56 protein-coding genes, 1 tRNA gene and 2 pseudogenes (3 of these 59 only partly in view) are annotated in these 57219 nt (G+C 52.6%); 40 read left to right on the forward strand and 19 right to left on the reverse strand.

Annotated elements, in window-relative coordinates:
- Nucleotides 1-5 carry the 3' portion of a dihydroxyacetone kinase subunit DhaL gene (gene dhaL / locus OHJ17_RS07235; RefSeq protein WP_032433366.1) on the forward strand. The gene continues 658 nt to the left of window position 1, outside the view, so only the last 5 of its 663 coding nucleotides appear in the window; the start codon falls outside the window, past its left edge; its stop codon occupies nt 3-5.
- Nucleotides 1-993, forward strand: the 3' portion of a protein-coding gene (locus OHJ17_RS07240) for a dihydroxyacetone kinase subunit DhaK (protein ID WP_032433364.1). The gene continues 12 nt to the left of window position 1, outside the view; 993 of the gene's 1005 nt are visible here — the last part of the coding sequence; its start codon lies beyond the left edge, outside the window; it ends in the stop codon at nt 991-993. The genes dhaL and OHJ17_RS07240 overlap by 17 nt, the downstream gene beginning before the upstream one ends.
- Nucleotides 994-1010: 17 nt before the next feature.
- The gene (hxlA, locus tag OHJ17_RS07245) at nt 1011-1643 is read left to right on the forward strand and encodes a 3-hexulose-6-phosphate synthase (protein ID WP_032433362.1); all 633 of its coding nucleotides are present in this window, start codon (nt 1011-1013) and stop codon (nt 1641-1643) included.
- Nucleotides 1644-1652: 9 nt separating this feature from the next.
- Nucleotides 1653-2216 (forward strand): 6-phospho-3-hexuloisomerase, encoded by a 564-nt coding sequence (gene hxlB, locus OHJ17_RS07250; RefSeq protein ID WP_032433361.1) that lies wholly within the window; start codon nt 1653-1655, stop codon nt 2214-2216.
- Nucleotides 2217-2528: 312 nt separating this feature from the next.
- A complete protein-coding gene (locus tag OHJ17_RS07255; protein ID WP_003026799.1) occupies nt 2529-2795 on the forward strand; it encodes a type II toxin-antitoxin system TacA family antitoxin in 267 nt (88 codons plus the stop codon).
- The gene (locus OHJ17_RS07260) at nt 2783-3265 is read left to right on the forward strand and encodes a GNAT family N-acetyltransferase (protein WP_032433360.1); all 483 of its coding nucleotides are present in this window, start codon (nt 2783-2785) and stop codon (nt 3263-3265) included. Before OHJ17_RS07255 ends, OHJ17_RS07260 begins: the two co-directional genes overlap by 13 nt.
- 199 nt (nt 3266-3464) lie before the next feature.
- Nucleotides 3465-4868, forward strand: a complete 1404-nt coding sequence (locus tag OHJ17_RS07265; protein WP_267303048.1) for an ISNCY-like element ISKpn21 family transposase — start codon at nt 3465-3467, stop codon at nt 4866-4868.
- 28 nt (nt 4869-4896) lie between these two features.
- Here OHJ17_RS07265 and OHJ17_RS07270 read toward each other — a convergent pair.
- From OHJ17_RS07270 to OHJ17_RS07315, 10 genes and pseudogenes are all read right to left on the reverse strand, one after another.
- Nucleotides 4897-5128 (reverse strand): annotated as a pseudogene (locus OHJ17_RS07270) (DUF6904 family protein); the annotation flags it as partial.
- Between the two features lie 262 nt (nt 5129-5390).
- A complete protein-coding gene (locus OHJ17_RS07275) occupies nt 5391-5990 on the reverse strand; it encodes a helix-turn-helix domain-containing protein (RefSeq protein WP_032432064.1) in 600 nt (199 codons plus the stop codon).
- A 212-nt stretch (nt 5991-6202) separates the two neighbouring features.
- A complete protein-coding gene (locus OHJ17_RS07280; protein WP_077254249.1) occupies nt 6203-7147 on the reverse strand; it encodes a fimbrial protein in 945 nt (314 codons plus the stop codon).
- An 11-nt stretch (nt 7148-7158) separates the two neighbouring features.
- Nucleotides 7159-7737, reverse strand: a complete 579-nt coding sequence (locus tag OHJ17_RS07285; protein WP_032432061.1) for a fimbrial protein — start codon at nt 7735-7737, stop codon at nt 7159-7161.
- A gap of 3 nt (nt 7738-7740) precedes the next feature.
- Nucleotides 7741-8481: a fimbrial biogenesis chaperone gene (locus OHJ17_RS07290; RefSeq protein ID WP_050597964.1), complete on the reverse strand. Its 741-nt coding sequence runs from the start codon at nt 8479-8481 to the stop codon at nt 7741-7743.
- Nucleotides 8482-8499: 18 nt separating this feature from the next.
- Nucleotides 8500-10995 carry a fimbria/pilus outer membrane usher protein gene (locus OHJ17_RS07295; RefSeq protein ID WP_077255459.1) on the reverse strand — a complete coding sequence of 832 codons (2496 nt, stop codon included), beginning with the start codon at nt 10993-10995 and terminating at the stop codon, nt 8500-8502.
- 73 nt (nt 10996-11068) lie between these two features.
- A complete protein-coding gene (locus tag OHJ17_RS07300) occupies nt 11069-11614 on the reverse strand; it encodes a fimbrial protein (protein ID WP_032432059.1) in 546 nt (181 codons plus the stop codon).
- Between the two features lie 698 nt (nt 11615-12312).
- Nucleotides 12313-12792, reverse strand: coding sequence for a hypothetical protein (locus tag OHJ17_RS07305; RefSeq protein ID WP_032432058.1), 480 nt, complete (start codon nt 12790-12792; stop codon nt 12313-12315).
- On the reverse strand, nt 12792-13541 hold the full coding sequence (locus tag OHJ17_RS07310; RefSeq protein WP_157668326.1) for a winged helix-turn-helix domain-containing protein: 750 nt from the start codon (nt 13539-13541) through the stop codon (nt 12792-12794). Before OHJ17_RS07310 ends, OHJ17_RS07305 begins: the two co-directional genes overlap by 1 nt.
- Nucleotides 13542-13603: 62 nt before the next feature.
- A complete protein-coding gene (locus OHJ17_RS07315; RefSeq protein WP_032433355.1) occupies nt 13604-14800 on the reverse strand; it encodes an HD-GYP domain-containing protein in 1197 nt (398 codons plus the stop codon).
- Between the two features lie 446 nt (nt 14801-15246).
- Between OHJ17_RS07315 and OHJ17_RS07320 the strand changes: the two are divergent.
- Nucleotides 15247-15649, forward strand: a pseudogene (locus OHJ17_RS07320) (transposase); the annotation flags it as partial.
- A 105-nt stretch (nt 15650-15754) separates the two neighbouring features.
- On the opposite strand, the gene OHJ17_RS07325 reads toward OHJ17_RS07320, so the two are convergent.
- The 3 genes from OHJ17_RS07325 to OHJ17_RS07335 all read right to left on the reverse strand — a co-directional run bounded on the left by OHJ17_RS07325 (nt 15755) and on the right by OHJ17_RS07335 (nt 17322).
- Nucleotides 15755-16057, reverse strand: coding sequence for an Arm DNA-binding domain-containing protein (locus tag OHJ17_RS07325; RefSeq protein ID WP_032433353.1), 303 nt, complete (start codon nt 16055-16057; stop codon nt 15755-15757).
- Nucleotides 16058-16228: 171 nt separating this feature from the next.
- Nucleotides 16229-16303 (reverse strand) — tRNA-Arg (locus tag OHJ17_RS07330).
- Between the two features lie 89 nt (nt 16304-16392).
- Entirely contained in the window at nt 16393-17322 is a 930-nt protein-coding gene (locus OHJ17_RS07335) for a formate/nitrite transporter family protein (protein ID WP_004149224.1), read from the reverse strand.
- A 289-nt stretch (nt 17323-17611) separates the two neighbouring features.
- Here OHJ17_RS07335 and mlaA point away from each other — a divergent pair, with 289 nt between their 5' ends.
- Nucleotides 17612-18373: a phospholipid-binding lipoprotein MlaA gene (mlaA, locus tag OHJ17_RS07340; RefSeq protein WP_002913362.1), complete on the forward strand. Its 762-nt coding sequence runs from the start codon at nt 17612-17614 to the stop codon at nt 18371-18373.
- A gap of 61 nt (nt 18374-18434) precedes the next feature.
- Here mlaA and fadL read toward each other — a convergent pair whose 3' ends face one another.
- Nucleotides 18435-19757 (reverse strand): long-chain fatty acid transporter FadL, encoded by a 1323-nt coding sequence (gene fadL, locus OHJ17_RS07345; protein WP_002913360.1) that lies wholly within the window; start codon nt 19755-19757, stop codon nt 18435-18437.
- Nucleotides 19758-20130: 373 nt separating this feature from the next.
- Here fadL and OHJ17_RS07350 point away from each other — a divergent pair, with 373 nt between their 5' ends.
- The 4 genes from OHJ17_RS07350 to sixA all read left to right on the forward strand — a co-directional run bounded on the left by OHJ17_RS07350 (nt 20131) and on the right by sixA (nt 24724).
- Nucleotides 20131-20415 (forward strand): YfcZ/YiiS family protein, encoded by a 285-nt coding sequence (locus OHJ17_RS07350; protein WP_002913359.1) that lies wholly within the window; start codon nt 20131-20133, stop codon nt 20413-20415.
- Between the two features lie 159 nt (nt 20416-20574).
- Nucleotides 20575-21885, forward strand: a complete 1311-nt coding sequence (fadI, locus tag OHJ17_RS07355) for an acetyl-CoA C-acyltransferase FadI (protein ID WP_021313703.1) — start codon at nt 20575-20577, stop codon at nt 21883-21885.
- A complete protein-coding gene (gene fadJ, locus OHJ17_RS07360; RefSeq protein WP_267303050.1) occupies nt 21885-24029 on the forward strand; it encodes a fatty acid oxidation complex subunit alpha FadJ in 2145 nt (714 codons plus the stop codon). The genes fadI and fadJ overlap by 1 nt, the downstream gene beginning before the upstream one ends.
- A 209-nt stretch (nt 24030-24238) precedes the next feature.
- Nucleotides 24239-24724 (forward strand): phosphohistidine phosphatase SixA, encoded by a 486-nt coding sequence (sixA, locus tag OHJ17_RS07365; protein WP_002913355.1) that lies wholly within the window; start codon nt 24239-24241, stop codon nt 24722-24724.
- Nucleotides 24725-24744: 20 nt separating this feature from the next.
- Here sixA and smrB read toward each other — a convergent pair whose 3' ends face one another.
- On the reverse strand, nt 24745-25296 hold the full coding sequence (gene smrB, locus OHJ17_RS07370; protein ID WP_002913348.1) for an endonuclease SmrB: 552 nt from the start codon (nt 25294-25296) through the stop codon (nt 24745-24747).
- A 167-nt stretch (nt 25297-25463) separates the two neighbouring features.
- Between smrB and prmB the strand changes: the two genes are divergently transcribed.
- Genes prmB through OHJ17_RS07400 form a run of 6 tightly spaced genes read left to right on the forward strand, consistent with a single transcriptional unit; the run spans nt 25464 to nt 30020 of the window.
- Nucleotides 25464-26396 carry a 50S ribosomal protein L3 N(5)-glutamine methyltransferase gene (gene prmB / locus OHJ17_RS07375; protein WP_002913346.1) on the forward strand — a complete coding sequence of 311 codons (933 nt, stop codon included), beginning with the start codon at nt 25464-25466 and terminating at the stop codon, nt 26394-26396.
- 41 nt (nt 26397-26437) lie between these two features.
- On the forward strand, nt 26438-27523 hold the full coding sequence (gene aroC, locus OHJ17_RS07380; RefSeq protein ID WP_002913342.1) for a chorismate synthase: 1086 nt from the start codon (nt 26438-26440) through the stop codon (nt 27521-27523).
- 2 nt (nt 27524-27525) lie between these two features.
- Nucleotides 27526-28350 (forward strand): penicillin-insensitive murein endopeptidase, encoded by an 825-nt coding sequence (mepA, locus tag OHJ17_RS07385; RefSeq protein ID WP_004174960.1) that lies wholly within the window; start codon nt 27526-27528, stop codon nt 28348-28350.
- A complete protein-coding gene (locus tag OHJ17_RS07390; RefSeq protein ID WP_002913340.1) occupies nt 28350-29159 on the forward strand; it encodes a sulfite exporter TauE/SafE family protein in 810 nt (269 codons plus the stop codon). Before mepA ends, OHJ17_RS07390 begins: the two co-directional genes overlap by 1 nt.
- Nucleotides 29159-29707, forward strand: a complete 549-nt coding sequence (locus OHJ17_RS07395; RefSeq protein WP_021440519.1) for an elongation factor P hydroxylase — start codon at nt 29159-29161, stop codon at nt 29705-29707. The genes OHJ17_RS07390 and OHJ17_RS07395 overlap by 1 nt, the downstream gene beginning before the upstream one ends.
- A 31-nt stretch (nt 29708-29738) precedes the next feature.
- A complete protein-coding gene (locus tag OHJ17_RS07400) occupies nt 29739-30020 on the forward strand; it encodes a YfcL family protein (protein WP_002913338.1) in 282 nt (93 codons plus the stop codon).
- 61 nt (nt 30021-30081) lie between these two features.
- On the opposite strand, the gene mnmC is transcribed toward OHJ17_RS07400, so the two are convergent.
- Nucleotides 30082-32070 (reverse strand): bifunctional tRNA (5-methylaminomethyl-2-thiouridine)(34)-methyltransferase MnmC2/FAD-dependent 5-carboxymethylaminomethyl-2-thiouridine(34) oxidoreductase MnmC1, encoded by a 1989-nt coding sequence (gene mnmC / locus OHJ17_RS07405; RefSeq protein WP_023286748.1) that lies wholly within the window; start codon nt 32068-32070, stop codon nt 30082-30084.
- Nucleotides 32071-32228: 158 nt separating this feature from the next.
- On the opposite strand from mnmC, the gene fabB reads away from it, so the two are divergent.
- A complete protein-coding gene (gene fabB / locus OHJ17_RS07410; protein ID WP_002913291.1) occupies nt 32229-33449 on the forward strand; it encodes a beta-ketoacyl-ACP synthase I in 1221 nt (406 codons plus the stop codon).
- A gap of 209 nt (nt 33450-33658) precedes the next feature.
- Nucleotides 33659-34834, forward strand: coding sequence for an MFS transporter (locus OHJ17_RS07415; RefSeq protein WP_004149211.1), 1176 nt, complete (start codon nt 33659-33661; stop codon nt 34832-34834).
- A gap of 86 nt (nt 34835-34920) precedes the next feature.
- Here OHJ17_RS07415 and flk read toward each other — a convergent pair whose 3' ends face one another.
- The gene (gene flk, locus OHJ17_RS07420) at nt 34921-35898 is read right to left on the reverse strand and encodes a flagella biosynthesis regulator Flk (RefSeq protein WP_022615607.1); all 978 of its coding nucleotides are present in this window, start codon (nt 35896-35898) and stop codon (nt 34921-34923) included.
- A 110-nt stretch (nt 35899-36008) separates the two neighbouring features.
- On the opposite strand from flk, the gene pdxB reads away from it, so the two are divergent.
- The 9 genes from pdxB to purF all read left to right on the forward strand — a co-directional run bounded on the left by pdxB (nt 36009) and on the right by purF (nt 45105).
- Nucleotides 36009-37145: a 4-phosphoerythronate dehydrogenase PdxB gene (pdxB, locus tag OHJ17_RS07425; RefSeq protein WP_032433350.1), complete on the forward strand. Its 1137-nt coding sequence runs from the start codon at nt 36009-36011 to the stop codon at nt 37143-37145.
- Between the two features lie 63 nt (nt 37146-37208).
- Complete coding sequence (locus tag OHJ17_RS07430) at nt 37209-38222, forward strand: aspartate-semialdehyde dehydrogenase (RefSeq protein WP_002913227.1); 1014 nt, start codon at nt 37209-37211, stop codon at nt 38220-38222.
- Nucleotides 38222-39034: a tRNA pseudouridine(38-40) synthase TruA gene (gene truA, locus OHJ17_RS07435; protein WP_002913226.1), complete on the forward strand. Its 813-nt coding sequence runs from the start codon at nt 38222-38224 to the stop codon at nt 39032-39034. The genes OHJ17_RS07430 and truA overlap by 1 nt, the downstream gene beginning before the upstream one ends.
- Before the next feature lie 26 nt (nt 39035-39060).
- On the forward strand, nt 39061-39720 hold the full coding sequence (locus tag OHJ17_RS07440; protein ID WP_002913221.1) for a DedA family protein: 660 nt from the start codon (nt 39061-39063) through the stop codon (nt 39718-39720).
- 185 nt (nt 39721-39905) lie between these two features.
- Nucleotides 39906-40826 (forward strand): acetyl-CoA carboxylase, carboxyltransferase subunit beta, encoded by a 921-nt coding sequence (gene accD, locus OHJ17_RS07445; protein WP_002913220.1) that lies wholly within the window; start codon nt 39906-39908, stop codon nt 40824-40826.
- 75 nt (nt 40827-40901) lie between these two features.
- Entirely contained in the window at nt 40902-42170 is a 1269-nt protein-coding gene (gene folC / locus OHJ17_RS07450; RefSeq protein ID WP_004890581.1) for a bifunctional tetrahydrofolate synthase/dihydrofolate synthase, read from the forward strand.
- Nucleotides 42160-42849, forward strand: a complete 690-nt coding sequence (gene dedD / locus OHJ17_RS07455) for a cell division protein DedD (RefSeq protein WP_004140953.1) — start codon at nt 42160-42162, stop codon at nt 42847-42849. Before folC ends, dedD begins: the two co-directional genes overlap by 11 nt.
- Before the next feature lie 216 nt (nt 42850-43065).
- Entirely contained in the window at nt 43066-43554 is a 489-nt protein-coding gene (gene cvpA / locus OHJ17_RS07460) for a colicin V production protein (RefSeq protein ID WP_002913214.1), read from the forward strand.
- A 33-nt stretch (nt 43555-43587) separates the two neighbouring features.
- On the forward strand, nt 43588-45105 hold the full coding sequence (gene purF / locus OHJ17_RS07465) for an amidophosphoribosyltransferase (RefSeq protein WP_002913213.1): 1518 nt from the start codon (nt 43588-43590) through the stop codon (nt 45103-45105).
- 41 nt (nt 45106-45146) lie between these two features.
- Here purF and OHJ17_RS07470 read toward each other — a convergent pair whose 3' ends face one another.
- Entirely contained in the window at nt 45147-46574 is a 1428-nt protein-coding gene (locus OHJ17_RS07470) for a sigma-54 interaction domain-containing protein (RefSeq protein WP_023287872.1), read from the reverse strand.
- A gap of 210 nt (nt 46575-46784) precedes the next feature.
- Between OHJ17_RS07470 and OHJ17_RS07475 the strand changes: the two genes are divergently transcribed.
- From OHJ17_RS07475 to OHJ17_RS07495, 5 genes are all read left to right on the forward strand, one after another.
- Entirely contained in the window at nt 46785-48182 is a 1398-nt protein-coding gene (locus OHJ17_RS07475; protein ID WP_004174976.1) for an ornithine/lysine decarboxylase DokD, read from the forward strand.
- 94 nt (nt 48183-48276) lie between these two features.
- Nucleotides 48277-49698, forward strand: coding sequence for an APC family permease (locus OHJ17_RS07480; RefSeq protein WP_004174978.1), 1422 nt, complete (start codon nt 48277-48279; stop codon nt 49696-49698).
- Nucleotide 49699: 1 nt separating this feature from the next.
- The gene (locus OHJ17_RS07485; RefSeq protein WP_023287871.1) at nt 49700-50803 is read left to right on the forward strand and encodes an alanine/ornithine racemase family PLP-dependent enzyme; all 1104 of its coding nucleotides are present in this window, start codon (nt 49700-49702) and stop codon (nt 50801-50803) included.
- A 64-nt stretch (nt 50804-50867) separates the two neighbouring features.
- Nucleotides 50868-52253, forward strand: coding sequence for an amino acid permease (locus OHJ17_RS07490; protein ID WP_023287870.1), 1386 nt, complete (start codon nt 50868-50870; stop codon nt 52251-52253).
- Nucleotides 52254-52358: 105 nt separating this feature from the next.
- Nucleotides 52359-52928 carry a UbiX family flavin prenyltransferase gene (locus OHJ17_RS07495; RefSeq protein ID WP_002913212.1) on the forward strand — a complete coding sequence of 190 codons (570 nt, stop codon included), beginning with the start codon at nt 52359-52361 and terminating at the stop codon, nt 52926-52928.
- A gap of 80 nt (nt 52929-53008) precedes the next feature.
- On the opposite strand, the gene OHJ17_RS07500 is transcribed toward OHJ17_RS07495, so the two are convergent.
- Nucleotides 53009-53170 (reverse strand): hypothetical protein, encoded by a 162-nt coding sequence (locus OHJ17_RS07500; RefSeq protein WP_004140952.1) that lies wholly within the window; start codon nt 53168-53170, stop codon nt 53009-53011.
- A 40-nt stretch (nt 53171-53210) separates the two neighbouring features.
- Here OHJ17_RS07500 and argT point away from each other — a divergent pair, with 40 nt between their 5' ends.
- From argT to hisP, 5 genes are all read left to right on the forward strand, one after another.
- Entirely contained in the window at nt 53211-53993 is a 783-nt protein-coding gene (gene argT, locus OHJ17_RS07505; protein ID WP_002913210.1) for a lysine/arginine/ornithine ABC transporter substrate-binding protein ArgT, read from the forward strand.
- A gap of 267 nt (nt 53994-54260) precedes the next feature.
- Nucleotides 54261-55043, forward strand: coding sequence for a histidine ABC transporter substrate-binding protein HisJ (gene hisJ, locus OHJ17_RS07510; protein WP_002913209.1), 783 nt, complete (start codon nt 54261-54263; stop codon nt 55041-55043).
- Nucleotides 55044-55107: 64 nt separating this feature from the next.
- Entirely contained in the window at nt 55108-55794 is a 687-nt protein-coding gene (locus OHJ17_RS07515) for a histidine ABC transporter permease HisQ (protein ID WP_002913208.1), read from the forward strand.
- The gene (gene hisM, locus OHJ17_RS07520) at nt 55791-56507 is read left to right on the forward strand and encodes a histidine ABC transporter permease HisM (RefSeq protein ID WP_002913207.1); all 717 of its coding nucleotides are present in this window, start codon (nt 55791-55793) and stop codon (nt 56505-56507) included. Before OHJ17_RS07515 ends, hisM begins: the two co-directional genes overlap by 4 nt.
- Nucleotides 56508-56514: 7 nt before the next feature.
- A protein-coding gene (hisP, locus tag OHJ17_RS07525) for a histidine ABC transporter ATP-binding protein HisP (protein WP_002913206.1) crosses the window boundary here: on the forward strand, nt 56515-57219 show its 5' portion. 69 nt of this gene lie beyond the right edge of the window; the window shows 705 of its 774 coding nt (coding positions 1-705); it begins with the start codon at nt 56515-56517; the stop codon falls past the right edge of the window.

Here is a 57219-nt window from a genome sequence, read left to right on the forward strand (position 1 = left end):
ATTAACAATCCCGATAAAGTTGTTGACGACATGCTGAACGGTTTTTTGCGGGTGCACGAAAGTCACGTGGCGTTAAGCATGGCTAACCCACGAGTGATTTTTAGTAAACGTAGCCTGGAAGAACCCGAGCGTGTTGGCCTCGTCAGCGGTGGTGGCAGCGGGCATGAACCGGCCTTTCTTGGCTATCTGGGTAAAGGTCTGCTTGATGCTGTCGCGGTAGGTGAAGTGTTTTCCTCACCGGGACCTACAGCTTTTCTGGAAGCGATTCGCGTAGCTGATCGCGGTAACGGTGTCGCCTGCCTTTTTGGAAACTATGCAGGTGATTCCATGAACGTACAGATGGCACTGCGGCTGGCAGAAGATGAAGGGCGACATGTTGCCATTGTTAAAGCACGTGACGACATTGCCTCTGCACCGAAAAATGCCGCGGACAAACGACATGGTATTGCTGGCGGTGTTCTGATGTGGAAGACCGCTGGGGCGGTTGCTGCAGGTGGAGGGACACTCGAAGAGGTGATCGCCGTCGCTGAACAAACAGCACAGCACACCCGTAGTGTATGCGTCGGCCTGGCACCCTGCACAATTCCGGCAGTGGGAAAGCCGAACTTTATCATCGATGCCGGCACCTATGAGTTCGGCATTGGTCACCATGGTGAGGCAGGGCAATTTGTCGCGCCCCTGGATAACGCTCATAAAATTGCTGAATCCATGGTTGCTGCACTACTGGATGATTTCGACCTTAAAACGGGATCTGAATTTGCCGTAATGCTCTCCGGACTTGGTGCCACACCGCTAATGGAACAGTACCTGATGGCAGCACCAGTAATCGAGGCGTTACAACGACAGGGACATACTGTCTGGCACACTTATGTTGGCGATTACGTTACTTCCCTCGATATGAATGGTCTTTGCCTCACACTTCTACAGCTCGATGAAAATCTGAAATCCCATCTTTCATCTCCGGCCTCTGCGTTGGGCCTGGCATCTTTATAACAGATAAGGAACAGAACATGAAACTACAACTGGCACTGGATGAACTACCGTTAGACGAAGCCCTGGCCCTTACGGAAAAGTTGCGTCAATACGTGGATATCATCGAAATAGGCACACCGTTCGTGATTGCGGAAGGCATGAATGCAGTACGCATTTTCCGCCAGCATTTTCCGGAAAAGGAGATCCTTTCAGATGAGAAAATTATGGATGGTGGCTATTTCGAAAGTAAACTCGCTTTTGATGCTGGAGCAAATTATGTTACCGCGCTTGGCGTCACGGACATACTGACCGTGAAGGCCTGTCTACGCGCTTCGGAAGAGGCGGGGCGTGATCTTGTTATTGATATGATTTGCGTTGATGACCTACCCACACGTATCCGCGAGCTGGAAGCTGCAGGCGTAAAACATCTCGCCGTGCATACCGGGGCCGATCAACAGGCGGCAGGACGTCAGCCGATTGAAGATTTGAAGGTAATGAAACAGCATGTAAGCCACTCGCGTATTTCCGTGGCTGGGGGGATTAACAGCAATACCATCGGGCAGTACGTTGCTCTTAATCCAGATGTGATTATCGTCGGCTCTGCCATCACGCGGGCAAAGGACCCGATTGAAGAAGCTCGTTTAATCAAAACCGCCATGCAGGGCCTCTAAGGATATTATATGTCACATTGTCAAAATCTACAGGCCATTCTGGCTGAACTGATGGCGGATGCTCAACAAATTGACGGAGAGGAAGTCAATGCGCTTGGCGAAGCGATTATGCAAGCCAAACGTGTCTTCGTAGCGGGGGCCGGGCGTTCCGGTTTTGCAGCAAGGGCATTCGCAAATCGACTTATGCACCTGGGTTTTAGTACCTGGTTTGTGGGCGAACCGACCACCCCATCCATTCAGCCGGGGGATTTGCTGATCATAGGATCCGGCTCAGGTGAAACAGCCAGCCTGGTCACAATGGCACAGAAAGCGCATAAGCAGGGAGCGAAGATTGCCACGCTCACAATCTATCCGGAGCATACTATTGGCAACATAGCCGAAACGATCATTCGCATTCCTGGTATCACCGCGAAAAGCGAACATGCCACATCCAAGGCCGAAACTATCCAGCCGACTGGTTCCTCTTTTGAACAGCTTAGCTGGCTTATTTACGACAGCGTAGTGATCGCGTTGAAGGAAAAAACGGCGCAGACTGATGCACAGATGTTCAGTCGACACGCCAACCTTGAATAAATCAACTCTATTTTACGGTCTTGTTGAATCTCCTGATCTTTTATTGGGTCAGGGGATTTAATAAAAAATTTTTATTTTATCATTCCGCTCATTTTCACATAACAGCTAAAGCAAGAAGCCCTATAATCGGCTCTGGTTTCTTGCTGCGTGAACATGCCGTATATCGCACTTAGTGGTTACACTATGATTATATGCAATAGAATCAATGGTTTAACATAAAACGCATTTTCGGCACTTTGAGGTGCATAGCATTTGCTACACGTTCGTGTTGTGTTATTCTTGTATATCAATTGCTATACAAAAGAGGTATGTATGAAATCAGATGTTCAACTCAACCTAAGAGCTAAAGAGTCTCAGAGAGCACTCATCGATGCCGCTGCAGAGATCCTTCATAAATCGCGAACCGACTTTATCTTGGAGATGGCCTGCAAGGCTGCGGAGAATGTGATCCTTGATCGCCGTGTTTTCAATTTTAACGACGAACAGTATGCAGAGTTCATCGATATGCTCGATGCACCAGTCGAGGATGAGCCCGCCATTAATAAACTACTGGCAAGGAAACCTCAGTGGGACGTGTAACCGCGCCCGAGCCGTTATCCAGCTCTCATCAGCTGGCTGAGTTCGTCAGTGGAGAGACAGTCCTTGATGAATGGCTAAAGCACAGAGGTTTAAAAAATCAAGCTCTTGGCGCTGCCCGAACGTTCGTTGTTTGCAAGACGGGGACGAAGCAAGTAGCTGGTTTTTACTCTCTGGCCACCGGTAGCGTTAACCATACGGAAACTACAGGCAGACTTCGGCGTAACATGCCAGATCCTATACCGGTGATTATACTCGCTCGCCTGGCGGTAGATGTCTCATTGCACGGAAAAGGGGTTGGCGCCGATTTACTTCACGATGCCGTTCTACGCTGTTATCGCGTAGCCGAGAATATTGGCGTCCGTGCGATAATGGTTCACGCGCTTACTGAAGAAGCTAAAGGCTTCTATACTCACCATGGATTTACGGCATCGCAAACTCATGAGCGGACTCTGTTCCTTAAACTTCCATGACTGGTTACTGGAATGGGGAAGTGACTGATAGCGACGTAAAATATTGATTATTATATCATTTATTTCAGTATTTAACATAATCTTTGTTGTGCGTACTAATTGTGTAATGGCTCAATAGTAATGTCCGCCTGTGGCTCAATTCAGATGTCCGCGCTATGGTAAGCTTCACTGGTCCGTTTAAACTACCGGGAGGCATATCATGAGCGCAGAAAGCTCAGGAGTGTTTACTTTGAAAGAGATCAACCGGATCAAGATTATACAGGACGTCATTGAACGTCGCATCACAACGCGCCGTGCGGCCGAGCACCTCGGTATCAGCGACAGGCAATGCCGCAGACTTCTTGCCCGTTACCGTGAAGGCGGACCGCTTGGTATGGCCAGCAGACGATGTGGCATGCGTGGTAACCGCCAGTTGCCACCCGGGCTCGCAGATCAGGCTCTGGAACTGATCAAGACGCGTTATGCTGATTTCGGTCCGACTCTGGCGCGTGAAAAGCTCGAAGAACTCCACGGACTGTTTCTTGGCAAAGAAACTGTCCGGCGCATCATGGTGCGGGCTGGCTTATGGGTTCCCCGTAAACAACGTGCCGCAAGGATCCCTCAACCACGGTACCGGCGTCCGTGTACTGGTGAGCTGATACAAATAGATGGCTGTGATCACGACTGGTTTGAAGGCCGTGGCCCGGCCTGCACCGCGCTGGTCTATGTTGATGATGCAACCAGCAAACTGATGGAACTGTTGTTTGTTAAATCGGAGTCCACGTTTTCTTACTTCGAAGCCACGCGGCGCTATATCGATAAGCATGGTAAACCGCTGGCACTGTACAGCGATAAAGCCGGTGTTTTTCGTGTTAACAATAAACACGCCACAGGCGGAGACGGGCATACTCAGTTTGGGCGAGCCATGCATGAACTGAACATCCAGACTATCTGTGCAGAAACCAGTCCCGCCAAAGGGCGTGTAGAACGAGCTCACCTCACTTTACAGGATCGTCTGGTCAAAGAGCTGCGGTTACAGGGCATTTGTTCAATGGAGGCTGCAAATGACTTCGCTGAGGCCTATATGGCTGACTATAACCGCCGTTTTGGCAAAGTACCGCGACATGATTTTGACGTACACCGTGCTGTAGAACATGATGAGGACCTGGGGCTTATTTTCACTGTTCGTGAAAAACGTAAAGTCTCAAAATCGTTGACGATACAATATGATAAAATGTTGTACCTGATTGAAGACAGCGAACTGAGTCGCCGTGCAATAGGTAAATATATCGATGTGTATCACTATCCTGATGGCAGAAAAGAGCTGCGCCTGAACGGTACGCTACTTCCCTACTCTACCTACGACCGACTGTCAGAAATCGACCAGGGCGCGATTGTCGATAACAAGCGTCTTGGCCGAACCCACAGGTTTATCAGTCTGGTGCAGAGCAAGCGGGATAACACGCGCTCTCAGTCAATTCCCGCTGGAGATGGCCCTTCCCGACGACGGCCAAAGCAGGAAGGGAAGAAATCCCAGCGCTCACTGGATAATGATGACATGCTCGAAGCACTCAAACAGCTTCAGTCACGTTCAGAGGACATTTTTGGTAAAAGAGCCCGCTGATGGTACTCACTGGCCGGACAGTGGTTGCTCACCAGTTGATATTGTCCGGCCAGACCCATGATGTATTATTCATTTCGTTGCTTTTCACGGGCATACTTACCCCATAATGAATGAAAAGAACGAACAATACTGATTAACTGCTTTTTTCTTTGCTCCGGAGATAGGCTGATAAAATAGCAGCACCTGCTGTCAATATTATCCTCAATGAAATTAAAATCAGAGTCTGATGCATATTTTACTGTTAGCATAATATCATTCGAATTGTGTAGAGGCTCAATGCTAATGTCTATTTGGGGGCTGCGATGTTTTCCTGGACTGTTATGGGGTAATGCCAGGATAAACCGAAGCAGGTAAACATAGTGGAAAAGAAGTGAAGGAAGAAGACGTGCAACCTCTCGTCTGAGCTGATACAGCTGACTGTGTCGTATGAACCTGGCACCATCGGCTTTAATAAATGCTGCCAGGCATAAGGACGGGTGGTTAATGTAAGACGATACAAGGGGAGTCATACCCAAACGTAACTTAGTGAATGAGTATCCATTTTATTTTTTTAACACCAAGCTTCTTCATAATATTACGCTGATGGGAGTAAATCGTTTTAATTGCAGTGTTGAGCATTCTGGATATATCGGGGACAGTATTACCTTTCAGTGTGTATGCTAATACATATGCTTCGATATCACTCATCCGCTTTGATGAGGGATAATCATTATAACGGTCAGCCGCCATAAAGCAGCTTAGTTCATAGGGAAGAGAGACTCTGTCTTGTTTACCGTATATCACATACCCGCCGGCTAAGCGGGTGAATAAAGAAAGATAATGGTTGTAAATCTCAGAAAACAGAAGAGTGGGTATCCTGGCTTTTTCCACCTGCCGGTATAGTATAATAATCTCAGCAAGCTGGGAGGCGGTTAAGGCTCCTGTTAATACTATCGCAACAGAAAATAATTTTTTGTTTAATGATAGTTTATTGATATCCTGGAGTTGTATGTAGCGAACAGCATAAAAATCAGGGGCGATTAACGATTCCAATCCTGTCAGGATGAAAGGGTTATTGCTGGCAATAATCAACTCTTTTTTATTATTGACAGATGCAATTTTATCAAGGAACTTGCTTCTCATAACAACCTGAAAAAAATAATTAAATAATATTATCCAATATGGTATTCATGGATAAGTACCCGGAAAACAAAATGCGATATAAATTGAATATCGAAAACAGGCACAGGTAAAATTTTTTTACAATGTGTGTCTATCTTCATCTTGGTGAATTATTGCGTATTGTTCTTTAAATGCAGGGCGAATTTTGACAGTGATAATTCACCCTGTATAATTTACTTATAGTTTACCGTAAATATGATATCTGATTCAAACTCGCCTGTTTTTGCTTCACCGTTACTGACAAGAACAGCCTGGTAAGTTTTTGTCTGACTTTTCGAAGTTGTCAGATCAACAAAGTCCGTAAGGTCGTTAAAGACTAGATAATTACCAGTATCAGGATCGTATATTTTCAGCAATGCACCATTGCCCAGGTCAACGCTATCGTTGTTAACGACAGTACCAGTCGGTGTAAAAAGTGCATCAAGCGAAAAAGGCGCATCACAGGTACGCGAAACTGCAAGTGAAAAGTCCTTTCTGGTAATAACAGAGCCCGTGCTGTTCCAGGGTTTTAGCTCACCAAAATCGACATCGGTAACTTCGGGAATATTTGCACTGCATTCAAGAGCAACAAAATTGGTTAACCCTGTAAGCGTATAACGATAGTTAAGCCCGGCATTGTTATTAATGCCACCAACACCATCGAGTTGGAAAACTGCTATTTCATCAGTATCAAAAACAATGCTGCTGGATAAGTTAGCCGTTTTTTTGATATAAATTTGATAGCTCATTGTTAGGGTTTTAGCATACTTGCTCCCTTTTTCGCTTTTGGTAAAGTATAAACTTGTTTGCGTTTTGTCACTATTGGTTCCTAAGTCAACGCCATCATATATAATACCAAACGCAACCCCTTCAGGCATTGCCGCGCTGCCACTGACTTCCGGGTATGTATAAATATATACATACTCATCAGTTTTAGATGTTGTTGACCAACAAACAAAATTGTTAGTTAATACTTCTGAACGCCATACGATAGTGCCATCAGGTACGTCATTGGGGATTTTTACGCTACCAATATTAACCAGTTCGCTGGTACTTCCCGATATGGAATCTTTATGACACTCCAGTGCCAGCGTAGACGTACTGAAAAAAATCATTATTAACAATATAAAATATTTCACGACATCACCAGTTAATAATACTTTAAATGAAAAGTTAATGTTCCCGTTAAAGGCCCGCGGTAATGATCCACTCCCTCACCACGAACAACCTGAGTGCTGAGACGGATGTGATTTCCTCCTTTATCTGTTCGAATCACATGACTGTGTATATCGGGTAAGATCTGATTACTGTCATCATCCAGTATTTTCAGTCCCATATGACTCTCACGTGGGTGTAACATAAACACGGTAGGATCATCAGGAAGCGTTTCGCCATCAAGGGTGATTGTCATCAGCGTACCACCACTCCAGGTCGTCTTCAGTTCATTGGTATCATCAAAGGCATTATTATCACGGCGCTCACAGTTTGTAAGGTGAATGACAAGAGAATTCGGGACTTCATGAAATATTTCACGCGAATTTGATTCTCCAATCATGATGAGTTGTTCATCTGAGTCAAAATCGAGCGTGCAACCGGCTTCCTGTACTATACCCTGGAAATTTATGTTTCCTTTGAAACCCTGATATTCAAGGTCGCTGGCCGCGTGCGCCAGATGCGTTCCGACAAACAGAAGCATCATCAGTGTCAGTCTGCATCTGCCGTAGTTCATATCTTATCCCTCATTACTTTTTTCAAATTTGCAAATATTATTCTCACAGCGATATAACATTGATATCACACCACCGAAATCATTAATGTAAGAAATTGATATGCGTTGCCCGAGACGTAGTCCTGCGACAGAGATGTTCCGATCAGAGTGCGGGGCAACCATCTCACCATCCACCTCTTTAATTTTATTTCCCTGACTATCTTTAACTGCCAGAGCGGTAAAGTAGTAAGGAGTTGGATTCGTTATTGTGAGTTGGTTACCGACAGTCTGAAGGGTAATTTTTTGCTCCGGATTAACGTGGCTGCTACGTTGTATGGACTGTGGGCGATAGAAGAGTTTTATTCGACTCTGAATCGCAACTTGCATAACATTTTTTTTCTCGCTTTTTGGCGGCACTTCTCTCGTATTAAAATAGAAAAGCGACTCACGATCGGTGGGCAGGCTTTCAGCTTTTACACCTTTAACGATCCGAACCTGACTTTTATCGCCTGCTTCAATGCGTTGCAGAGGGGGCAGGGCGATCAGCATCTCATCCGCTTTCTTCCCTTTGTCATCTTCAACCCATGATTGTGCAAGATACGGCAGTGTTTTACTTTCATTAGTCAATGTTATGGCGGTGGATTTATCGGCCGCATTATAAACAAGCCGGGTTCGATCCAGGTTTACAGCTGCCAGTCCTGTAGCCGATATAAAAAGCAGACCTGATGTCAACAATAAAGGTGTTTTTTTTGCAATAGTATTCATTATTTCATCTTTCATTAATTACTGGCACGGCAATAGTAATGTTGTTAATGCTGTACCGGTGAGTTTTGGGAAGTGAATGTTACAGATTTTTCCATTACCCAGATCCACGATGGCGGTTGCATTATCGTCGATACCTGATAAATAGGCCTGTCCACCAGGGCCAACAATACCGAGTTCTCTGCCACTGACAGTATCTGTCACCGGCGAACCAAATCCAGGAGCCGTTCCATCTGCGAGCGTAATCGTCGCCATCACACGGTATCCTTTATTTACCGGAAGAGATTTATAGCCAATCGCCCCTTCCGTCAGGGTACTCTGGAAGATGGATTTTTCCATCTCGACATTTTCCGGAAGTCTGCGAATATCGACGGCATAACTATTACTTTCAAAGCTGCTGCCACCTGGTATTACAGCAATCCCGAAACGGTTTGTTTTTGCATTGCCACCATTGAAGGGCACATCTGACACTCCATGAGCTGAAACCAGCATTCTCGGCGTTTCGCCTCCAAGACTTTCGCTGAAGGCAGCACCATAAGGTGTAATGGTGACAGAGCCGTTCCAGTCTGCGCTGACTGAACGATAGGCACGATTTTTTTGGCTGGCATTCACATTAAACGCACCGCTCTGTGTACGCTGGCGATAACTACCTCGAACGAGAGCGCTACCTGAACTGATGTCTGTATCCCGACCTCCTGCTGAGAGACGATAGGAACGATCACGCTCACTGGAGTTATAGTAGGAAACGGTATGTGAGCGATTGCCTTCACCATATTGGCTGTCATAACTGATTTGTTGACCCGTACCAATTGGCATGCTTATACCAAAGTAAATCTGTCTGTCATCTGATTCCCGGTAACGTGTTTTAGACACGGACAACGTGCCTGTGATGTTGCGGAAATCAAAGGCGTTAAAGTTTCTTGTCATGGAAAGTGACATACTGTTGGAACTATCCCCGTACCAGTAATTACGATGGGTATATGACAGATAGGTATTCACGTCCACCCATGGAATATGTTGATTACCCATGACGGTATAGGTTTCGCGATCTCGCTGATAAAGTTTGTTAATTTTCAGATAGTCAAGATAATCACTCATGGACAGGTAATTACTGTCTGAAAACCGATAGCCCATAAAAGAGATTTGACTACCGGTACTGGCAAACTGACGAGCATAATTAACGCGATAGCTGTATCCGGATTTTGTATTCTGCTGTTCAAGCTTGCTCTGCGCCCGAGTGACATCCATAGAAAGAGCACCGAGCAAGTGTAAATCCTGCCCGATACCTGCAGTCGCAGCCTGGTAGTTTTGATTCGTTGCTATAAAACCGCCATAGAGAGAGGTGTTATTAAATGCGCCCCACGAAATCTCACCACTCATAAATTCAGGACCAATATAGCGGTTGCCCGTGTTGTAAACTGGTTTACCAGAAAATAACTTATAGCGCATAGAACCTTGTCGTGTCAGGAAAGGAATGCTCGCTGTATTGACCTGGAAATATTGTACGCTCCCGTCCTCCTCCTCGACGGCTACATCCAGAAGACCCTGTACTGCCTGATTTAAATCGCTAATGACAAAAGGTCCCGGTGGTACATTCGTTTCATAGAGAGTGCGGCCTTTCTGTGTGATCTTTACACGAGCATTGGTTTTAGCGATACCGCTAACCTGTGGTGCATAACCGCGGAGGGCGGGTGGCAGCATGCGTTCATCACTCTGAACAGATAAACCGTTATATCGAAACGAATCGTACAGACTTGAATTTAGATAGACTTGCCCCGCCTGTAATTTCAGACCTTGTTCATTGAAGGAACGATACAGGTAGAGCTGTGTCCAGTCAAAGTTGGTATCACGCAGGTTGCCTCTTTTATAGTTTGAGTACTGGTAATTACCACGTATACGCCACGGCCCAACATTTACTCCGGCGGTACCATAGCTGGAATAATCTTGTGTATTATCGCTGTGTTTATAATTAATTTTGCTCGCAGCAATGTCATAATCAAGCATAAACCCTGGAATACCATTGTCCCAGCGTGAAGGAGGTGTCCAGTTACTGTCACTATATTGTAAAAATGCCTGAGGTACAGAAACATTCAATGCGGACCTGGATAGGTTAGTTGTCGTGGTAACCGAATCAATGTCTTCTACATATATGCACCCATTATGCGATATTATGTTGTTTAAATGTTCAGGTTTAATGGCCATGGTATCAACCAACTCAACAGGGAGGCATGGTCTCGCATTTTCGTTTCCGTCTACGGAAACGAAAATGATATCAACGTCATCATGTAAGAGGTTGTTATTCAGTGAAACTGATAATCGATACTTACCAGGAGCGATATAACCAGCTCGTTCGAATTTTTTAAGGTTGACTTTGTCGTTATCATCCATATTAAGAATGCCAGTGGCAAACTCTATGGCTCTGGCTGGTTGAGATGCTGTAGACAGAGCCGCAATAATTAAACTGATTTTAACAGGCGAATATCTGAAGTTCAGTAAGGATATGTTATCAGGCATCATGCGCTACTTTATATTCAAAAATAGAGATAAAAGGCATCATGTTTAAAATATGATGTCTTCGAGATTTAATATATTATTTGTAGTTCAGTTTGAAAGTTGCATCAGAACGAATATCACCGGCAGTGACAGTATTACCATTTGCTTCAACATAAGCCTGATAAATAATGGTCGCACCGTTACCTAATGGATATTCAGTTTCAGAACCCAGTTCAATAGCTTTACCATCTTGGTCCAAGAGACGAACACCAACACCCTGAGCGCTGGAATCGTTTGCCAGCAGTGCAGCAACGGTTGCATCCGGAGTACCGGAGAAAGTTACGCCAACTTTAGAATAAGTGGTGGTCTCGTCACCTTCTACTGAAGTCAGAGTACAATCAACCAGTTTGATTTCGCCGGTTGCAGGACGGGAATGTGAACCCGCAGTTTTTAGGGAGCTTAATGCCACAGAACCGAGCTCTACAGTCTGCTCAATACTTTCCGGAGCAATTGAACATGGCGCATCAATAACAGTACCAGTGAAATGAATAGTACCACTGCCACCGTTAACATCTGCGAATGCAGCAGACGAGGCAGTCATGATGAAAGCCAGAGACATTACTTTTAAGGACATGTTTTTCATTTAAATACTCGTTATTTTTAAACTCGAATCCCTTTACGGGATCCGTTCATGGTTTCATCCCCGAGCACCACATAAGCCCAGAGTTCGTATATGTGCCTGACGGCATACATTATTGACAGAAGGTGCTGTCGAACCTGTTGCCCAACACGCACCGTTGCCGCGATTAATAACACCATGTAATAGTGATTTAACGAAGCGAAATGTTGTTTAATTGAAATATCTAGTTAATTATTCTTTTTGGGTGTGTGTTTTTAACTTTTTTGATCACCTGGTGGTGTTGTTTTAAGTGATTTGGAGATGTAGTGATTACGCGCAGTCGCTTGAATGTAAATATTTGATCTTGTTTTTAGCGGTGTTTTTAAAAAAAATGCTGTAAGGCTGCTGAAATGAGGTGATAAGAGGCTGTCAGGTATTGAGAACTTGCTGAAAATCAATCAAGACTGACTACCTGACAAGTTGTAAATTGATCTTCTTTCTGGTTTTTTGTTCAGAATGGTTAGAGCAGAAGGTAAAAGAAGAAGATAAAGTGGAATATATGAACAGCCCCTGCTTTTGAAAGCGGGGGACACACAAACTAAAAAAGGTTCTGATCCACACACCGCCCTGGAGAAGCGCTGGTGAACATGAGTGAGCAACGTACAGCGAAGAAGAGTAAAAAAAGACACTACTATGTAATGTCTTTTGTGTGTTATTGAGGACTAACTCTTTTGTACGCAGTTCAGAAGAGGGGAGACAATAGTACCCAGCGTTAGCAAGTTTTCATTACTTCTGGATATGAAAAGGGATGGTTTGTCAGCAATGTTAAGCTCTGAATAAATAACAGGAACAAAACTGTCAGGAACAGTATCATGGCCCATCTTTTGGATGTTGGCTATTTTCACACTATATCTATTCGATTCCTCATGTTTATACTCAAATTTGATATAGCGTGAAAAATCATACTTTTCAAGTTTATTCCCTGTTGTGCCACTAAGATAAAAATACCCATTTCTGGACTTCTCAAAATCAAATATAATTGTTCCATTAAATAAAAAGTCCTTTCCATGGGAATTGTCAGTAAAATGTACAGTTGACTCGCAGGTGAGATTAAGATACTTTTCACTCTGTAAAATGTATAATCTTATACAGTTGGCTACCAGTAAGAAAAGAATTAACCCAAGGACTAATTTAATTTTCATTATTGTTTCCATTTGTAATGGTAAAAGTTATTACAGTGAGTTATTTTATTTTCACGTAATGGGCAAAATGATAGGAAAACTATTCCATCTTCATTCTGGTAAATACTTTTTTGTAAGCTGACAAATATGGCTGCGTGATATTTTGAACATTGTTCAAGTAATTTCGGTGCTATTTCAGAAATAGCTTTCGTTATTATTTCATTAACATTTTCAGGCATGTTAGCCCAAGCCTGAATCTGGCATTTATCAATCGCATAGAGTTTTTTTGCAGTTTTATATCTTGGATTATCATCAGAATATATAGAAAATATGATGTTTGAAATTAAAGCGATAATAATTGTAAGAAGTAAAAACTTCGTGGATAAAGACGTTTTTTTTATTGCTTTAGTGCTTATTTCATTTGCTAAAATTTTATTTTCTTCTAATTGCAATATTTCGATATCCTGGGAGATTATAAAGCCAACTTTTGGTATAGATACAATGATATCTTCAATATCTGTTAATGATGTTAATGTTTTCCTTAAAATGCTTATATATTGATTTAATGAACCATTAGAGCTGACTAAACCATGAGATTCCCAGACTTGCTCAAGCAGGTGTTCGCGCTCAACCACATGACCATGAGATTCAATTAATAAAGTTAGTATTCTGTTAGCAGTTTTAGTGATTTTTTTCTCTTCATTATTAATATGTCCGGAGCAAGCCAGGCTCCCGGTTTCAGAATCATATATCACTTTACTGGCGATCATGTATTTCATCTGGTTTAATTCTTTTGCTGATGATTTTTTTATGCCTCATTAAGATAACGAGGTTATACGTTGTTGATGATAGAATATGCACTTTTGATATTTGATTTGAGAACATCAAAGACCACTTTTTCGAGCCGGTTATTTTGCACTTCTTCATCAATAATGTCCAGAATTCTTTCTGGTTTCATTCCTTTACGATAGGGCCTGTCTTCTGCCATAGCAGTAAAAACATCAGCGATAGCCAGTATTTTGCTCGGTAAATCAAGTTTGTATGCCACCAGTCCCCTGGGGTATCCGCTGCCATCAAGTCGTTCATGATGATTTGCTGCCCAGTGTTTAATGTTTCGCAGAGGCTCTATTTGAGAAAGCATCTCATCTGTCTTGTAACTGTGTATTCGCATTAGACTATATTCAGACGCAGTCAGTCTGCCTTTTTTTTCCAGTATGTGAATAGGTATATATAATTTACCAATATCATGAAGGTAACCAGCGATCTGAATTTGCTTTTGTGATTCCAACGGGAGTTCCATTTTCTCCGCAATGAAACGCGATATTTTTGCAACTTTAATGCTATGAGACATAGTAAAGTTACTATAGGTGTCGATTATTTTTGCAATTAGCTGACAAACTTCCAGCAGATCGTCAGTTGAGATTATGTTTTTTTTGACTGGACTGATGTCTTCAAGCGTCTGTTCCAGTTGTGTAGAGGCAAGGCGATACCATAAAATATCGTGTTTTATAACTTTATATAAAGCTGTAATCAGTTCAGGCGGGAACTGATTATTTTCTTCAATGAAATCATCAATTTTTATATCTTCATAAGATATATTATTATCAAGCTGGGACTGTGTGAACAGCTCAAAAGCATCTGCCATATGCAAAATATGACATTCCAAAGGGTATTTTTCTGGATTGTTTGCAACCCATGATATATGATGTTGTCCGATAATAGTTAGCGCTGGCTCAAAAATAGATATTTCATTCAGCATCATCACACCATTCGCTTCATGCTCAGTAATATATTCACTCTCAACGATATCCCTGGATGCTGTGACCGACCATTTTTTATCAATAAAGCCTATATCGTGTATATTGGATGCAATGTAAATGTTTTCTATTTCATTTTTATGAAGGTTAAGCTCCTTTGCAATAATTAATGATATATATGCAGTGCGTTGCATATGCATAGCTAAATCAGGAAAAATTGATTTAATGATAATATTTATAAGGCTTAGTGTATTTTGTGTGGATATTTGCATATAATTAAACTCCCGTAAGATAGGTATTTGAATATACTTGCCGGCGTGGACTGGAAGTCGTCTCTATTAGACATAACGAAACCCACGTATTACTCTTCAGAACGGTACTTTCTTTATGGGTGAGTTGGTATATTAAACTATAATATGCGAGAATAGTAAATTATTATGCTGTTAAATTTGTATTTACAGATATAAAATATAGTGATTTGATTTTTTTCAGCTTTTTTTATGTGTGGAAGTTTTCATGAATTGATGTTTTTAATGCTTTCACCTCGATAAAAAATTTAAATCAGGACATCTTTTGGTTTCCGTGTACTTCGCTTTGTTCAGGGCCGCATTGTTATGAGATGAATCGCCGCGGGTTTATAGACACCGCAGTGTCATTTATGGACTGCCCCCACTTCGGTAGACGATCCTGCACTATAGTTTGCATATGGGAGGAGCGTATGGGCACACCACAATTTACACCTGAATTTAAGGAAGAAGCCGTCCGCCAGACAACGAAACACGGTTATTCTGTTGCCGAAGTATCTAACCGTCTGGGCGTTTCCGCACATAGTCTCTATTAGTGGTTACGGGTTATTTAACCCGATAACAGCGAACAGCATGCCCGGGATTTACTGAAAGCCAAAGCGAGTTCCTGAAACTACGGGCGCTGCTAAAACGCGCCGAAGAAGAACGGGATATGCTGAAAAAGACCGCGCGGTGCTTTGCAAGGGAGTCCGACTGAAGTACCGCTTTATCAATGAACACCGCACTGTATGGGGTGTGATGGCGATGTGATGGGTACTGAATGTCGCCCGGGCCGGGTTCTGTGCGTGGCTGCACAACCCGGGCCCGGCGTCACAGTCATCCCGGTGGTATCAGTCCGGAGGCCTTAGAACAGGCCTCGTCGTGAGGACAGCATTTGTCTACTGTCGTGGGGCAGTCCAGTTTCATTCAAGATCTATTGCTTCAAATGCATTGGTATCCGAGAATTTTTTGGCTAACTGCGTGGCCTTTATTGACCTCTCCGGGATCCTTATCATTCGCCAATACCTTTTTTGCCTCATCCAGTTTAGTGCGAGCTTCAGCAAGTGAGATGTCCGGGTAGGTTCCGAATGAGAGCTTATTCTCTTTCCCGGCAAATCGATATTTCATGCGCCAGTACTTTGAACCGTTAGTATTGACCATGAGATAGAGCCCTTCGCCATCAGCGAGCTGATAGGCCTTGTCTCTGGGTTTTGCAGTCTCGGCCCGACGTGTATTTAAGGTCATTTTTGGGGACTTTTTTGTTGAACAGGATAAGCCCGCACTAAGACCCCAAACGTTAATTGATTCACGTTGAAATGGGGAGACATCTGTTGACGTCGCATAGCCAGGATAGGGGGTTTTCACTGATTATAAGGGGGTTTTATTGAGTTCGGTAGATGGCAGGAGAGGTATGTATGGTGTCCCCTGCAGGAATCGAACCTGCAACTAGCCCTTAGGAGGGGCTCGTTATATCCATTTAACTAAGGGGACAAGGCGGCACGAGTATAGCGTTTTTTGCCCGCCTGAGTAAGAGCCATACCGTCTGACTGCTTAAACCCTCGCCACTCAGGGCGCTTTTTTTATGCCCGGTCGGCCTTTTTCCCTTTCTCCGCCGCCTGGGCGCGGGCTTCCGCTTTTCGCTTGCTGCTCATATCGTTACGGATCTGCGCATGGCTCAGCAGTGCGAAGATGAAGGTCCCGCCACAGATATTTCCCGCCAGGGTCGGCAGGGCGAACGGCCAGATAAAGTCGCTCCAGGGCAGATTTCCATTAAACACCAGATAAAGGATCTCGACCGAGCCCACCACAATATGGGTGGTATCCGCCAGGGCGATAAGCCAGGTCATGAGAATAATCACCACGATTTTGGCGGCGCCGGCGACAGGAAACATCCAGACCATGGTGGCGACCAGCCAGCCGGAAATAATCGCATTGGCGAACATCTCTGTCGGACTGTTTTTCATTACGTCTTCGGCGATGCTGACAAAGGCCTGACGGGTTGGCTCATCAAAAATAGGCATATAATTGAAGGCCCATGCGGCCACCGCGGTACCGATGAGATTGCCCGCCAGCACCACCGACCATAGCCGCATCAGCAAACCGACGTTACCGAGGGTGGGATTATGCATCACCGGCAGAACGGCGGTGACCGTATTTTCAGTGAACAGCTGCTGGCGGGCCATAATTACGATAATAAAGCCGAAGGTGTAGCCGAGGTTTTCCAGCAAAAAACCGCCCGGGATCCCCTCCAGTTTGACGTGAAAAATTCCCTTCGCCAGCAGGGAGGCCCCCATCGACAGGCCGGCCGCAATCGCTGACCATAGCAGGGCCAGCGCATCGCGCTCCATCTCTTTTTCCCCTTCCTGGCGAATATGTTCATGGATCGCCATCGCCCGCGAGGGAAGGCGATCTTCATTTACTTCGATCTCTTCACCACGCTGATTTTCCTCACTTTCCACTTCTCTTTCGTCATCCTCTGCCTTTAATTTGTTATTGTCTAGTTCATCCATTTCGTGGCCCTCGCTATCAATCTGTATAGTTATAGCGTAGCGGCTTTCCCTGCCGTCTGGCTGGGCATACTCTGAAATCGCAAAAATGGTAACGTCAGATTTTTGTCGCTCCGGTAGAATAGGAGCCCCGCGATTTCGTTATTCCCAGGCTAAGATCAAATCAACAACTTGGGTGATATAGACATCGTTCAACGTGCTGTTACAATCGCTCACATCTTTACGGGCGGAAGCGTTGTCTTTCCGTCATGGATGGCAACTCGCGATAGCCATAAAAACCAGGGAGACATCTATGAATTATCGCCTGTCGGCGCTTGCGCTTGGCGCCACATTGCTGGTGGGATGTGCCAGTTCCAGCTCTGGCGATCGGCCGCAGGGGCGCTCAGACCCGTTAGAAGGGTTTAACCGCACGATGTTTAACTTCAACTTTAACGTGGTTGATCCTTACGTGCTTCGCCCCGTCGCGGTGGCATGGCGCGACTACGTCCCACAGCCGGCGCGCAACGGGTTAAGCAATTTTACCAGTAACCTGGAAGAGCCGGCAGTGATGGTGAACTACTTCCTGCAGGGCGACCCCTATAAAGGTATGGTGCATTTTACCCGCTTCTTCCTGAACACCATTCTCGGTATGGGTGGGCTTATCGATGTGGCCGGGATGGCGAATCCGCAGCTACAGCGGGTTGAGCCACATCGTTTCGGCAGTACGCTTGGGCATTATGGCGTTGGCTATGGCCCGTATGTTCAGTTGCCGTTCTATGGAAGCTTTACCTTGCGCGACGAAGGCGGCGATATGGCCGATGGCTTGTATCCGGTGCTCTCCTGGCTGACCTGGCCGATGTCGATCGGTAAATGGGCGGTGGAAGGGATTGAGACACGTGCTCAGCTGCTGGATTCCGACGGCCTGCTGCGCCAGTCTTCCGACCCTTACATTCTGATGCGTGAAGCCTACTTCCAGCGTCATGACTTTATCGCCAACGGCGGTAAGCTGACCCCGGCGGACAACCCGAATGCTCAGGCTATTCAGGATGAGCTGAAGGATATCGATTCACAGTGATCGGCGAATGATAAAAAAAGGGTGAACATAATGTTCACCCTTTTTTGTGGCGCGCTGCTTATCAGAAGCGGTAGTTGAAGTTAGCGCCGTACAGCCAGGCGGTTCCTTCGGAACGGAAGGTATACGGGCCTTCCTTAATTTCAACATGCTGCCCGTGCATGTATGAAACGCCGACGTCAACCGAGGCATCTTTATTGAACGCGTAGGTGGTACCCGCGCTCAGCCACAGGCGATCCTGGTCCGGAATAGAGATAGAGCGGTTATTAGCCGGCACCGGGCTGTCATCGAAGGCGATACCGGTACGGAAGGTCCAGTTATCGTCATAATAATAGGTGGTCCCCAGCGCAAGACGATAGGCGTCCTTGAAGCCTTCCTCTTTATAGAACAGCGTCTGGCCGTTGCTGCCGGTGGCTTTCAGCTCCTGGAACTGACTCCAGCTGGTGTAGGTCAGGCTATAGTGGACCGCCCACTGCGGCGCCACGCGGTTATAGCCGGACAGCTCCCACATTTCCGGCAGGTTAAGGGTTAGCGAACCATTTGTCGTCTGGCCGCTGGTGCCCGCCGGCAGGCCGAAGTTGCCGAGGATCTGGTTATAGGCCGCCGGCAGGCTGCTGCGGTAGTTACCGTCGAAGTCGATCTTGACCTCAGAACGGTAGGTTAAACCGTAGCGGTTATTCTTATCCAGCTCATAGAGGATCCCGGCGTTCCAGCCGAAGCCCCACGCGTTGCCATTAAGATGGGCGATCTGCGTGTCGGCCGGGATCTTCGCTACCTGGCCCGCCAGCGCCGGCGGCAGCGCGCCAGAGCCTGCGACAATCTGCCCCAGATCGCCTGCATAGCGCTCGATCTTCGCCTTGGCGTAGACCGCGTCAAAGCCTAAGCCGAAGCTCCAGTTGCTGTCGAGGCGGTAGGCGCCGCTCAGGTTGAAGTTCGCGGTGGTCAGGTCAGTTTTACCGCCCATGCTGCCGGCCGCATAATCATCGTTATACTCTGTTGCCAGACCATAGTTAGAGGTGATAGACGCCCCCCAACCAAATTGGTCGTTAATCGGCGCGACAAAGTGGAAGTTGGGCACCCACGCCGTCGGGGCGATATTGTCTGCTTTCAGGCTCTTGCCGGTGGGAGAGGTGCCCGAAACATTAACGCCCGGGTCGACAAACACGGCGCCCGCCGACATGGTCGGGCGGTCAAACATCATAATTAATGCCGGGTTACGACTGGCATTACCAGCATCGTCAGCGATCGCCCCTTCACCGGAATAGGCACGACCCAGCCCCGATGCAGAGAATTCGTTGAGCTGGAAGCCTGCTGACCAGGCCTGGGTGGAAACAAGTGCGACAGCCACTGCAAGGGCAGATTGGGTAAAGCGGGTTTTCTGGCTCATGCCCATAACCTCATTGAGTTATTTTTTTTTAAACTATGTTACATGCCGTAACAGAAGCGCGGGAGTGTAGGGTCTGCGGTACAACCAAGAAATCAGACCAGTGCGCTGAGTATAGGTCTGACCAGATGATTTGTTGCAAGTATGTTTATGAAGTTTTTCAATTGTGATAACAGAAACGCGATCCAGCTGGCAAAAATCTCGGAGAGAGCAAGGGGGACAGAAGGGGATTTTTGTTTTAGATCATTTTTAAGTGTGATTTCTGTCACTTAACGCCGGCAGAGCGATTCTCGGCTGGAGGCTCACCGGGGACAGGGCGTAAAATAGGCACATCATTTTTCTGGCACCGAAGGTGCATCTCCAGAGGAAATCTACGATGAGTAAATGTAGCGCTGATGAAACCCCGGTTTGCTGCTGTATGGATGTTGGCACGATTGTTGACAACACCGACTGCACCGCCTCCTACAGCCGCGTATTCGCCAACCGCGCTGAAGCCGAGCAAACGCTCGCCGCGTTAAGCGAAAAAGCCCGCAATGTCGAATCTGAGCCGTGCCAAATTAACCCAACCTTCACTGACGTTGACGGCGGTGTGCAGCTGGATATCGATTTTGTTTTCAGCTGCGAAGCAGAATCCCTGATCTTCCAGCTGGGCTTACGTTAATCCTTCCCCCTCGACGCCCCTGATTAGGGGCGTTTCCTTTTCTTTTCACTGTGTTTTGGCTCGCAATTTTGCGCTTCTCCGATTGGCTTAATGTAAAAAATTAGTTAAGAATGTTATCAGGTCAGACCACTTGGTTGTCTTGGTTAACAGGGGAGTGTTATGAGTCAGGCATTACCGCTTATCACCCGTCAGGGCGATCGCATTGCCATTGTCACGGGGTTACGCACGCCATTTGCTCGTCAGGCTACGGCTTTTCATGGCGTTCCAGCCATTGATTTAGGAAAAATGGTGGTTGGCGAGATGCTGGCGCGCAGCGACATTCCTGCCGAAGTCATCGAGCAACTGGTCTTTGGCCAGGTGGTGCAGATGCCGGAAGCGCCGAACATCGCCCGGGAAATTGTGCTGGGTACCGGCATGAGCGTACATACCGACGCCTATAGCGTCAGCCGCGCCTGCGCCACCAGTTTCCAGGCCGTGGCGAACGTCGCTGAAAGCCTGATGGCCGGCACCATCCGCGCCGGTATTGCCGGCGGCGCCGACTCCTCCTCTGTCCTGCCCATTGGGGTCAGTAAAACGCTGGCCCGCACGCTAGTGGATGCCAATAAGGCACGCACGCTGAGCCAAAAGCTGAAGCTGTTTTCCCGTCTGCGGCCACGCGACCTGCTGCCGGTCCCCCCGGCGGTGGCTGAATATTCAACCGGATTGCGGATGGGCGATACCGCCGAGCAGATGGCGAAAAGCTGGGGGATCTCCCGCGAGGAACAGGATGCCCTGGCGCATCGTTCGCACCAGCTGGCAGCGAAAGCCTGGGAAGAGGGTAAACTGTCCGCAGAGGTGATGACCGCCTATGCTCCCCCTTTCCGCGAACCGCTCGAGCAGGACAACAATATTCGTAAAAATTCAACGCTCGCAGATTATCAGAAGTTACGCCCGGCCTTTGACCGCAAACATGGCACCGTCACCGCCGCCAACAGTACGCCGCTGACGGACGGCGCGGCAGCGGTGATCCTGATGACCGAGTCGCGGGCTAAAGAGCTGGGGCTGAGGCCGCTGGGCTATCTGCGCAGCTACGCCTTTACCGCCATCGACGTCTGGCAGGATATGCTGCTGGGGCCCGCGTGGTCCACGCCGCTGGCGCTGGAGCGCGCTGGCCTGACGCTGGCGGATCTCACGCTTATCGATATGCACGAAGCTTTCGCCGCGCAGACGCTGGCCAATCTCCAGTGTCTGGCAAGCGACCGCTTTGCCCGCGAGGTGCTGGGCCGCTCGCAGGCCACCGGTGAGGTAGATGAAAGCAAGTTTAACGTCCTCGGCGGCTCTATCGCCTACGGTCACCCCTTCGCCGCCACCGGCGCGCGGATGATCACCCAGACGCTGCATGAGCTGCGGCGACGGGGCGGGGGATTTGGTTTGGTGACGGCCTGCGCGGCAGGTGGTCTGGGTGCGGCGATGATCGTGGAGGCTGAATAATGGATACTGTTTCCGCTTTTAAGCTTGAGGTCCGTGCGGACAAAATCGCGGTGATCACCATTGATGCCCCGGGTGAAAAAATGAATACCCTGAAAGCCGAATTTGGCAGTCAGGTACGGGGATTGATACGCCAGTTACGTGACGATAAGTCAGTGCGCGGCGTAGTATTTATCTCCGCCAAAGCGGATAACTTTATCGCCGGCGCTGATATCAACATGATTGCCCGCTGCCGCAGCGCGCAGGAGGCGGAAGCGCTGGCGCGCCAGGGACAGCAGATTATGGCTGAGATCCATGGCCTGTCGATCCCGGTGATTGCCGCTATCCACGGCGCCTGCCTTGGCGGCGGTCTGGAGCTGGCGCTGGCCTGTCATGGCCGTATCTGTAGCGATGACGAAAAAACCCGACTCGGCTTGCCGGAGGTACAGCTTGGCCTGCTGCCGGGTTCCGGCGGGACGCAGCGTTTACCGCGGCTGATCGGGGTCAGCACCGCGCTGGATATGATGCTCACCGGCAAGCAGCTGCGGCCGCGGCAGGCGCTGAAGGCCGGTCTGGTGGACGAGGTGGTGCCGCAGGCGATTTTACTGCAGGCGGCGGTGGAGTTGGCGCTGAAGGGGCGACCGACCAGCCGGGAGGTGCCTGTTCGTGAACGCGTACTGGCAGGGCCCCTGGGGCGCCATCTGTTATTCCAGTTTGTCGGTAAACAAACGCAGCGCAAAACGCAGGGAAATTACCCGGCGGTGAAGCGAATCTTGCAGGTCGTCGAGAATGGTCTGGCCCATGGCTGCAGCAGCGGATACGCTGAAGAGGCGCGCGCATTTGGCGAACTGGCAATGAGCCCGCAGTCGCAGGCGCTGCGATCGATCTTCTTTGCCAGTACCGATCTGAAAAAAGACCCTGGCGCCGAGGCGGGCCTCGGCCCGCTGAGAAGCGTTGCAGTACTGGGCGGTGGCTTGATGGGCGGGGGGATCGCCTATGTGACCGCCTGTAAGGGTGGGCTGCCGGTGCGGATTAAAGATATCCAGCCGCGTGGCATCAACCACGCCTTAAAGTACAGCTGGGATCTGCTGAATAAACAGGTTCGTCAGCGTCGACTGCGCCCAGTGGAGCGCGATCGTCAGATGGCGCTGATCTCCGGCACTACCGACTATCAGGGCTTTGCTCATCGCGATGTGGTGATCGAGGCGGTATTTGAAGACCTGGCTCTCAAACAGCGGATGGTCAGCGAAGTGGAACAATACGTCGGGCCGCAGACCATCTTTGCGTCGAATACCTCATCGTTGCCAATCGGCGATATTGCCGCTCACGCCAGCCGCCCGGGGCAGGTAATCGGCCTGCATTTTTTCAGTCCGGTGGAAAAAATGCCGCTGGTTGAGGTGATCCCGCACAAGGGAACCGACCCGCAGACTATCGCCACCGTGGTGCAGCTGGCTAAACGGCAGGGGAAAACGCCGATTGTTGTCGCAGATAAAGCGGGGTTCTATGTGAACCGTATCCTCGCGCCGTATATCAATGAAGCGATGCGCCTGCTGGTGGAAGGCGAACCGATTGAAGTCATTGATAACGCGTTGGTTAAATTCGGTTTCCCGGTGGGGCCAATTCAACTGCTGGATGAGGTGGGTATCGATACCGGCACCAAAATTATCCCCGTGCTGGAGGGCGCGTTTGGAGAACGTTTTAGCCCGCCTGCAAACATCATTGACGCGATTTTGAAGGACGATCGCAAAGGCAGAAAAAATAATCGTGGTTTCTATCTTTATGAGACAAAAGGGCGTAAAAGCAAAAAACGGCCCGACCCGGCAGTCTATCCGCTGCTCGGCATCGGCCGCCCGCAGTCGCGGCTTTCCGCGCAGCAGGTGGCGGAGCGCTGTGTGATGATGATGCTTAACGAAGCGGCGCGCTGCTTTGATGAGCAGATTATCCGGAGCGCGCGCGATGGCGATATCGGCGCCGTCTTTGGTATAGGGTTTCCGCCATTTCTTGGCGGCCCGTTCCGGTATATGGATACTATCGGCGCGGGTGAAGTTGCCGCGATCCTGCAGCGCCTGGCCGCCCAGTTCGGCCCACTTTTTACACCCTGTGACACTTTATTACGCATGGCCGAACAGGGGACCACCTTTTGGCCAGCGGATGAACGGCTGACCTAAGTTGTGGTCAAAGAAGGTAAATCCGGCTGCGGACGACGCTGTTGATTGGCTGTTTTGTAAACAATGATTGACTATACTTACGCCATTGAGGTAAAAAACAGCGTTTCATTCGTGGAATGGATCAGGCACAATGCCCGGCCACCGGGTCACCTGCGTATTGTCTTCGCAGGCCAAACTACGGTGCTTCTGGTTAACAAAAGCGGTGCAATATGCAAGTTTTTATTATGCGTCACGGCGACGCTGCCCTCGATGCAGCCAGTGACTCGGTTCGTCCATTAACCGTATGCGGTTGTGATGAGTCTCGTCAGATGGCAACCTGGCTGAAAGGTCAAAAAGTGGATATTGAGCGCGTTCTTGTCAGTCCCTATCTGCGTGCGGAACAGACGCTGGATATTGTTGGGGAGTGCATGAACCTGCCGAAACATGTCGACGTGATGCCGGAGCTCACGCCGTGCGGTGATGTGGGAATGGTGAGCGCCTATCTGCAGGCGCTGGCGAATGAAGGCGTGGCGACGGCGCTGGTTGTCTCCCACCTGCCGCTGGTGGGGTATCTGGTCTCAGAGCTGTGTCCGGGGGAAACGCCCCCGATGTTCACCACCTCGGCTATCGCCTGCGTGACGCTGGATGCCGACGGCAAAGGTGAGTTCCTCTGGCAGAAAAGCCCCTGCAACCTCAAGATGGCCAACGCCATCTGACGGCCCCCCGGAGCCCGCCGTTACGGCAGCTCCGGCGGTTGCCACTCCTCGACCTCAATCAATATCAGCAGTGCGGCGTCACCGCCGTACTCTTTTGGTGCCTGGTGAAACGCCATAATATGCGGATGTTGCGCCAGCCACAGCGGGGTTTGCTGTTTGAGGATGTGTTTCCCGTGCCCGTGCATCACGCAGGCGCAAAACACATGCTCGCGGCGGCAGGCGGCAATTAGCGCGCCCAGCTCCTGTTTGGCCTGCTGCTGGGTAAGCCCATGCAGATCGAGGAACAGCTCCGGCGAATAATCTCCACGGCGCAGCTTTTTCAGCTCGAAATGGCTGACGTCGGGGCGGACATATTTCGTCGAGCCTTCGGTATTCAGTAGCGGTTGAAACTCATCGGAAAAATAGTGGCTGTTATCGACCTGTTCCTGCAGCAAACGCTTAGGAGCAACCTCGGTAATTTTCTTGCGCTGCGGGCGGTGAACAATAGTGTCCTGTTTGATCTTCCGCGTGCCGGTCATCAGCTGACGGAACAGCGCCTGATCCTCCTCGCTAAGCGATGTCTTCTTTTTCATTGTCCGCTCTCATTCATACTTTGCGCTAGTTTACCCGACTCAATATCCCTTCGGGCAAGGAAAACCTGTTTTTTCCCCCGCCCCTTATCGCAAGAATGCTGATTTATCGCCGTCTTCATGGCACACTAGCCGCCGAATTTATAGCAGAGTGTGCCCTGGAGGATGTCGTGGATAAAATTTTTGTTGATGAGGCAGTCAATGAGCTGCATACCATTCAGGACATGCTGCGCTGGGCGGTAAGCCGTTTCAGCGCTGCTAATATCTGGTACGGTCACGGGACTGATAACCCGTGGGACGAGGCGGTACAGCTGGTGCTGCCTTCACTGTATCTGCCGCTGGATATCCCGGAAGACATGCGCACTGCGCGCCTGACCTCCAGCGAGAAACACCGCATTGTAGAGCGGGTGATTCGCCGCGTGAACGAGCGTATTCCCGTCGCCTATCTGACCAACAAAGCATGGTTCTGCGGGCATGAGTTTTACGTTGATGAGCGGGTGCTGGTGCCGCGCTCCCCGATTGGCGAACTGATCAATAACCAGTTTGCCGGACTGATTAACCATAAGCCGCAGCACATCCTTGATATGTGCACCGGTAGCGGCTGCATCGCCATCGCCTGCGCCTATGCCTTCCCGGAAGCGGAAGTCGATGCGGTAGATATCTCCCCGGACGCGCTGGCCGTCGCCGAGCACAACGTTGAGTCCCACGGCCTGATCCATCACGTTACGCCGATCCGTTCCGATCTGTTCCGCGATCTGCCGAAGCTGCAGTACGATCTGATCGTCACCAATCCGCCGTATGTCGATGAAGAGGACATGGCCGATCTGCCGGAAGAGTATGAGCATGAGCCGGTGCTGGGGCTGGCCTCCGGAAGCGACGGCCTGAAGCTAACGCGCCGTATCCTCGGCAACGCGCCGGATTATCTCAGCGACGACGGGATTCTGATTTGTGAAGTCGGTAACAGCATGGTACATCTGATGGAGCAGTATCCGGACGTGCCGTTTACCTGGCTTGAGTTTGATAACGGCGGCGACGGGGTCTTTATGCTGACCAAACAGCAGCTGATTGACGCCCGTGCGCACTTCGGTATTTATAAAGACTAAAAAAACAACACGCCAACATAACGAAAAAGATTGGAGCCGTGATGGCAGGAAATACAATTGGACAACTCTTTCGCGTCACTACCTTCGGCGAATCGCACGGTCTGGCGCTGGGCTGCATCGTTGACGGCGTGCCGCCGGGCATCCCGCTGACCGAAGCCGACCTGCAGCACGACCTCGATCGTCGTCGCCCGGGTACCTCGCGTTACACCACGCAGCGTCGCGAGCCGGATCAGGTCAAAATCCTCTCCGGCGTCTTCGAAGGCGTTACCACCGGGACCAGTATCGGTCTGCTGATTGAGAACACCGATCAGCGTTCGCAGGATTACGGCGCGATCAAAGATCTGTTCCGTCCGGGCCACGCCGATTACACCTACGAGCAAAAGTATGGTCTGCGCGACTATCGCGGCGGCGGTCGTTCTTCTGCGCGCGAAACCGCGATGCGCGTAGCGGCCGGGGCGATTGCCAAAAAATACCTTGCCGCGAAGTTCGGCATCGTCATTCGCGGCTGCCTGACGCAGATGGGCGATATTCCGCTGGCCATCAAAGATTGGGATCAGGTTGAGCAGAACCCCTTCTTCTGTCCGGACCCGGATAAAATCGACGCCCTGGATGAACTGATGCGCGGCCTGAAAAAAGAGGGCGACTCCATTGGCGCGAAAGTGACGGTAGTGGCTGACGGCGTACCGCCAGGCCTCGGTGAGCCGGTCTTCGACCGCCTGGATGCCGATATCGCCCACGCGCTGATGAGCATCAACGCCGTGAAAGGGGTGGAAATTGGCGACGGCTTCGAGGTGGTGAAGCTGCGCGGCAGCGAAAACCGCGATGAGATCACCAAAGCCGGGTTCCAGAGCAACCACGCCGGCGGCATTCTTGGCGGCATCAGCAGCGGCCAGCAGATCGTTGCCAACATCGCGCTGAAGCCTACCTCCAGTATTACCGTTCCCGGTCATACGATTAACCGCTTTGGCGAAGAAGTGGAGATGATCACCAAAGGGCGTCACGATCCGTGCGTCGGCATCCGCGCCGTACCGATCGCTGAGGCGATGCTGGCGATCGTTCTGATGGATCACTTTATGCGTCAGCGCGCGCAGAATGGCGACGTGACGACGACAATTCCACGCTGGTAACCATGAAAAACACCGTTATCGCACTGCTTGCGCTGTTGGCTAGCGCCGGTAGCCTGGCCGCCACGCCATGGCAGAAAATAACCCAACCGATCGGCGGCAGCGCCCAGTCAATCGGCGCGTTTTCCAATGGCTGTATCGTTGGCGCCGAGGCGCTCCCCCTGAGTGCCCCCGGCTATCAGGTGATGCGTACCGATCAGCGTCGCTACTTCGGTCATCCGGATCTGGTTCAGTTTATTCAGCGCCTGAGTAATCAGGTGCACAATAAAGGTATGGGAACCGTGCTGATTGGCGACATGGGGATGCCGGCGGGCGGGCGCTTTAACGGCGGGCACGCCAGCCACCAGACGGGCCTCGATGTCGATATCTTCCTTCAGCTGCCGCAAACGCGCTGGACATCGTCCCAGCTGTTGAAGCCGCAGGCGCTGGACCTGGTCGCCAGCGATGGCAAGCATGTGGTGCCGTCGCTATGGAGCCCGCAAATCAGCCAGCTTATCAAGCTGGCGGCGGAAGATAGCGAAGTTACCCGCATCTTCGTCAACCCGGCGATTAAACAGCAGCTGTGCCTGGACGCGGGCAGCGACCGCCAGTGGCTGCGTAAAGTCCGTCCCTGGTTCCAGCATCGCGCTCATATGCACGTCCGACTGCGTTGCCCGGCGGGAAGTCTGGAGTGCGAGGATCAGGCGCCGCCGCCGCCCGGCGATGGCTGCGGAGCGGAGCTGCAGAGCTGGTTCGAACCACCTAAACCCGGGTCTACCCCCCCTGTGAAGAAGACGCCGCCGCCGCTGCCGCCTTCCTGCCAGGCGCTACTGGATGAGCATGTGCTGTAATGGATAGTTTTATCGAGTTGTTTGCCGTATCGCCGCTGGTGCTGGTGGTACTCTTCTTTGTCGCCATCCTGGCCGGTTTTATTGACTCACTGGCGGGAGGCGGGGGCTTATTGACTGTCCCTGCGCTGATGGCGGCCGGCATGCCGCCAGCCCAGGCGCTGGCGACCAATAAGCTGCAGGCCTGCGGCGGGTCGCTATCGGCGACCCTCTATTTTGTCCGCCGCAAGGTGGTTAATCTGGCCGATCAGAAGCTGAATATTCTGATGACCTTTATCGGCTCAACCGCCGGAGCGCTGCTGGTGCAGCACGTGCAATCCGATATTCTGAAGCAGATCCTGCCGTTGCTGGTGATTGGCATCGGCCTTTATTTCCTGCTGATGCCGAAACTGGGCGAAGCCGACCGGCAGCGTCGGCTTTACGGTCTGCCGTTTGCGCTGGTCGCCGGCGGTAGCGTAGGGTTTTACGATGGCTTTTTCGGCCCCGGCGCCGGTTCGTTTTACGCCCTGGCTTTTGTCACTCTGGCCGGGTTTAACCTTGCCAAGTCGACGGCCCATGCCAAGCTACTGAACGCCACCTCAAACGTCGGCGGCCTGCTGCTGTTTATCATCGGTGGAAAGGTTATCTGGGCCACCGGCTTTGTGATGATGGCCGGCCAGTTTATTGGCGCCCGTGCCGGGTCCCGGCTGGTGCTGAGTAAAGGGCAGTCGCTGATCCGGCCGATGATCGTTATCGTCTCGGCGGTGATGAGCGCGAAACTTCTTTATGACAGCCACGGGGCTGAGATTTTGCAGTGGTTGGGAATTCATTAATGCAACAGCAACACCATTATCAGCAGCTGATAGACCTTTTCGACAGCTGCTTTGCCGAAGAATTTAATACCCGCCTGATTAAAGGCGACGATGAGCCGATCTACCTTCCGGCTGACGATGAAACGCCCTATCACCGTATCGTGTTTGCGCACGGATTTTTTGCCAGCGCCCTGCACGAGATCTCTCACTGGTGTGTCGCCGGCAAGGCGCGTCGCGAACAAGTAGATTTTGGCTACTGGTACTGCCCGGACGGCCGCGATGCGATGACCCAAAGCCAGTTTGAGGATGTCGAGGTGAAACCGCAGGCCTTTGAGTGGCTGTTCTGCGTGGCGGCGGGATTTCCGTTTAACGTCAGCTGTGACAATCTGGACGGGGACGTTGAGCCCGATCGCATCGCCTTCCAGCGCCGGGTGCATGCTCGGGTGATGACTTTACTTGAACAAGGGATCCCCGAACGTCCGGCGCGCTTTATTCGCGCGTTACAACACTATTATCAAACGCCGCCATTGACGGCGAAACACTTTCCGTGGCCGGAAGACCTGCACTAAGGCCGCACATTACATGACAAGAGGTAAGATGATGATCGCGGAGTTTGAATCACGCATTCTGGCGCTGATTGACAACATGGTAGACCACGCCAGTGATGATGAACTGTTTGCCGGCGGTTATCTGCGCGGCCACCTGACGCTGGCGGTGGCTGAGCTGGAAGGTGAGGGCGAGCATTCTGCTGACGCGGTACACAGCAGAGTTAGCCAGAGCCTGGAGAAAGCCATCAGCGCTGGCGAACTGTCGCCGCCGGACCAAATTCTGGTGCAGGGGATGTGGCATAACCTGTATCAACAGGCGAAAAATCAGGCCTGAGCCATGTTGTAGCCCGGGTCAGGCGTCAGCCGTACCCGGGAAATTGCCTGCCCTCATGGTTTTATTTCACCGCTTTTCCCTTCAGCAGTTTTCTCACCCACAGCCGATTCGGATTCAGCGCCGCCAGGGTGTCGCTATCCAGCGGCAGCGGTTCCGCGCTCATTTGCGCCGCCAGCAGCTCAGCGCTTAACGGCGCGGTGCAAAGTCCGCGCGACCCGAGCGCGCCAAGCATAAACAGGTTACGACAGACCGGCGCGCTATCGGCGATATCCGGTTGTTCGTGGAGGCTGGCGTATTGCGTCAATGTTGCCGCGTAGTCCGGCACGTTGCCGACCATCGGTAGATGATCGCGGGTGGCGCAGCGCACGCCGCAGCGAGCGTCGTTGGCGCTGATATCCACGTCCTGTGGCCACTCCGCGCCCGGGAAGCAGTCGATCAGCCGTTGCCGGTTGTGCTGCTGATCTTCTTCGCTGAAGGTGGTGTCGGTTTTCCCGCGGTGGTAGCTGGCGCCAATGCAGTGCTGCTGATTTTGCGGATTCTGTGGCGTCAGGTAGCCGTCGTAGCACAGCACCTGGCGCAGGGCAGCAAGCCGCGGGGTGGTGGGAATATGGCTGACCTGGCCGCCAACCGGGTAGACCGGCAGTTGGGCGGTTTGCGCAAAACCAGTGATGCGGTGGCCGTTCGCCAGAACCACCGCCTGATGATAGCGCTGCTGATTGAGCAGCCAGCCATCGCCCTCCGCGCTGAGCGTTTCAACGTGATAACCATAGTGCACGTGCAGTCCGCGCGTGGCCGCCAGCGCCAGCAGCTCGGCGGTGAGCTGCTGCGGGCACAGCCAGCCGCCGGCCGGATAGGTGATGCCGCCGCAGCCGGTATCGACGCCGGTCAGCCCGGCAACCTGTTCCGCCGTCACCGCGCAGGCGATGTCCGGGGGTAAATTCAGCGCCAGCATCTGGGCGATTTTATGCGCGCTTTTCTCATCCCAGCCGAGCTGGGTAACACCGCACCATTGGTGATCGAACATCACCGGCAGCGCGTCATACATTCGGCGGGCGAAGGTAAACGCGGCCGGAAAAAAGCGCGCCAGCGCCGGATCGTGCTGACTTAACAGCGGATACAGCGCGCCCTGGCGATTGCCGGAGGCGCCCTGCGCTGGAGCCTCATCGGCGCAGTAAAGGGTCACCTGCCAGCCGCGGCGCAGCAGCGCCAGGGAGAGCAGGGCGCTGGCGATCCCGCCGCCGATGATGGCCGCCTCGCGGGCATCGCTGCTACTGCGAGCGAACCAGGGGGCGCGCGCAGGAAAGCTCAGCGTTTGCGCCATCTCGCCGGTTAGCATCTCCCGCTTGCGGCCGAAGCCTTTGCTTTTACGCATGGTAAAGCCGGCCTCCTGCAGGCCACGGCGAACAAAACCGGCGGAGGTAAAGGTGGCCAGCGTCCCGCCGGGTCGCGCCAGGCGCGCCATGGCGCTGAACAGATCCTGAGTCCACATGTCGGGATTTTTCGCCGGGGCAAAGCCGTCAAGAAACCAGGCGTCCACCTGCTGGTTCAGCGAATCATCCAGCTCCCTGGTCAGCTCATTGATATCGCCAAACCACAGATCGAGCGTCACCCGCCCGCCGTCGAGCAGCAGACGATGGCACCCGCCGAAGGCCGACGGCCATTGCGCCTGCAGCTGCTGCGCCCACGGAGCCAGCTCTGGCCAGCGCTGGTGCGCCAGGCGGAGATCCTCAGCCTTCAGCGGATATTTTTCAAAACTGATGAAATGTAACCTTTGCAAGGTAACGTCCGGGTTATCACGAACAAAAACGTCAAACGCCTGCCAGAGGGTGAGGAAATTGAGCCCGGTGCCGAAGCCGCTCTCCGCGACGATCATCAGCGGGCGAGGGTGGCTGGGGAAGCGCTCCGGCAGGCGATTTCCGCCGAGAAAAACGTAGCGAGTCTCTTCCAGACCGTTGTCATTGGAAAAGTAAACATCGTCGAAATCTCGGGAAACAGGTGTACCCTCAGCGTTGAATTCCAGGTTGGCGGGTTGTATGGCGTTTTGTTTCACGTAAGTTACTCGAATCACAAGGCGTAGCACGATCTTAACGATGTGTGCCTGAGGGCGCAAATTTATACACAAAATGTCTGATCGGACTTGTTCGGCGTACAAGTGTACGCTATTGTGCGACACGAAACTTAAAATAGTGCGACTTACAGAGGTATTTAATGAAACGTGCAGTGATTACTGGCTTGGGCATCGTTTCCAGCATCGGTAATAACCAGCAGGAAGTCCTGGCATCTCTGCGTGAAGGACGTTCAGGGATCACTTTCTCTCAGGAGCTTAAAGATTCAGGGATGCGCAGCCACGTATGGGGCAACGTCAAACTGGATACCACTGGCCTCATTGACCGCAAAGTAGTGCGCTTTATGAGCGACGCCTCCATCTATGCTTACCTGTCCATGGAACAGGCTGTTGCCGACGCAGGTCTGGCGCCTGAAGCATATCAGAATAACCCGCGTGTCGGCCTGATCGCAGGCTCCGGCGGCGGTTCCCCGAAATTCCAGGTCTTCGGCGCCGATGCCATGCGTAGCCCGCGTGGTCTGAAAGCCGTGGGCCCGTATGTGGTCACCAAAGCGATGGCTTCCGGCGTTTCCGCCTGCCTCGCTACGCCGTTCAAAATTCACGGCGTTAACTACTCCATCAGCTCGGCCTGCGCCACTTCCGCCCACTGTATTGGTAACGCGGTAGAGCAGATCCAGCTGGGCAAACAGGACATCGTCTTTGCCGGCGGCGGCGAAGAGCTGTGCTGGGAAATGGCCTGCGAATTCGACGCCATGGGCGCGCTGTCCACTAAATACAATGACACCCCGGAAAAAGCGTCCCGTACCTATGATGCTAACCGTGACGGCTTCGTTATCGCCGGCGGCGGCGGTATGGTCGTGGTGGAAGAGCTGGAACACGCCCTGGCGCGTGGCGCGCACATCTATGCCGAAATCGTCGGCTATGGCGCGACCTCCGATGGCGCGGACATGGTCGCCCCGTCTGGTGAAGGCGCAGTGCGCTGCATGCAGATGGCGATGCATGGCGTTGATACGCCGATCGACTATCTGAACTCCCACGGTACCTCCACTCCGGTCGGCGACGTGAAAGAGCTGGGCGCCATCCGCGAAGTATTCGGCGACAACAGCCCGGCTATTTCGGCAACTAAAGCGATGACCGGCCACTCGCTGGGCGCGGCGGGCGTACAGGAAGCCATTTACTCCCTGCTGATGCTGGAGCACGGCTTTATCGCGCCGAGCATCAACGTTGAAGAGCTGGACGAGCAGGCTGCTGGCCTGAACATCGTCACCAAACCGACGGACGCTAAGCTGACCACCGTAATGTCCAACAGCTTCGGCTTCGGCGGCACCAACGCCACGCTGGTGATGCGTAAATACAACGCCTAATCAGCATGTGATGCGCAAAGGGGAGCCACCGGCTCCCCTTTTTTGTCATCTTGACAGGGTAAGAGCCCGCAGGCACACTGCTCGCAGATCCATTAGTCTCTCCACTAATGCGTAAGCGTTTAACGTCAACCAACGCGCCTTAACCCTGATAATCAGGTGGAGGGGGCGTGTCGTTTTGCTCGCCTTACTCTGCGAATCTGGAGTAATGCATGTCCGCAGTTACTGAAACAACATCCAATTCTTCGGCGAATTTTTCGCTTTTCCGTATTACGTTTGCCGTCTTTTTGACCTATATGACCGTTGGTTTGCCGCTGCCGGTGATCCCGCTCTTTGTCCATCAGGAGCTGGGGTTTGGCAACACCGTGGTTGGCGTGGCGGTAGGGATCCAGTTCCTCGCCACCGTTCTGACCCGGGGGTACGCCGGGCGCCTGGCAGACCAGTACGGCGCCAAACGTTCCGTCCTGCAGGGGATGCTGGCCTGCGCCCTGGCGGGCGCGGCATGGCTGGCCGCTGCGCTGCTGCCGCTGCCGGTGCTCGCCAGGCTCGGCCTGCTGCTGCTGGGCCGCTTGATCCTCGGGTTTGGCGAAAGCCAGCTGCTGACCGGAAACCTGAGCTGGGGGATGGGCCTGGTGGGACCGGCCCGTTCCGGCAAAGTGATGTCATGGAACGGCATGGCGATGTACGGCTCGCTGGCGGTGGGCGCCCCGCTGGGATTATTGATCTATAGCCATTTTGGCGTGGCGGTGCTGGCCTGTGTCACCATGGGACTACCGCTCGTCGCCTGGCTTATTAACGGTACCGTGCGCAAAGTGGCGGCCCACGGAGGCGAGCGGCCTTCACTCTGGAGCGTCATCGGCATGATCTGGCGGCCGGGCATTGGCCTGGGCCTGCAGGGTGTCGGCTTTGCGGTGATCGGCACCTTCGTCTCCCTCTATTTCGCCAGCCATAGCTGGCCAATGGCCGGCTTTACCCTGACGGCGTTTGGTGGCGCCTTTGTGCTGATGCGAGTGCTGTTCGGCTGGATGCCGGATCGGTTTGGCGGCGTTAAGGTGGCGATGGTCTCGCTGCTGATAGAGGCGGTTGGTCTGACGCTGCTGGGACTGGCGCCGAATGCCTGGCTGGCGCTGGCCGGTGCAGCGCTGACCGGGTGCGGCTGTTCGCTTATTTTCCCCTCACTTGGCGTGGAAGTAGTGAAGCGCGTCCCGGCGCAGGTGCGCGGCACCGCGCTCGGCGGCTATGCGGCCTTTCAGGACATCTCCTATGGCCTGACCGGGCCGCTGACCGGCCTGCTGGCGACCTCGCTGGGCTACTCGTCGGTGTTCCTTGCCGGCGCCCTCTGTGCGGCGCTGGGGATCCTCGTCACCCTTATCTCATTTCGCCGCTAGGTTATTGTCCGGTCTGAAATCGCTGTAGGAAACACCGCGGCGTTTGGCATGAAAGGGGGCCGCAAACGCCGCCGGTGGCTGCAGGGCTACAACAGGAGCCACAGCACAAGGAGCAGGACAACCGCGCCCAGCGCCAGCTGCCACGGCTTAGCGCTCCACGTCCGCCTGGCGACAGGCTCCTCCTGCGGGATGGCCAGCGTCTCCTGGGCGCGGGCCACCCGCAGCACAAACACCTTGTTCAGCAGCGCCAGGATCTGCGCCGGGCTCAGCGTGGTCCGCGGCGTGACCTGCCAGCTGCGACGGGCGAAGTCGACAATTGTCTGCCACTCCGCGGCCTCCAGCGGCTGCTTGAGCGCTCCCTGCAGCGAGGTGAGCGTCGGCGCGCTTTGCGCACTCAGCGTTTGCCGCGCCTGCAGCCAGTACGAAAGCGGCAGGAAGTGCGTCGCCGGGATCAGCTCCCCGGACTTGACGCCGCAAAGCTCCAGCATGGATTGCCAAATCAGCTTGCTTGGTTCGCCGGTGGCGGCCGCCAGCTTAGTCACCAGCTGATTGAGCGTATTATGCTCGGCTGGCAACAGCGGGCGCAGGGTCGGCGGGCGCTGCTGCGGCTGCGGGATCGACAGCTGGCCATGCTGCAGCAGATGCAGAATGGTCTCCAGCTGCGTCTGGCTAAGGGCATGCAGCGCCGTTTGCCCATAATGCTGACGAATATAATCGCTCACCGCCTGGCGGTTATTGCCCTGACCGAGCAGATCGCTGAGCTGCGCTAAGGTCTGGCGATGATGATGATTATCCTGAGCGGCGGCTAAGCGCTGGTTGAGACTGGCCTCCGCGGCGCTGAAATGGCAGGCCAGCAGGGGCGAGTCGCCTTTCAGTCCGAGGTCATGTTTGACGCAGGCCCACACTTCCGCGTTCTGCTGCGAGGTCAGCGCCACCAGGCGCGTGATCAGTCGCTCCAGAACGGTGCGTTGCTGCATGGAAAGCGAAGGTTCGCCGGTGGCGGCAGTGCCTGATGGGCCTCGCCCTGGAGGACGGTCTGGCATATCAGCAAGGGGGTGCGTCATGATTCATCCTTTCGATATCGCGGTGCTGGAACCAGGTGATGAGTATGCCTGGCGGCCAGATTATGGCACACTTCCCCAGTTAACTCTCGTTCTCAGACAGGTACTGAACTGTGAAAATCCTCGTTGATGAAAATATGCCCTATGCCCGTGAGCTTTTTAGCCGTTTAGGCGACGTGCAGGCGATCCCAGGCCGTCCGGTCCCGGCCGATGCCCTGACCGATGCGGATGCCCTAATGGTGCGCTCGGTCACCCGGGTCAATGAAGCATTGCTCGCCGGCAAGGCCATTAAGTTCGTCGGCACCGCTACCGCCGGCACCGATCACGTCGATCAGGCGTGGCTGCAGCAGGCGGGGATTGGTTTCTCTGCGGCGCCCGGCTGTAACGCCATTGCGGTGGTAGAGTACGTCTTTTCATCGCTGCTGATGCTGGCTGAACGCGACGGCTTTGCGCTGCGCGATCGCACCGTCGGGATCGTCGGCGTCGGTAACGTTGGCGGGCGACTGCAAAAGCGCCTGGAAGCGTTGGGGATCAAAACTCTGCTCTGCGACCCACCGCGCGCCGATCGCGGCGACGAAGGTGACTTCCGCTCCCTCGAGGCGCTGGTCCAGGAAGCCGATGTCATCACCTTCCATACGCCGCTGTATAAAGAAGGGCAATATAAAACCCTGCATCTGGCGGATGAGGCGCTGATAAGCCGCCTGAAGCCTGGAACGATTTTGATCAACGCCTGCCGCGGGCCGGTGGTCGATAACGCCGCACTGCTAAAGCGGCTGGAAGCTGGTCAGCCGCTGAGTGTGGTATTGGACGTCTGGGAGCCGGAGCCGGATCTAAACGTTGAGCTTCTCAAGCGAGTGGATATCGGTACCGCGCATATCGCCGGCTACACCCTCGAAGGGAAAGCGCGCGGGACGACGCAGGTTTTTGAAGCCTACAGCGCCTTTATCGGCCATCCGCAGCAGGTAGCGCTGGACACTCTGCTGCCGGCGCCGGAATTTGGCCGCATTACCCTGCATGGACCGCTCGATCAGCCGACGCTGAAAAGACTGGTCCACTTGGTGTATGATGTGCGCCGCGATGATGCGCCGCTGCGGAGGGTGGCCGGCGTCGCCGGTGAATTCGACAAGCTGCGTAAAAATTATCAGGAACGTCGCGAATGGTCTTCGCTGTATGTGCAGTGCAGCGATGAGCAGGCGGCGACGCTGTTGCGCCAGCTCGGTTTTAACGCCGTGCATCATCCTGTTCGTTAATGTCTTCTTAATGCCCCTGCCGGATACTCCGGCGGGGCCGCTTTATTTCTGGAGTTAACCACCATGTCTGAAGGCTGGAATATTGCCGTACTGGGCGCAACGGGCGCCGTAGGCGAAGCCCTGCTCGAAACTCTTGCTGAACGCCAGTTCCCGGTAGGAGAGATTTTTGCTCTGGCGCGCAACGACAGCGCGGGCGAACATCTGCGTTTTGGTGGCAAGTCGGTGATCGTCAAAGACGCCGCCGAATTTGACTGGACCCAGGCCCAGCTGGCTTTCTTCGCCGCCGGCGTCGAAGCCAGTGCAGCGTATGTCGAAGAAGCGACCAACGCCGGGTGTCTGGTTATCGATCTCAGCGGCCTGTTTGCGCTGGAGCCGGACGTACCGCTGGTGGTGCCGGACGTGAACCCGTTCGTATTAGGCGATTACCGCAACCGCAACCTGATTGCGGTGCCTAATAGCCTGACCAGTCAGCTGTTGACGGCGCTCAAACCACTGATCGATCAGGGCGGGTTGTCGCGCATTAGCGTCACGAACCTGCTCTCCGCCTCGGGGCAGGGGAAAAAAGCGGTGGATGCGCTGGCGGGGCAGAGCGCTAAGCTGCTGAACGGCATCCCTATCGATGAAGACGATTTCTTTGGTCGCCAGCTGGCGTTCAACATGCTGCCGCTGCTGCCGGATCGTGAAGGTAGCGTGCGCGAAGAGCGCCGGATCGTCGATGAAGCGCGCAAAATTCTTCAGGATGACGGGCTGATGATCTCCGCCAGCGTCGTTCAGTCGCCGGTCTTCTACGGCCATGCGCAGATGGTGAGCTTCGAAGCGATGCGCCCGCTGGCGGCGGAGGAGGCGCGCGACGCTTTTACCCGCGGCGAGGATATCGAACTTTCTGAAGAGGGCGAATTCCCGACTCAGGTTGGTGATGCCTCAGGAAATGCCCGCCTCTCCATCGGCTGCGTGCATAACGATTACGGTATGCCGGAGCAGATCCAGTTCTGGTCGGTAGCGGATAACGTGCGCTTCGGCGGCGCGCTGATGGCGGTGAAGATCGCCGAGAAGCTGATTGAGGAGTACCTGTACTGATGTCTGAGATGGAGCAACAGCCGATCTGTAAAATCGCGCTGGGCATCGAGTACGACGGCAGCAAATATTACGGCTGGCAGCGGCAAAACGAAGTGCGCAGCGTGCAGGAGAAGCTGGAAAAGGCGCTCTCGCAGGTGGCGAACGAACCGATTACCGTCTTTTGCGCCGGCCGCACCGACGCCGGCGTCCATGGCACCGGCCAGGTGGTGCATTTCGAAACCCGGGCGCAGCGGAAAGATGCCGCCTGGACGCTGGGGGTAAATGCGAATTTACCTGGTGACATCGCGGTGCGTTGGGTCAAACATGTACCGGCGGATTTTCACGCCCGGTTCAGCGCCACGGCGCGCCGCTATCGCTACGTCATCTATAATCATCGCCTGCGTCCGGCGGTGTTAAGTCATGGCGTGACGCATTTTCACCAGCCGCTCGACGCCGAGCGTATGCAGCGCGCCGCGCAGTGTCTGCTGGGAGAGAATGACTTTACCTCGTTTCGCGCGGTACAGTGCCAGTCGCGTACCCCGTGGCGCAACGTGATGCATATTAACGTTACCCGCTACGGCGCGTATGTGGTGGTGGATATCAAAGCGAATGCCTTTGTACATCATATGGTCAGGAATATTGTAGGCAGCCTGATGGAGGTCGGGGCCGGAAACCAGCCGGAGAGCTGGATGGCAGAACTGCTGGCAGCAAAAGACAGGACGCTCGCTGCGGCAACGGCAAAAGCGGAAGGGTTGTATCTGGTGTCGGTGGATTACCCGGCCCACTATGATTTACCGGTGCTGCCAATGGGCCCGCTGTTTCTGGCGGACTAATAGGGTCATTAAGGGTAAAGACAAACATGGACTTGATTCACTTTTTAATTGATTTCATCCTGCATATTGATGTGCACCTTGCCGAACTGGTTGCCCAGTATGGCGTCTGGGTTTATGCCATTCTGTTTTTGATTCTGTTCTGCGAAACCGGGCTGGTGGTGACGCCATTCCTGCCGGGCGATTCCCTGCTGTTCGTCGCGGGCGCGCTCTCGGCCTTGCCAACCAACGATCTCAATGTCCACCTGATGGTACTGCTGATGGTCATCGCGGCCATCGTCGGCGATGCGGTCAACTACACCATTGGCCGGCTGTTCGGCGAAAAGCTGTTCAGCAATCCGAACTCAAAGATATTCCGTCGCAGCTATCTGGATAAAACCCACAGCTTTTACGAACGTCACGGCGGGAAAACCATTATCCTGGCGCGCTTTGTGCCGATAGTCCGAACCTTCGCGCCGTTTGTGGCGGGAATGGGGCATATGTCCTATCGTCATTTTGCAGCCTATAACGTGGTTGGGGCGCTGCTGTGGGTGCTGCTGTTCACCTATGCCGGCTATCTGTTTGGCGATTTGCCGGTGGTGCAGGAGAACCTGAAGCTGCTGATCGTGGCGATCATCGTGCTTTCCGTCCTGCCGGGCGTGATTGAGATTATTCGCCACAAGCGGGCGGCGGCGAAGCAGGCGAAGTAGTTTAGCCTGTGTTGCGCGTGGCGGTGCAGAGCGTCACGCGCAGCGGTTTGACCACTTTTTTATCCCATGTTCCGGGATGATATGATTTAATGTGCAACATTCATGGTCTGTAAGAGGCAAAAATGGCATTATGCGCCCCTTACGACAAAACTGGCATCGACCAGGTTCAGGCAGAAAGGTTATCAATGAGCTGGATTGAACGAATTAAAAGCAACATCACTCCCACCCGCAAGGCGAGCATTCCTGAGGGTGTATGGACCAAGTGCGACAGCTGCGGTCAGGTACTCTACCGCGCCGAGCTGGAGCGCAACCTGGAGGTTTGTCCTAAGTGCGATCACCATATGCGCATGTCGGCGCGTAATCGCCTGCATAGCCTGTTGGATGAAGGTTCTCTGGTAGAACTGGGTAGCGAACTTGAGCCAAAAGATGTGCTGAAGTTCCGCGATTCAAAAAAATACAAAGACCGCCTGGCGTCCGCTCAGAAAGAGACGGGCGAGAAAGACGCGCTGGTGGTGATGAAAGGTACGCTCTACGCGATGCCGGTGGTTGCCGCCGCCTTTGAATTCTCCTTTATGGGGGGATCGATGGGTTCCGTCGTCGGCGCACGCTTTGTACGCGCGGTGGAGCAGGCGCTGGAAGATAACTGCCCGCTGATCTGCTTCTCCGCCTCCGGTGGCGCCCGTATGCAGGAAGCGCTGATGTCGCTGATGCAGATGGCGAAAACCTCCGCGGCGCTGGCGAAAATGCAGGAGCGCGGACTGCCGTACATCTCCGTGCTGACCGACCCGACCATGGGCGGCGTATCGGCGAGCTTTGCGATGCTGGGCGATCTGAACATTGCCGAGCCGAAAGCGCTGATCGGCTTTGCCGGTCCTCGCGTTATCGAGCAGACCGTACGCGAGAAGCTGCCGCCGGGATTCCAGCGCAGTGAGTTTCTGATTGAAAAAGGGGCGATCGATATGATCGTTCGCCGTCCGGAAATGCGTCTCAAGCTGGCCAGCATTCTGGCGAAGCTGATGAACCTGCCGGCGCCGGTTGCCGTTTCGGAAGCGCCTCATGAAGGCGTGGTGGTGCCGCCGGCACCGGATCAGGAACCTGAGGCCTGATAAAGCAGAGGGCAGGGCCTGGCGGCGCTGCCCTTTTTTATTCATACGCGTTAACCGTCAATTCTTACGGGCATCATGGAAAAAGATCCTATTCCTCAGGCCACGTCGCCCCTGGCTACGTGGCTTTCTTATCTGGAACATCTGCACAGTAAAACCATCGACCTTGGGCTGGCGCGCGTCAGCGAGGTCGCCGGGCAGATGGATATCGCTAAACCGGCGCCGTTCGTTTTTACCGTCGCGGGCACCAATGGCAAAGGCACCACCTGCCGCACGCTGGAAACCATCCTGATGGCGGCCGGTTATAAAGTGGGGGTCTACAGCTCTCCGCATCTGGTGCGCTACACCGAACGCGTGCGCATTCAGGGGGCTGAACTGCCGGAGGCGGCGCATACGGCTTCGTTTGCTGAAATCGAAGCGGCGCGGGGTGACATCTCGCTGACCTATTTTGAATACGGCACGCTCTCGGCGCTGTGGCTGTTTAAGCAGGCGCAGCTGGATGTGGTGATCCTTGAGGTCGGGCTCGGCGGGCGTCTCGACGCCACCAACATCGTTGATGCCGACGTCGCGGTGGTCACCAGCATCGCCCTCGATCATACCGACTGGCTGGGCCCGGATCGCGAAAGTATCGGCCGGGAAAAAGCGGGCATCTTTCGCGCCGGTAAACCGGCGGTGGTGGGGGAGCCGGATATGCCGCTCACCATCGCGGAAGTGGCTAGCGAGAAGGGCGCGCTGCTCCAGCGCCGCGGCGTCGACTGGCGCTATGAGGTGGAGGGCGAAACGTGGTCCTTCCGCGATACGGCAGGGGCGTTAAGCCACCTGCCTCTGCCTCAGGTGCCGTTGCCGAATGCGGCGACGGCCGTGGCGGCGCTGCGCGCCAGCGGGCTTGCCGTGGATGACGCTATCCTGCGCGCAGGGATCCGCGATGCGATGCTCCCGGGACGCTTTCAGATAATCAGCGACGCCCCGCGAGTGATCCTCGATGTGGCGCACAACCCGCACGCGGCGGCCTATCTCGCCGGGCGTCTCAAAACGTTAGCGAAAACGGGACGCGTGCTGGCGGTTATTGGTATGCTGCATGATAAGGACATCGCCGGCACGTTGGCCAATCTGGCTCCGGAAGTCGATGCCTGGTACTGCGCGCCGCTGGAAGGCCCGCGCGGCGCGACGGCAGAGCAGCTGGTGGAACATTTGCGCTGCGGTACAGTCTATAGCAGCGTGGCGCAGGCGTGGCGTGCGGCCATGGCTGACGCTAAAGTGGAAGATACCGTGCTGGTGTGTGGTTCGTTTCACACCGTAGCGCAGGTTATGGAAGAGATAGACGCGGGGAGAATCGGTGGCGAGTAAGTTTCAGAACCGTTTAGTCGGGACAATCGTGCTGGTGGCGCTGGGGGTGATTATCCTGCCAGGGCTGCTGGACGGGCAGAAAAAGCATTACCAGGATGAGTTTGCCGCGATCCCGCTGGTACCGAAACCAGGCGATCGCGATGAACCGGATATGTTGCCGGCGGCAACCCAGGCGTTGCCTTCGCAACCGCCGGAAGGGGCGGCGGAAGAGGTGCGGGCGGGCGATGCCGCCGCGCCATCGTTAGATCCATCGCGTATTCCGGTGAACAGCAACAGCTTCGATGACGTTCAGGAGCCGGTGGTGGCCGCGAAACCGCAGCCCAAGCCGCAGCCGAAACCGCAGCCGCAACAGCAGGCCTCGACGCCAACGCCGCCGCCGGCTAAGCCACAGCAGCAACAGCCACCGCAGCAGCAGGCGGCCCTGCCGGCGCCGACCGGCAAAGCCTATGTGGTTCAGCTGGGCGCGTTGAAGAACGCCGATAAGGTGAATGAGATTGTCGGTAAACTGCGGGCCTCGGGTTTCAAAGTCTATACGTCGCCTTCGACGCCGGTACAGGGTAAAATTACCCGTATCCTCGTCGGCCCGGATGCGTCAAAAGACAAGCTGAAAGGCCAGCTGGGCGATCTGCAGCAGATCTCCGGGCTTAGCGGGGTGGTGATGGGCTTCACCCCGAACTGATTGTTTTTTCCGCCATGCGGAGAGAACGTGGCGGGGAGAAACGCCCCGCAAACCCTGTCTCAGCCGCCCTGAAGAGGCGAAAGGCAGTCTGGCGTTGAATGTTTTTTCAGCGCCATTTTTATTTCTGTAGGGCATGGAAATCCCTACGCAAACGTTTTCTTTTTCTGTTAGAATGCGCCCCGAACTGGACGACAGGGCGTAAATCGTGGGACGTATATGGTCTGGATTGATTACGCCATTATGGCGGTGCTGGGTCTTTCTTGCCTGGTCAGCCTGATCCGCGGCTTTGTTCGCGAAGCTTTATCGTTAGTCACGTGGGGTTGCGCGTTTTATGTCGCCAGCCATTACTACGCTGACCTGTCTGTCTGGTTTACGGGCTTTGAGGATGAACGGGTTCGAAATGGGATTGCTATTGCGGCGCTGTTTATCGTGACGCTCATCGTTGGCGCTATCGTGAACTATGTGATAGGCCAGCTGGTGGAGAAGACCGGTTTGTCAGGAACCGACAGGGTATTGGGGATCTGCTTCGGCGCGCTACGTGGGGTGCTGATCATCGCCGCTATCCTGTTCTTCCTGGACACCTTTACCGGGATGGCGAAGAGCGATGACTGGCATCAGTCGCAGTTTATTCCCTATTTTACCCCCGTCATCAGATGGTTTTTTGAATACCTGCAAAGCTCGTCAAGTTTCTTGCCTAAAGTATAGACTTTGGGTCGTTGCTGAACGAGGAAAAGACGTATGTGCGGTATTGTCGGTATCGCCGGTGTTATGCCGGTTAACCAGTCGATTTATGATGCGCTAACGGTGCTCCAGCACCGTGGACAGGATGCCGCTGGCATCATCACCATTGATGCCAACAACTGCTTCCGGTTGCGTAAGGCTAACGGGCTGGTAAGCGACGTATTCGAGGCCCGCCACATGCAGCGTATGCAGGGCAATATGGGTATTGGCCACGTGCGTTATCCTACGGCGGGCAGCTCCAGCGCCTCCGAGGCGCAGCCGTTTTACGTTAACTCGCCGTATGGCATCACATTGGCGCATAACGGCAACCTGACCAATGCGCACGAGCTGCGTAAAAAGCTGTTTGAAGAAAAACGCCGCCATATCAATACCACCTCTGATTCCGAAATCCTCCTCAATATTTTCGCCAGTGAGCTGGATAACTTCCGTCACTACCCGCTGGAAGCGGACAACATCTTCGCGGCGATTGCGGCGACCAACCGCCTGATCCGCGGCGCGTACGCGTGCGTGGCGATGATCATCGGGCATGGCATGGTGGCCTTCCGCGACCCTAACGGCATTCGTCCGCTGGTGCTGGGTAAACGTGACGTTGGCGACGGTCGCACCGAGTATATGGTGGCCTCGGAGAGCGTGGCCCTTGATACGCTTGGTTTTGAATTCCTGCGCGATGTCGCGCCGGGCGAAGCGGTCTATATTACCGAGAAGGGCCAGCTCTATACCCGTCAGTGTGCCGATAATCCGGTCAGCAACCCGTGCCTGTTCGAGTATGTCTATTTTGCCCGTCCGGACTCGTTTATTGACAAAATTTCCGTCTACAGCGCCCGCGTCAACATGGGGACTAAGCTGGGCGAAAAGATTGCCCGCGAGTGGGAAGATCTGGATATTGACGTCGTTATTCCGATCCCGGAGACCTCCTGCGACATCGCGCTGGAAATCGCCCGCATTCTCGACAAACCTTATCGTCAGGGCTTCGTGAAGAACCGCTACGTCGGCCGGACGTTTATCATGCCCGGTCAGCAGCTGCGTCGTAAATCTGTTCGCCGTAAGCTCAACGCCAACCGTGCGGAATTCCGCGATAAGAACGTGCTGCTGGTCGATGATTCCATTGTACGCGGCACCACCTCGGAGCAGATCATTGAGATGGCGCGTGAAGCAGGGGCGAAAAAAGTGTATCTCGCCTCCGCTGCGCCGGAAATTCGTTTCCCGAACGTGTACGGTATCGATATGCCGACCGCCAACGAACTGATCGCCCATGGCCGCGAAGTGGATGAGATCCGCCAGATCATTGGCGCCGACGGCCTGATTTTCCAGGATCTCAACGATCTGATCGACGCGGTGCGCGCGGAGAACCCGGATATTCAGCAGTTTGAATGCTCGGTGTTCAACGGCGTATATGTGACCCGGGATGTCGACCAGCAGTACCTCGACTATCTTGACTCCCTGCGTAACGATGATGCCAAAGCGGTCCAGCTGCAGAACGAAGTCGAAAACCTCGAGATGCACAACGAGGGGTAAATCATCTATAGCAGCCAGCGGCGTTCCGTCGCTGGCGTTGCTTAACGGTGTACGACACCAAAACGAATGCCGTATTTCTGTACCTTATAGTTCAGCGTCGTTCGGGAGACGTTGAGACTGCGCGCCGCTGCTGCAATATTTCCCTGGTAAGTATCCAGCGCGGTTTCTATTAGCCCCCTTTCATAGCTTGCTACCCGCGCCTCGAGAGAACTTTCGTTATCCGGTTCTGCTGCCGGGAGAGAGGAGTGCTGTGTTGGGTTTTCCGGGCCGCCTAAACTCAGTTCTTCATTTTCAAAAACGATCTTTTTCAGCATGCCATCTGTCTCCTGCATGATCATGCTGCGGACAATCGCGTTTTCAAGCATCCTGACATTGCCCGGCCAGGTATGGCTCAGTAGCGCAATGCGTGCCGCCTCGCTGAGACCATGGATATCTTGCGGAACTTCACTGCGATATTTATCAATGAAATAATTAGCCAACAGAGGAATATCTTCCGGGCGAGTGCGTAGTGGTGGCAGCATGAGCATTCCGACGTTAAGCCGGTAAAATAGGTCCGGGCGCAGTCGCTCTTGCTGGATTAATCGCGCGGGGGCCTCATTCATCGCGGCAATAATCCGCACATCGGAATGGATGGGTTGCTGACCGCCTAGCCTCCAGAATGTTTTATCTTGCAAGAAGCGAAGCAACTTACTTTGCATCTCGATTGGCATTGCGTTCAGTTCATCAAGGAAAAGTGTTCCCCCGTTCGCCAACTCCAGATAGCCCTGACTGTTCTCTGCGCCAGTGTAAGCGCCGCGCATGGTGCCAAAAAGCGTACTTTCCACCAGGGTTGGCGGCAGTGCTCCACAATTCAGGGCAATGAAAGGTTTGTTAGCGCGCTTACTGCATTGGTGGATAAGACGGGAAAAAAGCTCCTTGCCAGTACCCGTTTCGCCAACAATTGTCACGGGAATATTACTCACCGCCAGACGTTTAGCTTTTGCAATATTGGCAAGCATTCCCGCGTTTTCAGTAATGATTGCATGGTGCTTTTCATGGCCCTGAGCGTAAAGCAGATGGTTGAGCTCAACAACCTGTTCCTGTAATCGCCGGACGCCGGACATATTCCTGCCGATCTCGATGACACCGACCATATTGCCCTTGCTGGAGTAGAGCGGGGCGGTGGTATGCTGATAATCCACCGCCTGGCCCCGGGCATTGTAGTAAATCTGGTAATGGCCAATATACTCAACCCCGTCTTTTAGTGAAGAAAGCATCGTACTTTGGTTTTCTTTCATACTGGGGTAGACATCCAGCATATGTTTACCCATCGCTTGTTCAATACTGTACCCGTCCAGATCCGCGCTTTCCTGGTTGTAATACACGTATTCGCCTCGTTCATTAATCACGGCCAGCGGTTGATGTATCAGATCGAAAAAACGAGAGAACATTTTAAGTGCTGAAGCGAGCTCTTCATTGGTGGATGCCATAACGAAATCAAATCCTTTCTACCAGTTATATCCCTATTTTAAATGTGACAATTTTTCGTCGCTATGATGAATAACAAACCATTTGACGAAAAATATAAAAATATCGATTTTATAACTTATTGAATATTAAGGATAAATATTTGGCACGCTTGTTGCTATATCCATTATGAAACATGTGGTTTTTTGACAGAACAACAAGCAGAGGGTGTTATGACTGACTCCATTATCGAAAATTACAATCAATTACGGCAGAAAGTTGTCGAGGACGATCGACGCTTCCAGCAGAAGGACGGCCACCTGTGTTTTGAAGGTGTGGATCTCGATGCTTTAGCGCGTAAGTATCCGACGCCGTTTTATGTTTTCTCTGAACCCGAAATTATTCGTAATATCAAAGAGATCGAACAGGCATTTGCCGCACATAAAAATACAAAAACTTTTTTTGCATCAAAAACCTGTTCCGTCATGGGGGTACTGAAAGCCATTCGGGATGCTGGAATCTGCGCCGAAGCGAATTCGCAGTATGAAGTCCGTAAATGCCTTGAGATTGGTTTTCGCGGGGATCAGATCGTGTTCAACGGTGTGGTGAAGAAGCCCGCCGACCTGGAGTTTGCAATTGCCAACGATCTGTATTTGATCAACGTCGATAGCCTGTATGAACTGGACCATATCGACGCGATCTCTCGTAAGCTGAAGAAAGTGGCTAACGTTTGTGTGCGCGTAGAACCTAATGTTCCTTCAGCCACACATGCTGAACTGGTCACTGCTTTCCACGCTAAATCCGGTCTCGACCTGGAACAGGCAGAAGAGACCTGTCGTCGGATCCTGGAGATGCCTTATGTCCATCTGCGCGGATTGCATATGCACGTAGGTGATCAGGTACCTGAATCAGAACCCTTTGCCAAAGCCACGAAAGTTCTGGTGGACGAATCTCGTCGTCTGGAAGAAGTGTTAGGCATTAAGTTTGATTTGATCAACGTGGGTGGCGGCATTCCGGTTCCTTATAAATACGATGAAGAAAACGGCGACCCGCTCAAAGACAATATGTATGCCGGGATCACCGCGCAGGATTTCGCGGATGCAGTGATCCGCGAGGTGCATAAATGGCGTACTGACGTTGAAATCTGTATTGAGCCAGGGCGCAAAGTCACTGGCTCCGCTGCGGTATTGCTAACAGAAGTCGCCTGTGAAAAGCGTAAAACAAACTATGACCTTGATGGCAATGTGGAGTGCCACGTTGAATGGAAGTTTGTTGATGCGGGGTACAGCATTCTGTCCGATAGCCAGCATTTCGACTGGTTCTTCTATGTTTACAATGCCTCCCGAATGACCGAGGCTCATGATGCATGGATCAAGCTTGCCGGCCCTCTGTGTGATGGTGGTGACTATTTCCATATGGGCGTTAAAGGAGAAGAATTCCTGATGCCGAAATCCACCGCGCCCGGCGATATTGTCGCGTTTCTTGATGCCGGGGCGTATACCATTGAAAGCCAAACTGTCTATAACAACCGCCCGCGTTCTGCCGTGGTGATGATTGATAAAAACGGACATGACCGTTTAATTCGTCGGGAAGATAGTTACGAAGATATGGTCAAGTACGACCTTTATTAAATCTGTGGTTTGGGCTTCAGATAATGACTGAAGCCTCTGGATAACGCGATTCTGCAGGGGCGGTCACGCCCCTGAGGGATAACAGGAGATAGCCATGAGTAACAATAGTTCTGGCTTACTTGGTATTAAAGACATTGTTTTTATGAATGTCATTGCCATTCTTAGTTTGCGACAAATACCCAACGTTGCGCCTTATGGGGCTTCTGCGATGCTGTTATGGGTAATTGCCGCATTTTGTTTGTTCTTTCCTCTGGCAATGGTATGTGGCGAGCTGTCCACCGGTTGGCCGAAAGACGGTGGTATTTTTGTCTGGATTAAGGAGGCGTTTGGGAAACGTATCGCCTGGATTGTGGTGGTTTGTTTCCTGTTTTCATGTGTGCTGTTTTTCCCGCTGATGCTGCAATTCGGTTTTACCGCTCTGGGATATATGATTGGTAATGGTCTGGCAGAAAATAAGGCATTCATCGGCATTGGTTCGGCAGTCATCTTCTGGCTACTGACGCTAATGAATATTCGCGGTATGGAATGGACGAAAATCATCAACAGCGTCAGCGCCTGGTGTGGTGTGTTTATTCCTTCGGCGATTTTAATTATTCTGGCGATTGTCTGGCTGCTCACCGGTCATCCGATGCAGACGAACTATACGAGCGCATCAAACTGGGTACCCGATCTTGGACACTGGGATACCATTGTATTTCTGTCCAGTATGATGTTCGCTTTTGCCGGTCTGGAGGTCGCACCAATGATTGCCGGGCGCACCCGTAACCCGCAGCGTGATTTCCCGCGGGCGATGGCTGTTTCTGCCGCCGTCATTGTCGGGATATATATGGTTGGCACCTGGGCACTGAATACGCTATTACCAGCAGGAAAAACCGATATTGTTGCTGGTGTCATGCAGGCTATGCACGCTGCAGCCGATACTCTCCATATGCCATGGCTGATTCCGGTGATGGCTATCTGCATGTTTTTCGGCGCGTTGGGCCAGATTAACTCATGGCTGGTTGGCCCTATCTACATGCTTCAGGAAGCTTCTCGTGAGGATAACCTGTTAGGCGATAAAATTGCGCAATTGCATCCTGTCTGGAAAACGCCTGCTTTTGCGCTAATGGTTCAGGCGATTATTGTTACGGTATTGTGCTTCTCAACCTTTATCTCGCCAAGCGTTGCGGCGGCCTACTGGATGCTGACTGCGCTCACCACGATAACCTATTTTATCCCCTACCTGGTGATGTTCCCCGCGTTCTGGCGCCTGCGCAAAACGCAGCCTGACACACCACGAAGTTTCAAAATTCCGGGGAAAGTGCTACCTGCCGTACTACCTGCATTAGGTTTTATTTCTATCGCCTTTGCCGTTGTGTTGCTGTTTATTCCGCCATCACAAATCGATATGGGCGGGTATTTCCAGTATGCCGGCAAGATTATTGGTGGGGCATTACTGGCGATTGTTGTCGCTGAATGGATTTACCATCGCGCTTTAAAACGCAATACACGTCTGGGTATGGTGAAGGGGAAATAATATGTATATGCCAACGCTCAAAATCAATTTACGCAAACTGGAAGAAAATGCGCGAACTGAGAAAGCTTTGTTAGCCAGTAGCGGTATTGACGTTATGGCGGTTAATAAAGTCTTTGATGGCTGTGTGGAAACTGCACAGGCAGTTTTTGATGGCGGAATTCATGTTATTGCCGAATCAAGAACTTATAACTTGAAAAAAATCCGTGAGATCGGTTGCACGACTTGTTTACTTCGTAGCCCTTGCCTGAGTGAAATTGAAGATGTCGTTCGCTATGCAGACATTAGCCTAAATAGCGAGCCAGTGGTATTGCGCGCATTATCAGAAGAGGCTCGTCGCCAGGGGAAAACTCACCAGGTGCTACTGATGATAGACATGGGCGATTTACGGGAAGGCATTTGGTTTAGCGAATATCAAAAAATTCTCGATACTATTAACCTTATCAAAACATTGCCTTGTCTCGATCTGTATGGTCTTGGCACTAATTTCAACTGCTATGGCACCGTTCTGCCAACGGTAAAAAACGGCGAGGATTTCCTGGCTCTGGCTTCTCGACTGGAACGAGACAGCGGATTGACGATTCGTCGCTTATCTGCCGGTAATTGTACCAGCTATCACCTGCTGGATAAGGGCATTTGGCCGAAAGGGCTGAACCATCTGCGCATTGGTGGGTTACATGAATTTGGTATCGAATATGTAGAGATGAAATATCTCAATGAATTTCACCACTCCGCAAAGCCTGTAGATAAAGCGTGCTCGGATATGTATGTGCTGGAGGCCGAGATTATCGAGTTAAACAGCAAACCGACAGTCCCGGTTGGTGAGCTGGGGGTGGATGCATTCTTGCAGAGTAAAACCTTTACCGATAACGGCATCCGTAAGCGCGCATTACTGGCATTTGGTCGCCAGGATGTCCCGTCTGATAACTGTGTGCCATGTCATGACAGTATCACCATTCTGGGGCAGACCAGCGATCATACCCTGGTGGATATTGAGGATTGCCCATTACCACTGCAGGTGGGTGATGTGATTAGCTTTGAACTTGATTACACCGGGCTATTGATGGCTTGCCAGACCAAAGGCGTTGCCATCCGATTTATTCGATAAGAAAAACGCTGCGGGTTTGACCCGCAGCGTCATTCTAACCCCCTATAAAAAACAGGGAGGTATGATGAGTACCCTGCAAGAGCCCCCTCTGACAGAGCAAACGGGTGGATTACGCCGTAACTTAAAAAAGCGCCATTTACTGATGATGTCGCTAGGCGGAACGATAGGAACGGGCTTATTTATCGGGATTGCCGAACCCCTGTACAGCGTTGGGCCTGCTGGCACTCTTCTGGCTTATTTATTAGCCGGTGGGATAATGCTGGCGACGATGATGTGTCTTGGCGAATTATCGTGCGCGTTTCCCCACTCTGGCTCATTTCAGCATTATGCATTGATGTTTATTCCAAACCCGATCTGGAGCTATACCATCGGGTGGCTATACTGGTTTAGTTGGGTATTTTCCCTGGCTGCTGATTTAACCGCTGCAGGTTTTATCGCCCACCATTATTTCACCACCATACCTGTCTATGAATTCTGTCTTTATATTCTCATTGCATTAACGCTCGTTAATCTTTTTTCAGCGAAGAGTTTTGGTGAGTGTGAATACTGGCTATCGGCCATTAAAGTTTTTGCTATCGTGTTATTTATTGCGGCAGGAGGTGTCATGATCTATTCGTTATCAGGACATGCCGGCTGGCACCCGACATTAAAAACGTCGGGGGGCTGGTTTCCTCATGGCTGGTGGCAAATTCTGGTTTGCATGACCATCGTTATCTATTCTTTTCAGGGAGTTGAACTGGTCGGAAATGCGGCTGGGGAAACCGAATCGCCCCATACAATTTTACCGAAAGTTATCCTGGGAATTGGTATTCGGATCATTTTATTTTATGGCTTGGCGATTGCTATTCTCGCGCTGGTTTATCCACGTGAACGACTGCCTGATGGGCAAAGTCCTTTTGTTTGGGTCTTTTCCCATGTGGGCATTCCGGGGGCGGATACCTTGATGACGTTGGTGATCTTTTCTGCGGCGGTGTCGGCTGCGAATTCGGCAATTTATGCCAGTTCGCGAATGTTATGGTCGATGGCGGGCGACCATTTCGCACCAGCACGTTTTAGCCGGGTAAGCCGCAATGGCGTCCCGGTGAATGCGATTTTGCTGACTGCCGTTTTGGCACTGGTATCGATGCTTACCCGTTATATTTCCGCACAGCAGTTATATCTCTATTTGATCGCCAGCACCGGGCAGGTAGGGTGTCTGGCCTGGATTGTGATTGGCTGGTGTCAGTATCGTTTCCGGCGTGCGGTGGACCGGGGCGAATATCCAAGTAGCCTGCTGCGCTATCGCTCCCCTTTGTTTCCGTGGGTGGCGGCAATTGTGATAGTCACCAATATCGCCATCATCATCGGCACCTGGTTCAGTCAATCCGGAATGTTGATTATGCTGATAGAATTGTTATTTATGACCTGCATTATCGCGTCATGGTTTATATTCAGGCCCATCCTGAAATAGGAAAAAGTATCTGGTCTTTGTACTTGTAGGTCCTAACGCATCATGGTTGCGTCTGACAGCGTAATCCGGCAAAGTGGCCCCAATTATAGCAACAGGGTGGTCCCCGTGAAACGACTGATTATTGGCATTTCCGGCGCCAGCGGCGCCATTTACGGCGTGCGGATGCTGCAGGTGCTAAGAGATGTGCCGGATATTGAAACTCATCTCATCCTCAGCCAGGCGGCGCGCCAGACGTTGGCCATGGAGACCGACTACTCCGTACGTGAGGTGCAGGCGCTAGCCGATGTGGTGCATGACGCCCGCGATATCGCCGCCAGTATCTCTTCCGGTTCTTTTAAAACCGCCGGGATGGTGATTTTACCCTGCTCAATGAAGACGCTCTCGGGCATTGTCCATAGCTATACGGATGGCCTGCTGACCCGGGCGGCGGATGTCGTGCTGAAAGAGCGTCGTCCGCTGGTGCTCTGCGTGCGGGAAACGCCGTTCCATTTGGGCCATCTGCGTCTGCTGGTTCAGGCTGCAGAGCTGGGGGCGGTGATAATGCCGCCGGTACCGGCTTTTTACCACCGGCCACAAAGCCTGGACGATGTCATCAACCAGACCGTCAATCGGGTACTCGATCAATTTGATATTAGTCTGGAACACGACTTGTTTACCCGCTGGCAGGGGGCCTAGTGTCGCACTATAGTGGTGCATGAAATGTACGCTTGCGCTGCGGTGGTGCAAATTTGTTGCCGCGATCAAATCCTCGACATTTATTTCGTCTTTTTGCGCTCAGGCGCTGCGGTTTCGCCAGTAATGCTGGTATCTTCCCTTTTAAGACAATCCTGCAACTTTATTTTAACAAATTTAACCCTGTTCCCGGCACGCACCGGGAAGATGGCACAAAAACTGCAGGATTGATCGGCAATCACCATAACAAGCAACGCACCACATCACGACACTTAAGGGTACTGTATGAAGAAGACGATTCTGGCTCTCTCTTTACTCGTGGGAATGAGCAGCACGGCCAGCGTGTTTGCTGCTCTGCCGCAGAGCATTCGCATTGGCACTGACGCGACCTATGCGCCATTTTCGTCGAAAGACGCGAAAGGGGACTTTGTTGGCTTTGATATCGATTTAGGCAATGAGTTGTGCTCCCGAATTAAGGTGAAATGTACCTGGGTCGGCAGCGATTTTGACTCCCTGATCCCCTCCCTGAAGGCGAAGAAGATTGATGCCATCATCTCTTCCCTCTCTATTACCGAGAAGCGCCAGCAAGAGATCGCCTTCTCTGACAAGCTATATGCCGCTGACTCGCGTCTGATCGCCGCCAAAGGGTCGCCGATCCAGCCGACGCTGGAGGCGCTGAAAGGCAAGCACGTCGGCGTGCTGCAGGGTTCTACTCAGGAAGCCTATGCTAACGACCGCTGGCGCAGCCAGGGCGTTGACGTGGTGGCTTACCAGAACCAGGATCTGATCTATTCAGACCTCGCAGCTGGCCGTCTGGATGCGGCGCTGCAGGATGAAGTCGCCGCCAGCGAAGGCTTCCTGAAACAGCCTGCCGGGAAAGATTTCGCCTTCGCCGGCCCGTCCGTTAAAGACAAAAAGTACTTTGGCGACGGCACCGGTATCGGCCTGCGTAAGGACGACGCCGAGCTGAAAGCCGCGTTTGATAAAGCGCTGGGCGAAATGCGTAAAGACGGCACCTACGACAAAATGGCGAAGAAATACTTCGATTTTAACGTGTACGGCGACTAAGACTGCTGCAGGCCCGCACAATGGGGTGGGCCTGCCGCCAGGTTCGTATCCATGCCCCAAAAGGGTGCATCTAAACGCGCTGTGGATCATTTCAGTGCAAAAGCAGCCAGTTTTTTGGCTAAAAAATGCATAGTTAAGCGTTTCTGATGCAAAAAATCGGCCTTTCTGGTGCATAAATCTTTGCCCTTAAGGGGCGAATAATGGCACGATAACTGGCGTAAATAGTTCTAATAAACCCGTTAGAATGACAGTCTGTCGAGGATAGTTATGAAAAAACTGGCGTTGTCTCTCTCTTTAGCGCTGGCCCTTTCCAGCGTTTCCACGGTCTTTGCCGCCATCCCGCAAAAAATTCGTATCGGTACCGATCCGACTTATGCTCCCTTCGAATCGAAGAATGCGCAGGGAGAATTGGTCGGTTTTGATATCGATCTGGCAAAAGAGCTGTGTAAGCGTATTAATACGCAATGTACCTTTGTTGAAAACCCGCTGGATGCGCTGATCCCCTCCTTAAAAGCGAAGAAAATCGACGCGATTATGTCTTCGCTGTCGATTACTGAAAAGCGCCAGCAGGAAATTGCCTTCACTGACAAGCTGTATGCGGCAGATTCGCGTCTGGTGGTGAAAAAGGGCAGCCCGGTAACGCCGGATCTCGCCACCCTCAAGGGTAAGCGCGTGGGCGTGCTGCAGGGGACGACTCAGGAAACCTATGGCAATGAGCACTGGGCGCCGAAAGGTATCGAAATTGTCTCCTATCAGGGGCAGGACAATATCTATTCCGACCTGACCGCCGGCCGGATCGACGCCGCGTTCCAGGATGAGGTCGCGGCCAGCGAAGGGTTCCTGAAACAGCCTATCGGTAAAGATTACCAGTTTGGTGGCCCGTCAATCAAAGACGAGAAACTGTTTGGTGTTGGCACCGGTATGGGGCTGCGTAAGGAAGACAACGAACTGCGTGAAGCGCTGAATAAGGCGTTTGCAGAGATGCGTAAGGACGGCACCTACGACAAGCTGGCGAAAAAATATTTCGATTTTAACGTATACGGCGAATAATTCTCACGCCTCGCCATTGCGCGCGTTTCGCGCGCAATGGTGAATGACAGACAGGGTAGGCAGCATGCTGTATGGGTTTTCACAGGTTATTTTGCAGGGTGCGCTCGTCACCCTGGAGCTTGCGCTCAGCTCGGTCGTTCTCGCCGTCCTGATAGGGCTGGCGGGCGCTGGCGCAAAGTTATCGAGCAATCGTCCACTGGCGCTGGTGTTTGAAGGCTATACCACTCTGATCCGCGGCGTGCCCGATCTGGTGCTGATGCTGCTGATTTTCTACGGCCTGCAGATTGCGCTAAACAGCGTTACCGACGCGCTGGGCATGGCCCAGTTTGATATCGATCCGATGATCGCCGGGATTATTACCCTTGGCTTTATCTATGGCGCCTATTTTACGGAAACCTTCCGCGGCGCCTACCTGGCGGTGCCGAAGGGGCATATCGAAGCGGCTACCGCCTTTGGCTTTAGCGGCGGGCAGACGTTCCGGCGTATTCTCTTCCCGGCGATGATGCGCTACGCGCTGCCGGGGATAGGCAACAACTGGCAGGTTATCCTCAAGGCGACGGCGCTGGTCTCGTTGCTGGGGCTGGAGGATGTGGTCAAAGCCACGCAGCTGGCCGGGAAAAGCACCTGGCAGCCGTTCTACTTCGCCATCGTCTGCGGCCTGATTTATCTGGTGTTTACCACCGTTTCTAATGGCGTACTGCTGCTGCTCGAACGCCGCTATACCGTTGGCGTGAAGAGGGCTGACCTGTGATTGAAATTATTCAGGAGTACTGGAAATCACTACTGTGGACCGACGGCTATCGCTTTACCGGCGTGGCGATTACCTTATGGTTGCTGATCTCTTCAGTGGTAATGGGGGGCATCCTGGCGGTGTTTCTGGCCATCGGCCGCGTCTCGAGCAATAAGTTTATCCAGTTCCCCATCTGGCTGTTCACTTACATATTTCGCGGCACGCCGCTGTATGTGCAACTGCTGGTTTTTTACTCCGGCATGTATACCCTGGAAATCGTCAAAGGCACGGAGCTGTTGAACGCTTTTTTCCGCAGCGGGCTAAACTGCACGGTACTGGCGTTAACCCTGAATACCTGCGCCTATACCACTGAAATTTTCGCCGGCGCGATCCGCTCAGTACCCGCCGGAGAAATTGAAGCGGCGCGGGCCTACGGCTTCTCGTCAGTCAAACTGTATCGCTGCATTATTCTGCCTTCCGCGCTGCGGATTGCACTGCCGGCCTACAGTAACGAAGTGATCCTCATGCTGCACTCTACCGCGCTGGCGTTTACCGCTACGGTACCGGATCTGCTGAAAATCGCCCGCGATATCAACTCGGCCACCTATCAGCCGTTCACCGCGTTTGGCATCGCCGCGGTGCTCTATTTAATTATCTCGTATGTGCTGATTAGCTTGTTCCGTAAAGCGGAAAAGCGCTGGTTGCAGCATATCAAACCTTCTTCGACGCATTGAGAACGCCATGTCCGACAATAAATTAAACGTTATCGATCTGCATAAACGCTATGGGGAACACGAGGTGCTGAAGGGCGTCTCGCTGCAGGCGAAAGCCGGGGACGTTATCAGCATCATCGGTTCATCGGGTTCCGGAAAAAGTACCTTTTTGCGCTGTATTAACTTCCTTGAAAAACCGAGCGAAGGCACGATCGTCGTCAGCGGCCAAAATATTGGTCTGGTACGGGATAAAGACGGCCAGCTGAAGGTGGCCGACAAGAACCAGTTGCGCCTGCTGCGCACCCGGTTGACCATGGTGTTTCAGCATTTCAATCTGTGGAGCCATATGACGGTGCTGGAGAACGTCATGGAGGCGCCGATTCAGGTGCTGGGCTTAAGCAAACAGGAAGCGCGCGAACGGGCGGTAAAATATCTGGCCAAGGTCGGGATAGACGAACGTCAGCAGGCGAAGTATCCGGTGCATCTTTCCGGTGGCCAGCAGCAGCGTGTCTCTATTGCCCGCGCGCTGGCGATGGAACCGGAAGTGCTGCTGTTTGATGAACCGACCTCCGCGCTGGATCCGGAACTGGTGGGCGAAGTGTTACGCATTATGCAGCAGCTGGCAGAAGAGGGAAAAACCATGGTGGTGGTGACCCATGAAATGGGCTTTGCCCGCCACGTCTCTTCACATGTCATTTTTCTGCATCAGGGTAAAATTGAAGAAGAAGGGCAT

Origin of the sequence: Klebsiella sp. KP20-425-1 (genome assembly GCF_025813515.1) — a bacterium.
In the GTDB taxonomy this organism is placed as follows: domain Bacteria; phylum Pseudomonadota; class Gammaproteobacteria; order Enterobacterales; family Enterobacteriaceae; genus Klebsiella; species Klebsiella pneumoniae.

Excerpts from the sequence above, each read along its gene's own strand:
- hxlA (WP_032433362.1), top strand. The coding sequence starts at position 1,011 with ATGAAACTACAACTGGCACTGGATGAACTACCGTTAGACGAAGCCCTG.
- hxlB (WP_032433361.1), top strand. The coding sequence starts at position 1,653 with ATGTCACATTGTCAAAATCTACAGGCCATTCTGGCTGAACTGATGGCG.
- OHJ17_RS07255 (WP_003026799.1), top strand. The coding sequence starts at position 2,529 with ATGAAATCAGATGTTCAACTCAACCTAAGAGCTAAAGAGTCTCAGAGA.
- OHJ17_RS07265 (WP_267303048.1), top strand. The coding sequence starts at position 3,465 with ATGAGCGCAGAAAGCTCAGGAGTGTTTACTTTGAAAGAGATCAACCGG.
- OHJ17_RS07275 (WP_032432064.1), bottom strand. The coding sequence starts at position 5,990 with ATGAGAAGCAAGTTCCTTGATAAAATTGCATCTGTCAATAATAAAAAA.
- OHJ17_RS07285 (WP_032432061.1), bottom strand. The coding sequence starts at position 7,737 with ATGAACTACGGCAGATGCAGACTGACACTGATGATGCTTCTGTTTGTC.
- OHJ17_RS07290 (WP_050597964.1), bottom strand. The coding sequence starts at position 8,481 with ATGAATACTATTGCAAAAAAAACACCTTTATTGTTGACATCAGGTCTG.
- OHJ17_RS07295 (WP_077255459.1), bottom strand. The coding sequence starts at position 10,995 with ATGATGCCTGATAACATATCCTTACTGAACTTCAGATATTCGCCTGTT.
- OHJ17_RS07300 (WP_032432059.1), bottom strand. The coding sequence starts at position 11,614 with ATGAAAAACATGTCCTTAAAAGTAATGTCTCTGGCTTTCATCATGACT.
- OHJ17_RS07305 (WP_032432058.1), bottom strand. The coding sequence starts at position 12,792 with ATGAAAATTAAATTAGTCCTTGGGTTAATTCTTTTCTTACTGGTAGCC.
- OHJ17_RS07310 (WP_157668326.1), bottom strand. The coding sequence starts at position 13,541 with ATGATCGCCAGTAAAGTGATATATGATTCTGAAACCGGGAGCCTGGCT.
- OHJ17_RS07315 (WP_032433355.1), bottom strand. The coding sequence starts at position 14,800 with ATGCAAATATCCACACAAAATACACTAAGCCTTATAAATATTATCATT.
- OHJ17_RS07325 (WP_032433353.1), bottom strand. The coding sequence starts at position 16,057 with ATGACCTTAAATACACGTCGGGCCGAGACTGCAAAACCCAGAGACAAG.
- OHJ17_RS07335 (WP_004149224.1), bottom strand. The coding sequence starts at position 17,322 with ATGGATGAACTAGACAATAACAAATTAAAGGCAGAGGATGACGAAAGA.
- mlaA (WP_002913362.1), top strand. The coding sequence starts at position 17,612 with ATGAATTATCGCCTGTCGGCGCTTGCGCTTGGCGCCACATTGCTGGTG.
- fadL (WP_002913360.1), bottom strand. The coding sequence starts at position 19,757 with ATGAGCCAGAAAACCCGCTTTACCCAATCTGCCCTTGCAGTGGCTGTC.
- OHJ17_RS07350 (WP_002913359.1), top strand. The coding sequence starts at position 20,131 with ATGAGTAAATGTAGCGCTGATGAAACCCCGGTTTGCTGCTGTATGGAT.
- fadI (WP_021313703.1), top strand. The coding sequence starts at position 20,575 with ATGAGTCAGGCATTACCGCTTATCACCCGTCAGGGCGATCGCATTGCC.
- fadJ (WP_267303050.1), top strand. The coding sequence starts at position 21,885 with ATGGATACTGTTTCCGCTTTTAAGCTTGAGGTCCGTGCGGACAAAATC.
- sixA (WP_002913355.1), top strand. The coding sequence starts at position 24,239 with ATGCAAGTTTTTATTATGCGTCACGGCGACGCTGCCCTCGATGCAGCC.
- smrB (WP_002913348.1), bottom strand. The coding sequence starts at position 25,296 with ATGAAAAAGAAGACATCGCTTAGCGAGGAGGATCAGGCGCTGTTCCGT.
- aroC (WP_002913342.1), top strand. The coding sequence starts at position 26,438 with ATGGCAGGAAATACAATTGGACAACTCTTTCGCGTCACTACCTTCGGC.
- mepA (WP_004174960.1), top strand. The coding sequence starts at position 27,526 with ATGAAAAACACCGTTATCGCACTGCTTGCGCTGTTGGCTAGCGCCGGT.
- OHJ17_RS07390 (WP_002913340.1), top strand. The coding sequence starts at position 28,350 with ATGGATAGTTTTATCGAGTTGTTTGCCGTATCGCCGCTGGTGCTGGTG.
- OHJ17_RS07395 (WP_021440519.1), top strand. The coding sequence starts at position 29,159 with ATGCAACAGCAACACCATTATCAGCAGCTGATAGACCTTTTCGACAGC.
- OHJ17_RS07400 (WP_002913338.1), top strand. The coding sequence starts at position 29,739 with ATGATCGCGGAGTTTGAATCACGCATTCTGGCGCTGATTGACAACATG.
- fabB (WP_002913291.1), top strand. The coding sequence starts at position 32,229 with ATGAAACGTGCAGTGATTACTGGCTTGGGCATCGTTTCCAGCATCGGT.
- OHJ17_RS07415 (WP_004149211.1), top strand. The coding sequence starts at position 33,659 with ATGTCCGCAGTTACTGAAACAACATCCAATTCTTCGGCGAATTTTTCG.
- flk (WP_022615607.1), bottom strand. The coding sequence starts at position 35,898 with ATGACGCACCCCCTTGCTGATATGCCAGACCGTCCTCCAGGGCGAGGC.
- OHJ17_RS07430 (WP_002913227.1), top strand. The coding sequence starts at position 37,209 with ATGTCTGAAGGCTGGAATATTGCCGTACTGGGCGCAACGGGCGCCGTA.
- truA (WP_002913226.1), top strand. The coding sequence starts at position 38,222 with ATGTCTGAGATGGAGCAACAGCCGATCTGTAAAATCGCGCTGGGCATC.
- OHJ17_RS07440 (WP_002913221.1), top strand. The coding sequence starts at position 39,061 with ATGGACTTGATTCACTTTTTAATTGATTTCATCCTGCATATTGATGTG.
- accD (WP_002913220.1), top strand. The coding sequence starts at position 39,906 with ATGAGCTGGATTGAACGAATTAAAAGCAACATCACTCCCACCCGCAAG.
- folC (WP_004890581.1), top strand. The coding sequence starts at position 40,902 with ATGGAAAAAGATCCTATTCCTCAGGCCACGTCGCCCCTGGCTACGTGG.
- cvpA (WP_002913214.1), top strand. The coding sequence starts at position 43,066 with ATGGTCTGGATTGATTACGCCATTATGGCGGTGCTGGGTCTTTCTTGC.
- purF (WP_002913213.1), top strand. The coding sequence starts at position 43,588 with ATGTGCGGTATTGTCGGTATCGCCGGTGTTATGCCGGTTAACCAGTCG.
- OHJ17_RS07470 (WP_023287872.1), bottom strand. The coding sequence starts at position 46,574 with ATGGCATCCACCAATGAAGAGCTCGCTTCAGCACTTAAAATGTTCTCT.
- OHJ17_RS07475 (WP_004174976.1), top strand. The coding sequence starts at position 46,785 with ATGACTGACTCCATTATCGAAAATTACAATCAATTACGGCAGAAAGTT.
- OHJ17_RS07480 (WP_004174978.1), top strand. The coding sequence starts at position 48,277 with ATGAGTAACAATAGTTCTGGCTTACTTGGTATTAAAGACATTGTTTTT.
- OHJ17_RS07485 (WP_023287871.1), top strand. The coding sequence starts at position 49,700 with ATGTATATGCCAACGCTCAAAATCAATTTACGCAAACTGGAAGAAAAT.
- OHJ17_RS07490 (WP_023287870.1), top strand. The coding sequence starts at position 50,868 with ATGAGTACCCTGCAAGAGCCCCCTCTGACAGAGCAAACGGGTGGATTA.
- OHJ17_RS07500 (WP_004140952.1), bottom strand. The coding sequence starts at position 53,170 with ATGGTGATTGCCGATCAATCCTGCAGTTTTTGTGCCATCTTCCCGGTG.
- argT (WP_002913210.1), top strand. The coding sequence starts at position 53,211 with ATGAAGAAGACGATTCTGGCTCTCTCTTTACTCGTGGGAATGAGCAGC.
- hisJ (WP_002913209.1), top strand. The coding sequence starts at position 54,261 with ATGAAAAAACTGGCGTTGTCTCTCTCTTTAGCGCTGGCCCTTTCCAGC.
- OHJ17_RS07515 (WP_002913208.1), top strand. The coding sequence starts at position 55,108 with ATGCTGTATGGGTTTTCACAGGTTATTTTGCAGGGTGCGCTCGTCACC.